This is a genomic window from Okeania sp. SIO2C9 (genome assembly GCF_010672455.1).
Classification (GTDB): Bacteria; Cyanobacteriota; Cyanobacteriia; order Cyanobacteriales; family Microcoleaceae; genus Okeania.
On the sequence record NZ_JAAHGO010000044.1, the window covers coordinates 5,376 to 63,046 of the forward strand.

The following is a 57,671-nucleotide window of genomic DNA, read 5'->3' on the forward strand; positions in this document are numbered from 1 at the left end:
ATAGCACAAAAGCCCATAAATAAAGATCACAACTCCTAACATTTCAAGAAACTCTTCAATGGTTACCAATATTTCATAAAAAAAGTTATTAGTATCATACAAATAAGCGTAATATCCACCAACCATTTCCATGCCAATTCCACCTCCAACATAAAATATTCCAGCGAGAAAAAATAGATATTTTATTTTTTTAGGCAGAGATTGAAGAAATTTTAGATAAATAAATAGAACAGTCATAACTAATATTAATCCTGGAATTACCCAAGTGTAATAAAATATTCCAGTTGCATTCAGCATATCTCGCAAAGGATGAATTAATTGTTCGTGCAAGCTAATTGTTTCATCAATTCCTAGATAGAAAAATATGACAGATAGACCTATCCACTTCCAAACATATTTATCCTTCTGTTGCCATTTTTTATGAGAAATTATTCCCAGAATGACACAGCAAAAAAATAAACTAAAAGATGAAAATAATGAAGGAATTGTATATTCTCCATCTACATTAAATTTTTCAATCAATTCGGCAGAATTAGAGAAAGCATAATATTGAAAAAACTGCCCAGTAATACTGGCAATTGTTAAGCCAATAACAATAAATATTAGAAATATAATGATTCTTTTTGGAGATAAATAAATCATATTACTGATCATGAAGCTTAGGCAGGGAAATGTTTTTTCTACTGTTGCCTGTTGCCCTTTGCCTGTTGCCTGTCATAGCACAAAAGCCCATAAATAAAGATCACAACTCCTAACATTTCAAGAAACTCTTCAATGGTTACCAATATTTCATAAAAAAAGTTATTAGTATCATACAAATAAGCGTAATATCCACCAACCATTTCCATGCCAATTCCACCTCCAACATAAAATATTCCAGCGAGAAAAAATAGATATTTTATTTTTTTAGGCAGAGATTGAAGAAATTTTAGATAAATAAATAGAACAGTCATAACTAATATTAATCCTGGAATTACCCAAGTGTAATAAAATATTCCAGTTGCATTCAGCATATCTCGCAAAGGATGAATTAATTGTTCGTGCAAGCTAATTGTTTCATCAATTCCTAGATAGAAAAATATGACAGATAGACCTATCCACTTCCAAACATATTTATCCTTCTGTTGCCATTTTTTATGAGAAATTATTCCCAGAATGACACAGCAAAAAAATAAACTAAAAGATGAAAATAATGAAGGAATTGTATATTCTCCATCTACATTAAATTTTTCAATCAATTCGGCAGAATTAGAGAAAGCATAATATTGAAAAAACTGCCCGGTAATACTGGCAATTGTTAAGCCAATAACAATAAACATTAGAAATATAATGGTTCTTTTTGGAGATAAATCAATCATGTTAAAGAAGAAGGTGGTAAGTGGTAGGTCTTAGGTGTTAAGTATGGATTTATATCATATCTGATTGAATACCGAACGATAATACAGTTTCATAAATATTGACTACAAATATATAGAGAATTTTGATGATAATTTCTCTGTTGTTGCCAAAAATTATTAATCTAATTGAGTGATCGAATATCTCATTTTATGCAAGCATTCAGCTATTAGCAGTCAGCTATTCCTACGGAATGCTACCCAAACAGCAATTAGTAATGAATAATTACTTCTCAGGTTTAGTCCGGGGACTTTGGCAGTAACTTTTTATTCAAACTCAATTTCAAAGGTTGCTTTTACCGAATAATTAATAATTGTTAATTAAATAATTCAGTTTTATTAGTCCCCCTTTTCAAGGGAAAAAAGCGGTCGATCTTCGCAGCTTCCCGAAGGGTGGGATGGCTAGGTCTCCTCGCCATATCCAATCGACCAAGAGAAAAGAAATAATATTTCCTTATATTCAATCAAGAACGGTTTTAAGCAGAGGTAATTATCCATTATTCATTAATAAACTTACACAAAATTAATGGCTGATAGCTAATAGCTGACAGCTGAATGCTTACCATTTTATGACTTTTTTAAAACTTATTCCAACTTCGGTAATGAAACTGACTGATATAGCAATTCCCATGCTGATGACGTACAAAATTCATTTGTTGCCCGGGAGTAGGGAATAGAATAGAATAGAAAAGAAGAAAAATAAATTTACCTCAGTAATTTGAGAAATGCTATATTAATAGTCATATAAATAGGAATTATCCAAAAACACTATATGTATAAATTCAAAACTATAGTGCTACACTATCCATAGCCTTAATAACTGAAATATAGTGATTTTTTTTGGAGATAAATAAAGCATCCTAAAGAAGAAAGTATTAGGTGTTATACCAATTTAAACAAGACTTACACAAATTGACTTTTAAAGCACAATTTGTAGGGGTAAATAGTATTCTTTATCGCCATAATTAGCTAGTTAGTATTGATTACTCTTATGTTTACTTCTCCCTCACTCCCCTACTCCCTACTCCCTACTCCCTAACCAAAATTAACGGCAATGATACAACTTATAACGATAACCATTAATTTTAGGTAGAGGACTAGAATATTTCCGACAATCGAAAGTTTCTAAATCCCTTCCCTCCACCTTCAAATTAACTGCCCATAAATCTAGAGGTCGTGGTGTTTGAGACAGGAATTTAGCTAAAGCTGAATCAGAAGTTAATCTTTGTTCTTGCTGTCTTTTCATTAATAAAAATTGAGGTTGAAAAAAACTAGAAATATTGATTTTCTCTTCTTGACGTTTAAATTCCAGACCCAGTGCAATTAAAGCCCGAATTTCAGCATGAGTTTGATAAGTTGTAGCAATTAAAGACGGGATTTTAGACTGTGTTTTAATTGCCTCAACTAGAAGGTCTGCACGCCGTGATTTTTGATAGCCATAATTACTGATCACCGTTAACCCACCGCATAAACCCATCAACAAAACAACCACTACAACTCTTTTATTAATCAGTTTTAAATTTGCCAAAATTAAATCTTTTTTTGTTGCCCCTTCCTCTTTGATTTTCCTACTTCCCAACTTCTGTAAAAAATCTCTTAATTGGAAAAATTGAAAACCTTTCTCCTTCTCAGAAAAAAAAATTTCCCTTCCGACCGATCTTCCAAATTATCCCAACACTTTCCCAATATTGCTGCCAATAAAATAATTACAATAGGAAAATAAACAAAATGGTAACGAGCAGCAAGAGATAAATCTTTACCCATACCGTAAATAATAAGTAAAAATAAAGCGATCGCTCCTACAAAAAAACCGACAAAAACCTGAAAATAAAAACGCTTATCAATATCATTCATCTGTGCTTTCCCACCTCGCCATAAACCAGGAGCAACCCAAACCAACACAACCAAAAGTGTCACTCCAGATAAAATAGTCACAAATAAACTTGTCCCTTCAATGGGTAAAAGCCATACCATTGTCAATACCCAACCCAACAAGCGAGGAATAGGATGCCAAATTTCATCAAGCTCAAAGCTAGTTGATATCCAGTCAGTAAGTTGACTGTTGCCAATACCACCTACAATAGGCCACCAAACCAAACCAGCAATAAACGTTCCCAGAGCAACCAAATAAATTCGCCACCAATAGCGTTGAAATAGGTTTTGAATATCTCTCAACCAAAACCAAGCAATAACTAATCCCTCTGCAGTCAACGCCAAGGCAAAAAAATAGTGAGTGGAAATTCCCAAACTATTAATTATAACCCAAAGAAAGCCTAGCCATATCGGAAATATCTTGCGTTTTTGAAGATAGGGCATTATTGCTGTCAAACAAGTTACAGAAGCAATAATCCATAAAATAGTTAAAGTGTAATGACGAGATTCTTGGGCGAGGTAAATGCCATAAGGAGAAATTGCCATTAATGCTGCTGCTATATGACCTATTAATGGAGAAAACGCCAAGCAACCCAAGCCAAAAATTGCCGGAATAGCAATTACACCAAAAATAGCACTGAGCGATCGCCCCACCCACAGAGAAACCAATTCTCCATCAGTGCTGAATAATTTAAACCACAGATGATTTAGTACAAAATAGAGTGGAGGATGATTATCTTCACCCAGTAGATGATGAATGACATCGGTAGGAGTAGAAGTTGACTCAAATTGTAAGGGTGACAGCAATTGGTCTAGACTAATAACTCGATCTAAAGGTAGGTCAAAAAAGCTATTGCCTAGACTATAACCCAATGTAGCAATTTCGATAGATGAGGCAGACTTGTCAGCTAAGTTTGTCCCACGCAGGGTAATACCTAGAAGTATCCAACTACATAGAAGTATTAGATGTAGCCATCTTTGATGATTTTGGTTAACTCGGTCATTTCTCATTCTTTTGAGTGACATCTCCCACACTAAGCTGACGCTATAGTATGGGCTTCTCGTTTCGTAGCCCCGGTATTCCGTCGGGCTCCACGAGCTTTAAGGACGGAATGCCCTACCGCCCTATTTTTGATATTTATCGCCGCATTTAAGTCGCGGTCTATTAATATGCCACAATGCGGACAAGAATGAGTTCGTATGTCTAATTCTTTAGGGACTTTTTCCCCACAATTTGAGCAATCTTGGCTAGTATTTTTGGGGTTCACTGCTATGGTTTTCTGTCCAGCATTTGCCTCCTCCGGAGGAGCTGCGCTAACGGCTTTGACAGCAAGAATAGACAGGAATTGATCCCATCCAGCATCATTAATTGATTTACTCAAACGGGTTTTTGCTAGCCCTTTAATGTTTAAGTTTTCGTGGGCAATAACTTCAGCTTTTGATAACAATTCATTGGCTGTTTTGAAATGAAAATCTTTACGTTTATCAGCTACCTTTTTATGTTGTTTAGCCACAGCTAGAAGAGCTTTTAAGCATCTTTTGCTACCTTTCTTTTTACGGGATAAGGGTTTTTGTAGAGTCTTTAATCGCTTCTGAGATGAGCGATAATATTGAGGAATGGGAACCGACTCTCCGTTACTTGTTACCAAAAAGTCTTTTAACCCCATGTCTATCCCCAAAGTATTTTCTGAAGTAGGTTTAACTTCAGTTGTGAACTGAGGAACCGACTTATCTTCTAGGGATAGCGTCACATAATAACCATCAGCTTTGCGACTAATAGTAACAGTTTGAATTTGAAATCCTTCTGGTATTGGTCGATGCTGAATCAACTTTACCTTACCAATTTTGGGCAAGTTTATCTTGTTTCCTTCAATACAGTCTTGCTTGATTTGAGGATAACAAAAGCTTCGATAACGTCCTTTTCTCTTAAACCTTGGTTTCCCTAATTTATCTCCATTTTTGTCTGCCTTAAACCATCTATCAAAGGCAAGTTTTACCCGTTTTGTGCAGTCTTGTAATACCTGAGAATGAATTAGCTTGTATTCAGGAAACTTATCTTTGGTATTGACTAAATCTCGTTTTTGAGAGTAATAATCTGGATTATCTCTTAGTTGAGGAATTGGCATCACCAAAGGGCAAGCGTTAACTGGACAACGATTTTCTTCCCACCACGAAAACCGCTCTCCTAACCTATAGTTGTACTGCCGACGCAACAATTCTAACCACATTTCTATTGTGGCTATTTGTTCTTTGTTGGGTAATAGCTTGTACTGGTAGGCGGTTCGCATATTTACTTTAATTTGGTGTATGCTTTTATTATATAGCAATGAGCGCTGGTATATTTACAAAATTATTAATTATTAATTGTCGAACATATTCATCAATTTTTTCCAGGTGCTAAACAAGTATACATATTATTCTTTGATCCAACTACTGGTTTAACTTGATAAATATATTTATTAATCACTTTTTCTACTTCAATTTTTACATAATCAGACATTGAAGATAACCATCCATCAATATCAATGTACATCCACTTTTTATTAGCCTTATTATTAACAGCAAAGTCAAGTAAACGACTCATATTTGCTGAACCTGCTGTTTCACTAACTTCTTTCATCATAGAGTAAGTCAAGCTGTAAAAAGGTTCGGAACCTTTTTGAAAATATGTTTCCCACCCACTCCAATCTAAGTTATTACGAGTTAATATTTTCTCGGCAAAAACAGTAGCCATACCCTCTACATAACAATCAAGTAATTGCGCATTTAATAAGTGAAAAATTTCATGACTTAACTGTCCGTGAAAAGCATATTCAGAGGGTTTACGACTTAAATAGATAGTAAACTCACCTTGATTTGCATTATCAAGTGAAGCTAAAGGACTTGTATGTAAGCGTAAATTTACTTTTTTTACTGCTATTCTTGGCTCGCCGTAGAGTTGTTGACTATAATTAAATCCTGATTTAATAAAAGAAGAAACACTAGGCTTATTTAAACTATCATCTAAGGCGTTAACTTCGGGTGATGAAATAAATTGAGCAGAAACTTTCTGTAGTTTTACATTAGAAATGTATAGAAAAATAAGTAATGAAATAAATATAGTGAATAATAGCTTAGGTCTGATAAACTTTAGCATAATTTGTATCACAATCAACACGGATTAAATTTTTTATTTCACTAATTAATATTGATATTGATAAAATCAAAAAAATCTATAACTATTTCCCAAAAACAAGAGTTAATTAGAGAAATAGCCCATAAAAAAACTCAACTTGATATCGCTTATTCTATATCTCAGAAGTACCGGGTTTAAGTAAGAAAATATCTACTGGAGCAATTTTCTGACGTTGTTCAACCTTAAATTGTTTTTCAATAGCTGATACTAAAGTAGGTGATGGATAAGTATATACTAGCCAGATGCGCGATTTAGTTTTTGGTAAACTTTGAAGCCAACGTTCTACATCTTGAGGATCATCTTCAGGTCCAACATTTCTCACCTCAATAGTTGCAGAACCACCATAGTAATGATTCAGTGCTCTGGGAATTGTCTGATGACCAACTTTCCAAACAATTATGTCCCCAGACTGCTCGTTGCTTTGAATAGATTGGACAATACCCCGCCAATCTTCTCGATCTAACACTGTATAGTAGCGCTTCAACCCTCCACCAATAGCAACAAAATATATGAGAGCGATCGCCACTGCCGGCATTCGCCACCGACGCCAACCCCCCATAATCCCCGCTGCCAAAAGGATAAAAATATAAGGGGCAGTAAACAGAAGATAACGATTTACCCACAAAGAACGAGAAATTTGAGAAACCAAGAATATTGGAATTAACGGTAAAAATCCCCAGGCAGCTGCCCAACCAAGCTTATATAAATTTAGTTTTTCAAAAAATGCTAAACCTATTAAGCTAGCTACCATGATCGAGTAGAGATTATAAATCTGATTTAGCTTTATTTTTTGTAAGATTCCAGATCTTTTCTTTCATAATATTTTTTTCGAGGTACAACTAAAAGGACATCTGCTTGATCGCTTGTTTCATGTTGTTGTTGCTTAATTTGAATCTCAAATTGTTTTTCAATTGCAGACAATACACTGGGTGAAAGGTCTAACAATAACCAGATCCGAGATGGGGTTTGTGGTAAGCTTTGAATCCAGCTTTCTAAAGCTTGAGGATCTTCTAGATCGCTTAGGTTTTTGTGAACAATATTGGCAGAACCCCGATAATAATGCTCTATTGCTATATCAATTCTCCAACCACCAACCCAAACAAATAGATCTCCAGGCTGTTCATTAGTTTGAATTAGTTGGAAAACATCCCGCCAATTTCCTCGACTTTGTGTTGTGTAATAGCGCTTTAATACCCCCCCTACAGCAACAAAATATATGAGAGCGATCGCCACTGCTCCTATTTTCCAGCGACGCCAAACTGCCAGAAAACCTACTGCCAAGATAATAAAAATATAGGGAGCAGTAAACATTAGATAACGATTTACCCAAAGGGAGCGGGAAATATGGGAAAATAAGAAGATTGGAATTAAAGGTAAAAATCCCCAGGCAGCAGCCCAACCAACTTTCTGTACATTTCGTTTTTCAAAAATTGCTAAACCTATCAGAGAGACGGTTATCACTGAGTAAAAAATATAAAAACCGTAAATTAAGTTTGAAGCTGGTCGTCTGGCGTGATACCAAGTAGTAAATTTAGTAACTTGGAATAGCACTTTAAATATATCTGGGCCTGGGTGTTTAAACTTCCTGGCTAAATTTGGGTCTACGGTCTCAACTTGTCTAATTCCCCCTACAAAAACCGATGAATCTCGAGCTACATTTATTAACCAAGGAGACCACAAGAGAAAAATTACTATCAACCCTATACCAAAACTTAATAATAACCGTTTTTGTTTACGAAATTTCCAAGCAAATAAAACTGTATCTGGTAGTAATAAGAGTAAATTTAGTGGGGTAGAGATAATAGCTAACCATCGAGCGATCACCCAACCACCAATAGAAAATTTATTTGGAGATTCTAAAGCAGAAGCTAAAGCTAAAGTACCAAGTAATCCAAAAAAAGTGCTAGGTCCATACATTCGGACTTCTTGAGCATGATTGATAAATAGAGGCGACAAGGTTAGGATCAGGGCTGAGATTAAACCAACAGGTTTACTTACCAGACGACACCCAAGTTGATAAATTAAAAAGACACTACCCAGAGTAAAAATAACACATAAGCCCCGTAACCAAATATCGCTGTCACCAAACATCATCCAGCCATTTAGGAGAGTAGGGTAGAGAGGACGTGGAACTAGGAAAAAAAAATATTTGAGATTTTTAGCGCGATGTATACTAATCAGTTCATCTCGCCAAAGGCTTTCTTCACCAAGATCGTAGAGATATAATCCAGTAGCCAATAATAGAATTAAAGCAATTGGCACCCATTGTTTCCAGTAAAATTTTTCTTTGTGAGTAGTTGTATTCATATATGTTTATAACAATTAAGTAACTTATGGACTATAGTAATTCCAAGTCATTTTACTACGAAGGTAATGATTTTGAGACCATAATCTAGGGCGATTCGGATTTTGATTCGGTTCGGGGTTACTGTAAATATGCAGCTTATTCCCATTAACAACAATCAACTCCTCTCGCCAGTCTCCAGATACATCCGCTACATAGAGGCGATCGGCTTTTTCTTTGAACCTGTAGAGAAATTCTCCACTCAAAGGATCGAAAATTCCTACGTCTCCTGATTCATGGCGTTCTTTAGCAGCAGCTAACTGTTTTTCTCTTCCTGTCCAATCAATAGTAAAGATAACTTCTAGACCTCTGACTGTCCAACCTCTAGGCGCAACATCGTCCATTTTATAGTTGGCGATTAGCTGACCTTGGGCATCAAATATGAAAGGTTTCTGATGTTCATTGTAACGACTGCGACACCATATTTCCAATCCTGGACGATTGTCAAAATTCCCAATAGCAGCATTTTGAGGTTCTTGATTTTTGTAGTGAGTCTCCCAAATTAAGCGATCGCGATTATATAGAAAAACTCGATTATCACCACGCTCTTCCAAAGCTAGTACCTCTAATCCAGGAATATCTGGACGCACATCAGCAACAAAAATGGAATCAACATGACTTTTGCCTTTGAGAGGAATTTGAACAAGTATTTCTCCATCTGGTGAAATCAGGGTACCACCCAAAACTTCATCTTTGCCATCTCCGTTCAAGTCTGCTACTCGTGCCCCATTATGAGCATTAGCTACAAAGTCATCTCTCGTCCATAGAGGTTGGGGGTCTTCTTTTTTCAGCAAGTCATCTATTGCATAGGCGGCTAAAAAGCGTCCCATGCGATATCTTTCTGAGTTGGTGGTTTGCAGCAATAAATCCCTATCGCCTTGCCCACGAAAATTAGTAATTACTAAGTGCTCCCACCTTTCTGTTCCTGGTGGTGATTTCAGCGTAATAGTTTTCTTGGTTTTTCCTCTTTCACCCTCAACAATGTGAAGAGTATTATCTTTAGTTAAAAATAATACTTCTGTTTTACTATCTCCATCTACATCACCTGCTTGTACTCCTGGTCCGTGCCATCCAGGTAATCCATTCCTCTCAGATTGTTTGCTCACTTGAATATCGATCTGTTTTGCCCAGAGTTTTTGCCCATTTCCCTGATAAACTACGATATGGCCTGGTTTGGTAATAATAAAATCCTTCTGACCATCATCATTGATATCTGCTGTAATTATTCCTCCTACTCTTTCATCTTCAGCAGGTAAATCTAATTCTATGATCTGAGGTTTAATAGAAGAATAGGGTAAACTTGATACTTGAGTGCATCCACTACTCAGAAACAATAGAAAAAATAAGAATATATCAACTCTAATTTTGAATAAATTTCCTTTTATAAAGTAAGTCTTCATAATTTATTTTTTAGTATCTATGCTATCTATATTTGAGTAATTGCTTGGGAACCATCAAAAAAACAATAGCTACTATACTTGTAGTCATTATTCCTAAGCTATACCAGGGTTTACAGCGCTTTTCATATTGATGAACCACATCGTCATAATCACGCGTCCTAAAGTAGCTATTGCTGCACCCACTACTTGTAGATAAAGAACTTAGTAGAAAGCTATTCAACTATTTTCCTCAAAACCTAGTAATTGTGCAATAGGCACTAGAACTAAGAGAATGGGTAAAGAAAGAAATTCTTCGAGAAAAAGGAACCTAATAGTGGATTTAGTAGCTAGCTTCTAATGGATTTGCAGCTACTTCACAAGTCATCAGAATAGGAAATCCAAATTTAATCAACAGAGTAAAGAATAGTTGCTTGAGCAACTGCACTCGCAAATACCTCTGCTAGAACTATATAAAAAAATGAAGGAGAGAGCTAGGGTTGCTTCTGTTATCATAGCATAGATACTAGGAGAATGTCGATAGGAGAGCTTTCATAGTTCATAAAAATTAAAATATGACACATCCTTCGGATCGCAGGTGTTACCCTGACGCTCGTGTTAGCGTAGTGCCTCCTTCGGAGGAGCTACAACACCATGGCAGTTGCGTGACTGTCGGGAGACCCGCAAGGGCCTACTGGCTTCTCTATCCCATGGTCAAAGACATTTAGGACTACTTTTCTCATTATGTTTAGAAAACCATTAACATCAGCATTGATGGATCCAATGCTTACGGTACGATTGCATTCCTCTTTGTCTTGATGCAGTCGCTCATGGGGGAAACCCCCTTTGGCGGCGCTGCATCGCTTTACTCTTTTTTCAGAAAAGGTGACATAATTTTTCTCACCTTCAGTGTACACTGGAATCAAATCATTATCTATAAAATTTGCTTTTGAGGACTAAATTTAATGGGATACCCAAAATAAGAGTTGGAATAAGACAAGAAAACTTTTTGAGAGTAACATCAGTTTAAATTCTTCATTTTATTCCTTATTAACATAGAGATTTTTCTAATTTTTAACTGAGCTTGATACTTAATCTGTTTCCTTAAAATCGGTATAAAAAGTTTACGCACATAGCGAAATACATTGTCTTCTATGAAGAAAATAGTTTTTTCATGTATTCCAATTTCAGTCTTTCCAGATGTTTCTAATTGATACCCATAAATCTTTAAACCATCCCCTGCAATAGACTCAAGAATTTCAATTTCTCGCTTTGTAAGTTTTTTTCTAAAAATACCTACTTTTTGGTTAGAGATAGGTTTATTGAGGGAATCAACAAAGAGGATCTGATTGACAATAGAACATTCTCCTTTCTGTTTCTGGCAGATTTAGGTTTACAGTTTCATAGTCTTCTTCAAGAAAATATTTAATTTTCTTTAACTGATTTTCTAAATCTAGAACTAAATCTTCGTAATGAATTTCTAGGAATTGATCGGAATTTATAGTTTTCTTGAATTCGTCAAAAGTAATAACGTATTCTCTCCATCTATGTGCTATGCCATAGATACTTTTTGGACCAAGAAAAACTCTTTTCAACGATTCGGCTACGTCCCTGCCATCTCGTATTATATGGATAAATTTTGCCTCTGGAAATAATTTATGAATTTCTTTTAAATATCGTATGTGCTGTGGAGTCTGATCTCCCCAAAGTTCATACCTGCTTTTTGAGCATAAAGTTCAAAAAGCAAGGAAATGACACCCTTTACTCAGGTAATTTTAAGTTGCTTGCAAAAATCGATTACTGATATTCCTAAACCCCACTCTTTTATACATAGATCCTGTAGAATATGCTTGACAAAAAGGTAAAGATTAGAGTCTTTTTGTAGAACTCCATAATAGTCGAATATATCGGAAAAACGTTCAAAAATATGACTTTCTGAAGGAATAATAATATTCGGGTGGGCATCTATAAGAATTTGAAGCAAAGTTGTGCCTGAACGTGGACAAACTACCATAAAAAATGGTATTTTTAGAATTTGCGAAATATCCTTTTCTGTAACCATCTTAAAATTATTAAAATTATTAAAATTATTTGTATCAGCAGCCCAATAGTTGTTAAGTAAACTATCATTTACAATTTTGAAAAATTAAATACTATTGAATATGAAAAAATTACTAAGTCGTCTGGATTGGTCTTATTTTTATTCTCTTTTGGGAGAGGGAACTCTAGCTCTAACATTTGTCTTTTATATTATTCTTGCTCGTTTACTTGGTCCAGAACGATATGAAATATTTACATCAGCAGCAGCTTTAGGGGCTATTTTATCCTTATTCATACAGTGTGGATTACCGATTCTGATTCAGCGTGAAGTGGCAGCTAATCCAGAAGAAGGGTCAAAATATACAATCCAATTTCTATTATTAGAAGTTTTGAATGTTTTACCAGTTCTCATCTTATTATTTCCAATTAGCCAATTGCTAAATTACCAAGGAGAAGGACTGATAGTATGTTATCTCGTGGTGTTTGCTGAACTGTGCCGTCAGATTAAATTAACTTTGCGGGGGGTTGCTAAAGGGATGGGTTGGTTTAGAACCGAAACTATTTCTGTGGCAATTGAGCGTTTGTCAGTAGTATTGATTGCTTGTGCGGTCTTGTTCTGGACGAATAATTTGGTATTGGTAGTTGCGAGTTTAGTACTAGTTCGATTGTTGGAAAACTTGGGTTTTATTTACTATTTGAGCCGAAAACTCACAGTATGGCGTGCTTTCAATGTCAATAGTTTAATGGGAATTTATCAAATGGCCTTCCCTTTTGCTTTGTCTGGGGTATTCTGGATGCTTTACTACAAAATTGATTTGGTCATGCTCAAAGGGATGGCTGAGACTGGAGAGACTGCATTCTATAGTGCATCTTACCAAATTATGGAGATTTTTTCTGCTCTGCCTAGAGTAGTTTTCTATGTAATTTTTAGTAGATTAGCTCGCTACCACGCTAACGAACCTGAGAAAATTCCAGAGCAAATCTATAAAGCAACTCGCGTACTTCTGCTATTGGTTTTGCCTTCGATAGTAATTGCTGGATTCTTTCAAAGTTATTTAGTTGAGCTTCTTTACGGTAACGAATATTCCTATTCAGCTCAATCTCTAGGTATTTTGATTCCCAATATCAGTATTGATATGTTCGGTATGTTGGTGCTGCAGCTTTTTCTAGCAACTAAACGAGAAAAATATTTACCACCTTTGTTGATACTCAGCACCATTATCAATATTGTCTCTAACGCTATACTTATCCCATTGTTAGGATCTGTCGGTGCTGCTTTATGTACTTTATTCAGTTCTGGAGTTTTATGCGTAATTGGTCTGGGAATTATGAGCCGTCTAGGGTACAAAAAAGTTGGACATAAATTACAGTTAATTGCTACAATGAGCTTACTTTTAACGACAGTCCCTTCTCTAATAATGAATGGATTACAACCCCAGATCGGCATTGCCTTAATGATTGGAAGTATAACAGTTTTAGTAATGCTGATGCGCCCTCGCAAATTTTTAGCTTAGTGATTCAAAATCTTAAGCTATTTTGTCTTTCTTACGCCAAAGTTTCAATTAGAGGTTTCTCATCAATGAGCTTTTATAAAGTGAAGTAGGGCTATTTAAACCTAATCTGAGATTCAAGTAAATTTTCAACTCTTGTAATGCTTCAATTTGACCTTTGCGGTTTTTCATCATCGCCAAAAATTTCCGAAGAGGATGCTCGATATATTGAAATTGTAGTCTTTCTAAGTTGGAAATCTGTGGTTTTGCCAGCTCTCTCTGGTAGCTGTAGCGTTCTAAAGTAGGGCCTGCTACTGCTTCAAAAATACGCAGTTGGCGTTCTGTCATCTGTGTACGCCACTTTTCGGTATTACTGCTGATAATAGGACGAGAAAGATTCTGGAGATTTTGCTTGTCGGTTCTATATGGTGCATTATCTTTGTAGAAATTTAGCATTTCTGGAGTATATTCCTCTACTAGAAACGCACACATCTGTTTTAAGACTTGCTGAGGGTTTAGTAAAAGTTTTTCATATCGGACTTCAAAAAATGAATTTTGAGCTAGGAGAATTTTCAGCTCCTCAATCACTTCCAGATGCTTTACCCAGCCCCAAGCTGCGAGATAAATATGTTTAGGCCCCATACGGGATTTTAGCCAAGACAATGCACAATCACGTCCATCACGAACAATATGAATAACTTGTAAATTGGGAAATCCATTCAGAATTTCACGCCAGTAAAAAAGATGAGCAGGGGTTTTCTCTCCCCAACGCTGTTTTCCCCGATCCTTAGCCCAAGTAAACATAATTGCCTCAAAAATGCCATGAAAATCATATCTCTGAATAGCTTTGATGGTATTTTCTCTATTTGGATAAGGAGACCAATCAGCAAGTGGGCCTGTACTGAAAATGTCATCTAATAGACGTTCTCGATTTTTAGGAAGGTTTAAATCTCCGTAATACTTTAACCAGTGATAAAATGTCTTATATACATGAGACTCAAAGGGTACAGCAATTCTTGGATGACTATTGAGTAGTTTACTCAGCAAGGATGTTCCTGATCGCGGACAACCAAAAATAAATATTGGCCGTTCATAATTTTTTGTATCCATAGCTAGCTGAAAGTGATGATTTTGTGAAAAATGATATAATTCCTACTATCAATAATCAATTAAAAATCACAAAAATTTACTCAAATTAATTTGAATATTTAATTGAAAAATCAGGTATTATTCCAACAGTTAAGAAAATAAATTCATCAATTTTCTGCCTATTCTTGATTTATGATAAAAGTTTGACCATACACGCCATAGGATATAAATTCTTTTGCTGATAAGTGTGTATTGTTTTCTATAAATTCTCTAAAAGCTTTACGTTGTCCTCTATTATCATCTTTATCAAAACAGTTCCAATCATCAAAAATCAGAATAGTCTTATCCATAATCATATCTTGGATATAATCTAAGACTTCGACTGTGGATGAGTAAAGATCGCAATCTATCAGCGCGATTGCAATCTTATCAAGATTATATTTTTGCTTAGTGTCTTCATTAAGAGATTCTTCAAAAAAACCTTCTATCAAAAATGTTTTTTTCCAATCAACTCCTTTTGAGTTCAAGTTATTGGTTACATTTTCTTTAGAACAACTATATTGACCTTGATAAAAAACTTCTTCTTTTGTTAGGTCTTCTTCCTGAATTTCAGGCAATCCTTTAAAAGAATCGAAACCAAAGAATCTCATGTTATTTAGCTCATATTTTTTGGCTATTTTTTGAGCATTCCAGAAAGCATATCCTTTAAATATGCCAAACTCACAGTAATCTCCTTTGTTCGCTATTCCCATTTCTATAGCTGTATTAAAAATTAACTCCTGGGCAGCTACGAGACCACTGCTAGCTGTATTAAAGCCATGTATATATCTATAATATATTTTGTGAGCAAACTTGTTGAGCTTTGTTGCTTGTAGAATTTTTACAATTAGTAACCTTATAGATTTCATAAATTGAATACTCTACTATAAATTTATTTTGATATTGTGTTTAGATTACTTGTATCATTTCAAATATCAAGCTTTTCCTCTTTAATTATTGTCAGGAAAATGATTAAACTTGTTGAACAAAATTTCCTTTGTCTATCAACTTATCTATAAATAAGATAAGTATTATTTTTACTAAAATATTTGAGCTACTCTTTCCGGAAAACTAATACTGCATAAAGAAAATTAAAATTGCCGATCGCTAAAGTCAGGAATCCATAGTTATCATGGTTATAGTTACTCTATGAATTCCCAATCCAGATTAGCTTAACTTATCCAAAATGTGCATTGCTGAAATAGATTGATAACTTTTCAAGCAACTTTCCATGATTTTACATCTTGGTATTTTTTATAATCATTTTTATTAAATTTTAATTCCTAAATAATAGATTTTTTCTCAAAAGTTTCTATTACTTATTAGCCTTGAACTTAATTATCTTCTCTTAAAAATTACTTTTGCTGGATTTCCCATCACAATACTATTTTCAGGGATTTTAGAAGACACAACTGAGTTCGGTGTGATGATCGTCCCACTACCAATATCCGCCCCATCTAATATACAACAGTTAGCCCCAATCCAAACATTTTCGCCAATTTTAACCCCTTGCTTAGAAATAGAACCCTGTTTTTGTATAGGTACATCAAGCTTATCATATCTATAATTACCACCAATAACTGATGTATTAGGACCGAGCATTGAGTAATTGTCAATTTCTATTCCTATGTTGCCAGAAGCAATAGAGCACCCGACTGCAATCAATACATTTTCACCAATATTTACAAAACCATCAGAGGCTTTTATTTTTACGAAAGAAGCAATTTCGGTATTTTTTCCAATTGTCAAAAGGTTATTCAATTCAACTTCTGCTTTGGGACTAATTATAGCTCTATATTTCAACCAATAATAGACAGATACTATTGGAGCAGGAATGAAAAAGCGACGAATTATTTTCGTTATTGTCATTTTCATATTAACTTAATCCATTTATTAATAAAATAATTACATTAGGGATGTGCGTAAAAATAACATCCAAATTAAACAATCTATAGAAAGAAAACTTCAAAAAATTATTGGTAGATTATTAAACCGCAACTTCCTTACCCGAAAGGTAAATCGCCTAAGTTTAAAACTACTTTCTGTCCGGTTATAGAATTTGCCCAGCTAGAAGCTAAAAACAAAATACTTTGAGCAACTTCAATAGGCTCTAAATTTCTGCCAAAATCTCTGGAAGCTGCTATTCTTTTTGTAAAATCTGAAGGAATACATGATACAAGGTCTGTCTCTGTCATGTTGGGTACAACAAAGTTTACTTGTATATTTAATTTAGCTAGTTCTTTTGCTAAACTTTTTGTGTAACCTACTACAGCACTTTTTGCCGTTATATATTGACTTTGCCCAGTGACTGGATTTTCAACAAATATTGTTGATAGATTAATTATTTTACCGGACTTTTGTTGTTTTAACACCGGAAGAACCGCTTGACAGCAATTGTGCATTCCTTTTAAGGATACTTCTAATTCACTTAAATAATCTTGCCACTCCAGCTTGACAACATTTTTGGGAATAGCTTCTTTTACTGCATTATTAACTAAGACATTAACTGTGCCAAATTTTTCTACTACCTGATCTATGAATTTTTCAACTTCCAATTTTTCTCTAATATCACATTGCAATGGGATAGCAATTCCACCATTTTTTTCAATATCCTCAACAATTAATTCTGCATCTTTTTTCCCTTTATAATAATTTACAACAACTTTCGCACCCTGCATTGCAAATAATTTGGCAGTTGCTGCCCCTATTCCACGACTAGCACCAGTAATAACTACCACTTTATCTTTTAAGCCCATATCTATATAATTAGATTTTATTTCTGGGCAACTAATAATTTTTTGTGGTGGAGAATTTACTACTACATTTAATTTACCTGTGGCTAAAACAGTATTTTCTTTTAAAAGTGTAGTAGCTACTTCCATAGATTCACTTGCTACAGAAACTTTGCCAACTTCTCCTACAAGTTTTATTGATTCTGATAAAGGAACTTGGTCTAGAAATGAAAATTGAAATTTAGCAAATGTGGCATATTTTCCTGGCAATTTCATTCCCACTAATGTAGATAACAATAGGGTTGAAATTAAGTTATGGCTAATTGCTATATTGATTGAATCAGTATTACTTAAAAAACCTTCATTAATAATGGAATCTAAATATTTTTTAAGCAGGATAGAATTAAGTGATATATTTAACTCTCCTTTTTTATTGGCTATTTCATTAATACTCCAGTTATTTTCTGAGATTTCATCTAATAAGTAACAAGTTTGATTCCGGTCTATATCTCTGATTTCTTCACTAAAAGGGTATAAAGTAAAATTACCCTTAGACTTTATTACTATCTCTTCAGTAAGATGATTATACCAGGTAGCATTATAGGAAAATTTTCCACTTTCTGTTTCTGAATATTTGTAGTCTAGTCTAATTTCATCACCAATTAATATTGGTTTACGAAAGCTAGTATCTAATTCTAAAAATTCTACTTGTTGGTCGGGAAAATTTTGTTGAATTAGAGAAATAAAACTAAAGGGTAACATTCCGTGAACAAGTCGTTGCCGATATTTAGTTTTTCTGGCAAACTCCTCATCCATATGCAAAGAGTTACGATCGCCACTAATGGAGGCGAAATTTGCAACCATTTTTTCAGAGATTTTGAATACCTTTTCCATAGGTTTTTCTTTCCCGATCAAAAATATTTCTAATTAATTAGGTAGTATGGTTACTAATAACTTTTTTAATTTCGGAGAAATTCACCATAGATTCAATTTGATCCATCGTTAGGGTAATCTTAAATTCTTCTTCTAAAGCAGTGATCATTTTGAGATTATTTAAGGAATCCCAAGTCTCAGCATTTTCTGGTCCAAATTCATCGGTAATTTCTTCATCATCAATTTCCAAAATATCTGTCATAATTTCTTTGATTTTATCTTCTAGACTTTCCATTAATTTCTCCTTTTTTTTATTAATATATGGAACTTAAGGACGGGGTTTAAATTAAATAATAATTTTAATCCACGAACTATCAATCAATTTAGCAGATTCTGACTTGAGAATATATTTGTTTGTACCTGTTTGCTGTTTTTCTACTACCTCAAATCCCTGTTGTTCAAAAAAATCTACAACTGGTTTATTTTTTTTGGTGGGAATGTAGGTGGCGCTAAGTTGCATTTCAGGATGGTTGCTGAGATATTTAGTTTTCAGATGGTTAACGATCGCCGTTTCTATTCCTCTACCCATTGCTCTACAACTCATTATCAAACTATCAATGAGCAAATCAGGTTTTTCTCGGAGGTCAACCAGATATAGAGCGATTATACCAATTTCTCCAAAGTTATCATGGGCGGATATTACAGTCAAGTCATAATTACTATCTTGAAAAAACTGCTCTACTTCTGCCATTGAATAACGAATGGTTGTCAGATTAAATTGATTGGTTTTGCTAAATAACTGATGCACGCGAGGTAAATCTTCTTCAGTTGCTTCCCAAATCTTAATTTCTGTTCCTAAACTTTCCAAATAGCTTGCCAGATCTCCAATTTGCTGCTTATGCTCTTCCCGTTGTTTATTTTGGATATACTGAGTAGCTTTGCCTAAATCATCTTGCAAAATTTGGACTTTTTCAAACTCATTTAGTTGGTCTAGCAATTCTGAATAAGTAGCAGGATCGGATGGCAATAATATAGTTTTAACTTCTGGCATCATTTGAGTGACTAAACTGCACTCTGCGGGATTATCGTCTATAAAAACTAGACTATCTGTGCCAATATTTAAGGTAGAGGCAATCTTTTGCAAATTTTCATGCTTACGTTCCCAGTTAATTTCCATTGCTGAAAAGTCAGATTTTTTCAGTGGCATTTCTGGTCTTTTTTCAAAAGCTTCTAAAGCATCATTGAGATTATTCTTGCTACAAATTGCCAGTAATATTCCTCGGTCTTTAATTGTTTTAATTTTGCGTTGAAATTCTAAAAATGCTTCTGAAACTGGGTCGCCTTGACCGATTTTAATACCCATTACTCCTTCTTCTCCAACGACTCCTCCCCACAGAGTATTATCTAAGTCGAGTACAAGACATTTTTTGGTATAACCTTTAATTGCTTTTATATATCTAATTAATTCCCTGGCAATAGTTGGGAGAAAATTTTCTCGCCATTCCATTTTGGCGATATAATACATTTTTGCATTCTGGACTTGCTCTTTACCAAACCTTGAAGCTAATCGTTCAAGATCAAAAAGATGTACCCTTGACTCTTTTTTTAGTAAACGCAGGAGTGCCAGATTTAATTCCAAATAAAATTCTGATTCTCCATATTCCTGATTCAGGTCAGCAATACCAGTTTTATAAAAACTTGGTTGTAGAAAGTTACTGATCAGAATATTTGCACTGGTTTGATTAAGTGCCACTTTTAGCCAATCTGATATATGTGAAATAATAAAATTTAAACTATTTTTTCTTTCATCTACAGATAAGCTTGAATACTCATAATATATTTTTGGCTGTAACTCTCTGAGAGATATATCTAAATAAATTAAATCAGGATTATAGTTAATTAGGGGAGAATTAGGATTGAGTAATTCCTGAAAATATTGCTGATAGCTACCAATATATTCTCCAGCAATTATTCCTTCATAAGCAGAGAAAACATTAACATAAGAAGGCAAAGGTTCAATTGTGTAGTTTCCTAGATAGGCAATTTTAAATTCTGGTTTCTCAGATAGTTTTTTGATACTTTTATCAATTAAGCTAATTTCTGTACTTTTAATGTCTGAAAAATCTACTTGCTTAATTAGATCGACTAATTCCTCAAGAGAATTTGCTTGTTTCAAAAGTTGCTTAAGATTTTTATCCATGTTTCTTATATCTCTAAATAAAATACTGAATATTTAACCTAATTCTGAAAATTTTTAATAGCCTTTTTTCATACGGGCTATATATTCCCGATCTATATATGGTCTCTGCCTAAGTCCTAATTTTATTCCTTATCAGCATAGAGATTTTTCTGATTTTTAACTGAACTTCATAGTTAATCTGTTTCCTTAAAAGCGGTACAAAAAGCTTACGCAAATAGCGAAAAATATTGTCTTCATAGAAGAAAATAATTTTTTCATGTATTCCAATTTCAGTTTTTCCAGATGTTTCTAATTGATACCCATAAATCTTTAAACCATCCCCTGCAATAGACTCAAAAATTTCAATTTCTCGCTTTGTAAGTTTTTTTCTAAAAATACCTATTTTTTGGTTGGAGATAGGTTTATTAAGGGAATCAAAAAGAGGATCTGATTTATAATAGAACATTCTCCTTTCTGTTTCTGGTATATTCGAGGAGTTTACAGTTTCAGCGTCCTCTTCAAGAAAATCAAATATTTTCTTTACCTGATTTTCTAAATCTAGAACTAAATCTTCGTAATGAATTTCTAGGAATTGATCGGAATTTATAGTTTTCTTGAATTCGTCAAAAGTAAGAATGTATTTTCTCCATCTATGTGCTATTCCATAAATACTCTTTGGACCAATAAAAACTCTTTTCAAGGATTCAGTTACGTCCCTGCCATCTCTTATTAGGTGGATAAATTTTGCCTCTGGAAATAATTTATGAATTTCTTTTAAATAGAATGTATTCTGCGGAGTCTTATCTCCCCATCGATTCTTACCTACTTTTTTAGCAGAAAGTTCAAAAAGCAAGGAAATCACACCCTTCACTGAGGTGATTTTAAGTTGACTACAAAAATCGATTACTGATATTTCTAAACCCCACTCTTTAATAGATAGATCCTGTAGAATATCCTTGACAAAAAGGTAAAGATTAGAGTCTTTTTTCAGGTCTCCATAATAATCAAATATATCCGAAAAACGTCCAAAGATATGACTTTCTGGAGGAATAATAATATTAGGGTGGGCATCTATAAGAATTTGAAGCAAAGTTGTACCTGAACGTGGAGAACCTACAATAAAGAATGGTGTTTCTAGATTTTGCGAAATTGTCTTTTGTGTCATAATCTTAGAATTGTTTTTGTAAGTAACTCCCAAATAGTTGTTAAGTCAACTATCCTATGCAATTTTTAAATATAATAATAATGAGTTATTAACTATATCTTCATACACCAACTTGAAATCATGATTGCTTGCTAAAGTTTTCAGGAGGATTACGCAGGATGGCACACCTACAACACTAGCATATTCTGGAATATCCTTCGTTCCTATAATAGATCCTTTACCAAAGGAATTTTGTCAATTTTTTGCACTTCTTGAGGAACTGTCATTGTTAATCCTATAGTTAAATCAGTTATCAGTTATCAGCAGTAAATATTGAGAAGGGGATTTAAAACCCAAGCTCAAAAAGATGATAGAAGACTAGAAAATATTATTCCCTCTGTTACTTTTTGCCTGATTTAGAAAGTAAAATCCAACCATTATCTAAATACGATTGAGCTTCTTCTTTTAATCCTTCTTCATTTGAATAAGCAGTCACAAACCCTAATAACTTGCTCATTTTTGTTGTATTAAATGAGCGGTCTTTCGTATAAAATGCTAACCTCCTTCTGTATATAGGTGGTTCAATTCCTAAAGGGCGACAAATAAATTCTAAAATGTCTCCAAGTGCAAATACAGGAGCTGTAGGGAACTGCAAAAATTTTGCCGAAACTCCATAATATTCACTGATAATTTTTACCATATTTTTAAATGTCATAGCTTCAGAACTACTACCACAGATAAAAACATCTCCTACTGCTTGGGGATGAGTTGCAGTTAATATAAAAAAGTTAGTTAAATCATCAACATGAATAAAATGTACTAAATTATTACCATTTCCAATGACTGGTACTCTGCCTTTAGCTACCCATTTGAAAATTTTTAACAGTCTTTTGTCTCCTGGACCGTATATCATAGCTGGTCTGACTATGGTAACTGGTAATCCTTCTTCTTCCCCAAATTTTTTAATCCAAATTTCTCCCTCTAATTTAGTTTCTTGATAAATATCTCCTGGCTTCATGGGAGAGTTTTCATCACCAGGCGGATTTTCTATATGACCATGAATTCCTATAGTAGAAACGTGAATAAAACGTTGAAAATTTGGTTGTTTTAACGCTGCTTTTGCTAATAGTTGGGTGCTTAAAACATGAACATTGTGATAAACATTATCGGCAGATTTTGCTTCCCGAAATGGAGTCGCCATGTGAAATATATAGTTAACTCCTTTCACCGCTTCATCTATTAAATTTTGGTCAAAAACATCTCCTTGAAGCCATTTTATTGGCATTCCTGTAAAGGGTTTTAAGTTTGAAGTTGGACGAGCGATCGCTACTACTTCTATCCCTTGTTTAACTAATTTATTTACTAGCACTGAACCTGTAAATCCTGTTGCACCAGTTATTAAAATGCGGGAGTTTGGTGGGAGTTTATATTTAAAGTCTTTCTCCATATTTTTTATTTATATAATCACCTAAAGTTTAATTTTTAGAGAATTTGGCAATCACAGGATAACCAAATAAACTGGTTAATCCTATTTAATTATAACAGCCACAGTAAAGCTATATTCACAATACCCTAAATACTCATAGTTCAATCCTCTATCAACTATAAATTCCTGAAAAGCTTTATATTCGTGATTTTTCCAACCAGGATAATTAAAATATTCATCGAACTGAATAACTGTTCCTTGAACAATTCGATCGCCTAAAATATCGAATATAGTTTTGGTTGAAGAATAAATATCGCAGTCTATATGTAAAAATGCTACTACATCCGTATAAGTTGCCAGAAATTCTGGTAAGGTTTGATCAAACCAACCTGCATGAAGCTGAACATTCTTCCTGACGTTAGGAAGTTTACCACCTGCTGAAAAACTGTGCTTACCGAAATTGCCAAACCAAGGATCTGGCAATCCCTCAAACGAATCAAATCCATGTATAGTTTCGTCAATATGATTGGCAATAAAATTGATTGATTTAGCTTGCCAACCACAGCCAAATTCTAAAAACAAACCATTTACGTTTACTTTTGACAAACTCAGTTTTAACAATTGATTGCGAGTTTGAAAGTAAGGTATGGTCAGCATATTTTTTTCAACATAATCAGCAGTTTCTAATGCTGCCTTTCGATACAAATAAGCCCAGATATTTTGAGAATCCTTGCCTGTTATTTTAGCAATTAGTAAACTCTTGATTTTTGATAATAAATTCTGAATACCTCTTAAATTAATTTTGAGATTGTTTAGTATTTCCATATTTATCTCCTCTTCTAAATATATCTATTATGTAGATTCAATATCTTTATGAATCCAGAGATTTTTCTGGGTAAATTTTGCAATCACAGGAGAACCAAATAAACTGGTTAATCAGATTAACAGGATTAACTTTTCTAATCCTGAAGAAATGTCGGGAAATTTTAAAGTCCGATGAACTACCATTGGCATAAAAAATTGCGGATAGCGCTCTGTTTGTTTGAAATCCCTAGATTTCAAATAATCTATAATTTCCGATTCTTGATAACAAGTAAATGGTCTAGTATTACCTTCCAAACCTTTCTTCAATTTAAACAACTAGGGAGTAAGATAATTTACACTTCTTACTATCGGGTAATCAATAATTAGTGATTTTTTTGCCACCCTAGCTAATTCAGTTAAAAATTTATGCCATTGAGTTACATGAGCCAGAAATCTATAACTAATTACTACATCAAAAGCATCATTTGGATAAGGCAAGTCTAAAACATTCCCTACTTGAAATGAGCAAAGATTAGCATCTACAAATTTTTTAATTCTTGCCTGACAAATCTACGTCAAGTATTTTCCCATTGGGATAGGGAGCTAACATTGTTAAGGTTGCTTCCTCTTGTACTTTCAATAACCAAGCACCAATATCTCCTGCAAAACGGGAAGCATAATCATCGGAAGATGTTTCTACATCTGCTGTTTCTGGAAAATTAGTAGTAACCATATTTTATATTTCATTCTATCTATGATTTAGCAGCTTTAATTTATTGCCTTAGTAGTAATAAAAACTTCTATGATAAGTCTAATTTTTTTTATTTCTAGCTTTGAGGTAGAAGTTTGTTCTCAAGAATTGAGGTAACTTATCTGGGTTTACTAATCCTAACATTAAAACTCCTAAGTCTCCCATATACCTTTTTACTTTCATTTTAAAAAAATCCGTAACAACTGGAATGTCGTAAAATTTTATTTCCTCAAAATTGTTATTGTTAAATCTTCTGATGATTGACCAATAGCTATGTAATGAACAATGATCGGATTGCCACTTTGTAAAGCTTCTCCGTCTAATTGTTTCAAAAATAACATTTGTCAATTTATTTGGTGTCTGTATTAAATAAAAACCTTGATTTTTCAAAACTCTACTTACTTCTTGCAAGTGTTTGTCAGAATCTGGAATATGCTCAAAGACATCAAAGCTTATTACTACATCAAATAAATTATCAGCAAATGGTAAAACTTCATTATCAACTTTCTCTAAGGGTAATTTTCCATATTGTTTTTTGCTCTCTTCTATTCTAGAATTATTTACTTCCAAACCTCTTATATCATAATCTCTTTTATAAAAATAGTTCAGCAAGCTGCCATTACCACTACCTATTTCTAGAATTTTTGTCTTTTTTTCTATCAAACCTGTTTCATTTAAGAAGCGAATATTTGCTTCAAGATTGCCAAATTCTTTTCTGTTATCAAAATTCTCCATAACATTGTTCATCGTTCCATTTTTATCCCTAATTAACAACTTTTTATTCTGCTAATTTTTGTTGCCATCTCTAATCGCTAACTGGTTACGAATAAACCTAAATGGTGTTTCTAGGACACCGTAAGGTTGAACTAAAGTAGTAGGGTTTAATAAAATTTGTTTCATACTTTTTCCTGGTTCTGCCAAATTTAATTCACTCTCAACCATAAACCCAAAACTTCCTGGTCGTGAATATTCAGATTTTAGAGGTAGAGGGTCTGTTCCTGGCAACACTTTCCATCCCTTCTGTTCAGCTAGTTGAAAATAAGATGGTCTAGACCAAAAATTAGGACGACCGCTATTATCACCAAAATATACCATGGGAATGCTGTCTGAATTTAATAATTTTTGTAAAATTTTGCCTCTTTTCCCTAACCATTTTCCTACTCCCCAAGGCAATACGGGTATGCCTCCTTTTGATACTATATTTTCGATAGTAGTTTCTATAGTTAAACCATCTGCAAATTCACTATCTGAAATTAAGGCTAAAACTTCTAATTTTTCTGCTGTTACAATTTGGCGACCAGCAATTATAAATATTTTTTGATTATTGTTATTAACGGCATAAATTGATAGTGATTCTTGAGTAATAGCAAATTTCCAGTTATTAATTTGTTGAGATTTTTTTGCATACTCTAATAATTTGCTAAATTCAAAATCACCAGGCATTTCTGTCAAAAATATCAAAAAAATTGAATTATCAATATCGGTTTGTGTTTGAGATACTTTCTGAAAGTTTGCTAGGGAGGCGTTCAAGAGTTGGTCAATTTCAAAACATCTATGAATATGCACATGAGCATCTGCAATAATTTTTTGACTTATTTTTACTGGACTATTCATTGATTTATTCAGAAAATTTGCTAGAACGACAATTCTTCCATAGCCATAATATACTGACAATTAATACTGAGTAAGATAATTCCCAAGCAATAAATATAAAATGACTAAGATCAAATACTCCTCTGGAATGATGAACTTGTGGAAACACAGATATTGTTGATTTAAAAAATGTATCTGTTAAAGGCCACAACAATTGTAAACCTGAACCACCAGCCGTCAATAAATCTAATAGTAAATGAGAACTATAGAGAATAAAAGTAAATAAGAATATTTTTTTAAATGAAGATTTGCGGAAATAACTAATTAGCCAACCAACTATCAAACTAAAACAAATGGCAAAAATTAAAGTATGGGTAATACCTCGATGAAATCTTTCTCCTGTAATTAATTGGGGAAGAAAATCAAAGTCAGCAAAAATGGCAACAAAAACAGGATAAAAATTACCCAAGCTCCACCAATTATATTCATAATCTTTTGATAGTTGTTTGGGTAGAAACTTAGCTACTACATATCCAGAAACTGAGTGAGCAATAGGAGATGGCATAATTCAAATTAAATTGCATTTTAGTCTTGAAAATTTGATGGAATATTTGATGCTACTATAGCCGAAGTAATTCCAAACTTATTCCTAATTTGCTGTACTTCTTCCTCTAATTTAGTCGAACTCCAGCTTAATTCTTTACTCATTACTTCAGCACAGAATTTAATAGTTTCATCCCCTGGATATCCAGCACTACCTAATTCTGTACGTCGAAATATTACATCACTTAATTTATAAGCCATTTCTTGATGAATAGCGTGGAGAATTTCGGCTTTAACAATTGCCCATTCGCTCTCAGGATTTTCTAAATAATTAAGCACTTTTGGATAAGCAGAGCCGTAGTTATAAACTAGGCGACGAATGCTTAATTCTGTTAAACCTTTCGACCGCTTTTCAACAATGGCATTCTGTAAAAAATCAGTAAAATTTTCTATTTCTCCACCATATATAGATTTAACTGATGAAACTGACTTGGGAGATTTTTTTCCTAATAATTTGAACAAATAATTAACTACTTTTTCAGCTACATCTCTGGCAGTGGTATATTTCACTCCAACTACTGAAATTAAACCTAATAATCCAGTTTGGGAATGGTCAAAAATTTGATAATGTTTTGCTAAGATGGGTTCGCCTGTTTTGGAGTTAATATTAGTTGTTGGTAACATTCCCCCATGTACAAATGAAATCTCTTCCCGCTTTAATTTTGCTGGTGGGTATGCTTGGTTGATGGCAGCCATAAATTGACTGATATCTGCTTCTGTTATTTGGAAATCATCTGGGTCTTGACTATAAACTGCATATTCTGTACCAATCATAGACCGCCCACGCCAAGGAGAAATAAATAGAAAGCGACTACCTTTGTTAACTATTGCATCTGAGTCAGCAGAACTATTTTTACTGGTAATACCTACTGCATATTTTTCAAATAGAGGGCGAGTGGTAACTAAATTCATTGCTTTCGCCACACCAAAAGGCCATCGCTTTTGTTGGTTGACCATACCTAGAATTTTATTTCCCCATGCTCCACAGGTATTGATAACTGTTTTGGCACGAATGTCAAACTGATTTTCAGTGAGTTTGTCTGTTACTGTTACTCCATTGATACGATTATCATTTTGGACTAACCCAGTGACTTCGACATAATTTGCTAAACTTGCCCCTGCTTGATGAGCAGAATGTAGAAATGAAATAGTTAATCTTTCTGAGTTGTAGACTTGAGCATCGTGGAATATTGCCCCACCAGTTAAACCTTGAGTTGAAATACCAGGAAGTAACTCCAAACATTTCTTTTGAGAAATGACACGACCGTTAGGAATATGTTTTTGTTGGTCTAGGAGTCTATTGCGATCGCAACTTACCAAGTCATTGACTGCTAATGCTACAGACAAAGCTTCTTTTCCCTTCAACCCATGTCCATAAGTAGGGATCAAAACTGGCAGTGGATGAATCAGATGGGGTGCGATTCTCATTAAAGTGGTGCGTTCGTGAATTGACTCCCGCATCCGCTTAAAATCGGCATTTTGTAGATATCGCAGTCCTCCGTGAATAGTTTTTAAGCTATTAGCAGAAGTCGCCGCACCAAAATCATTTTTTTCTACAAGGGCTACAGAGAGGCCACACAGACTTGCTTCCCTGGCCAGAGTAGCTCCGTATATTCCTCCACCTATTACCAGTACATCGTAAACTTGATTAGTTAGTTCCGTTAAATTTCTTTCCATAACATCTGAAATCTAAGGATGTAGATGAAGATAACTTTACTAACTTTAAGATACTTTATAATCTCCTGATTGCACAAGCATTGTTTCAGAATCTCCATTCTGATTTTTGTCAGAGTTAATTGTTTCTTTCACTTGATTGTAGAGACTACCTAACTTTTCACAAAAAGCAGCATAACTATGTTTTTTCTGAACCATGATTTTACCTGCTTCCCCTAATTTCAATCTTAATTCAGGGTTTTTAATTAGAGAAATTATTCCTTTGGAAAAAGCTTGAGGATTAGGGTGAGATAACATTGCTGTTTTGATATCTAATACCTGAGTATGAGTTGGTAAATTAGTTGCTAATACAGCTTTGCCACTATCAAGATAAGAATATATTTTCATTGGTGTATTCTTACCTTTTATTCTAGGAGATACTAAAACGTCAGCTTGAGCGAGATAATTTCCTAGTTCGCTAGCAGGTTTTTGTCCTAAAAAATGCACTTTTTCTTGAATTCCTAACTTTTTGGCTTTATTTTGATATTTTTTAATATCTTCTTGCTCTCCTCCTACTATCACTAAATCAACTTTTTTTGTTTGTTTTAGTGCTAAAGCAAAACTATCTAGCAGTAAGTCCATACCTTGGTATTGTTCCAAATTCCCCACATACATTAGCATTGTATTGCTAATTTTTAGCTCTTTTTTGAGATTATGCTTAGTTGCAACTTGTTTTTCATTTAACAAAGAAATATCTGGTAATAGCACAACCTTTTTTGGTTGATATTGATCGATACTATTAGCCAAAGCTTGACATACTGGAACTACAACTTCTGCATTTTTTACTGCGTGTTTCTCAAACCACTTTAAAACAGAAATGAGGGGTGAAAGAAACGGATATTTTTCGATCATTTGCTGAGATAAAGAAGAATCCATATCATAGATGTAGGGAATCTTAAACAAAAATTTTAGTAGTAGTGCAATAAATACTGATTCTTCTACAGCATGAATTAAACTATAACGTTTCTGGGAAAGTAGTCTAGCTACTTCTAGGAACATTAATAGGTCAAAAATAATTTTCTTCCAAGAAAATCCAGGACGTACATTTTTGACAAATGGGATGTTGATTGTACGGTATATATTAGTATTTTGATAATCAACATCTTTCCCTTCTGGATAGGTTACCACATCAATCTTATCGTTTTGTTGTGATAAAAATTTTAAAACCAAATTATCAGCAATAGGTGAACCTCTGTCTTGATAAAAAGGATGAGGAATTAAAAATAAAATATTTAAAGGATAATTAGCGTTTTTGGCTCCATAATTGATTATTTCCTGTTTCTCATTACTTTTTATGCCAAGTAATTTTCTTTCGTAACCTTGAATTAAAGTAAATGATTCAACCATAACTAAAACCTCTTTCAAATCTCATTAATTTTGGCAATTACATTTGATTAAGCAATTTTATTTGCAGACAAATGAAACAGCGAATTATACTTGTAATTCACAAAAGTATAGACTGTGAATCCAACAGTTAATTGCTTGTAGTAAATGTGAATTTCAACGTTTTTTTTCTTACTTGGCATAGTAACAATCTGCATCAGCAATTTCAAGTAATTTCGAGAAACTTTACCAAAACTTTAAAAATTTTTGCCTAAAAGCCAGATTATCTTCATCGGAACTTCATAATTCTCTTGTAAACTCAAGGTTACATAATTAAATTCACTACTTATATCAAATATTGATATTGAAAACTTATTGATACAGAACATTACGTTCCTCTCTAGGAGGTTTCGGAGTTCTATCCGTATTGGTACAACCATCTACTATTTCTGTTACTTTCTCCAAACCGTAGTCTAATTTCTGTCCTAATAGGTGGCCCGCCTCGATCTTCTATTACATCGTGAAGTAGTGCTACTATGGCCTCATCCTCATTCCATATTCAAGGGCAATAATAACTACCCCTAAGAGCTGATTTATTAACTGAGCTGAAACTCTTATACCAATTTTATGTGAGGCTGCATAGAATTATTTGTTAGGTGGTAGGTGGGGCGGTGGCACTTAACGAAGTCAGAAGTCAGAAGTTAACCCACCCCTCCTGGGAGGGGATTTGAGCTTCGCTCCAAAAATATTTCGCCATTTCCCGGCGGGGTTGCGCGACCCATATTATTTTCAGGACTTACGCAAATACACCATATATAGTGCATAGTAAATATAGCGATTGCTGACGCAAAGCTCCGCTAACGCTATAATTTTTGGTAGTGGTGCATTGTAATTTTTTCGGTAACGGTATAGCAAGCATTTCAGCCACTATTCACCATTACTATACAGGACTACCTTGTGTCCCAACTACAATTACAGTTAAACTCGACCCCAGTAAAAGATGGTCAGTGTCCCTTAGAGTCAATGACCCTAGAAACTTGAAGCTTAAACCAGTAACCAAACAAGTAGGTATTGACGCGCGGAATTACCAGTTTAGTGACTACCAGTGATGGAGAAAAATTCGCCTACCCTAAGAATCTAAATAAATTACACAAGAAACTTAGGTTAGCAGGGAAGTCTTTATCTAGAAAAACTAAAGGATCTAATAACTACCAAAAGGCTAGACTAAAAGTAGCCAGGATACACGCAAAAATTAAAGATTCAAGGCTTGATTACACCCATAAGCGCGCCTACTCAATTAATCGCCCGAAAATCAAACTGTTGTGGTTGAGGAAATAGCCGTAAAGAATATGGTCAAAAAGCGGTGCGACCCCGCGACGACGCCAGCTCGCTTGCGGAACGCGCACCAACAGACCATAAGTTAGCCAAAGCAATAAGTGATGCCAACTGGGCAGAGTTAGTCAGACAGTTAGAATACAAGGCTCAATGGTATGGACGGGAATTAGTCAAGATTGACAGGTATTTTCCCAGTTCTAAGCGTTGTTCTAATTGTGGTCATGTAGTAGGAAAATTACCTCTAAGCGTGAGAGAGTGGAATTGTCCTGAATGTGCAACTCACCATGATCGAGACATAAATGCAAGTATAAATATTTTGCGGATGGGAACCCGCGGGGTGCGTAAGACGCAAGCGGTCAGACCCCGCGCCGCCGACAGGCGCAAGCGGTCGGAACCCGCGACGACGCCAGCTCGCTTGCGGAACGCCGACCAAGAGAGGGAACGCTGACCAAGAGAGGGAACGCCCACCCTCGAAGGCTGCGGGAGGAGCAGTGTCAGCGCCAGTCGCTCATGGGGGAGACCCCCTTTTGCGGCGCTGACTTGTCTGTGGAGCGCGCCTTTAGACCATCTGAGAGTAAATCTCGTTTATGCGGGTGCGGCAGAAACAGAAAGTCCCTAACAGTGATGTTAAGGAATCCCGCGCTGTCTCGTGAGAGCAGCGTCGGGAGGATGTCAATCTTGTATAGATAAAAAAGCGAGGATTAAAGTATTGTTCCTGAAGAATAAGTTGCTATAATCACCAGAAAACAGAGGAGCAATAATACTCCCGTAGATCGCGTCAATCAATTTTGAGTATTAGGTAGTGCGATCACACACCACTCAAATCAGTCATAATATTTTTGACAAGTAGAGGGTCATTTCAGTTATCAGTTATCAGTTATCAGTGAACCTCCGACTGAAGTCGGAGGCTTGAAATACTGAACTAAATATTTTTTTCATCCCCTTAAAAGGGGAGGCACATACCCTCATTTTTTGGTAAAATTTCTCAAATAAAGCTTCGTTCTGATGTAAGATTTATTACTTGTTTCCGGCCATTTATTGTCAATAAGTGAATTCCTTGCAAATATTGAAATATCTATCTTAATGTTGGATGTTCTTTCAACAATGAATAATAATGAATAATGAATAATTACCTCTCCATGAATTGAAGAGGATTGACAAATTCATGAAAATTTTTCTTCACAGGAGTCGATGGTCGGACAGCTCCGAGACCTCGCCATCCCATCCTAACGGACTGCTGCGCAAACGACCGCTTATTATCCCCTATCCAAGGGGAGGCGCATACCCACAATTTTTCGGTAAGTTTCCCTATTTGGGTAGCGTGTAACTCAGTGGCGTAGACTAAAGCTTCTGTAAAACGGTGGGAAAGTATTATTTGTTTAAGTTAAAAGTCAAAAATAAGAAAAATCTATCACTTTTTAGATAGTCAATCTTAGGATGCTTTAATAAATAATTGTTCTTGGATATCAATCAACTATAAGACTATAAGATTGATTGAATATAGAAAAATGTCATGGATAAATTTCGAGTAGAAGTGATTGCTAAAACTTTAAATCCTCAGCAGGTAATTTATGCAGCTCTGCATCAAGATGTGCGGTTCGTTTGAGGTGTAATGACCTCAGCACCTTCTTTTCAACAGAAAGGCGGGTCAATAGGGAAGGGATAAAACCCGATACCGAGACAACTCATTTCCCGTAAGGGTGAGTCAAATCACGACCAGAGTCACATGGTCAATAAACATCAGGTCATGGCAAGATTTAACAAAAAGTTAATATAACTACGTTAAATAGGTATAAAGATTTGACAAGTCCCTTCTCGAAAGTACCTCGATGACAGCATATACCCCAATGTTAAGCAGGTAGCGACTACTGACATTGAAGCGGGTATAAAAGCGAACAAATACCGTAACCTAAATGGAAATTTTTCGCAAGCACTCAGTCATGGGTAACGAAAGTGAACTTCTATATTTGTCGTGAGCAGCAAAGTTACGAAATTAGGTTGACACGCAGCGGTCAAAATGACCAAAGGTTAAGGGATAAATACGAGTCTTGGTATTTATCGGTACTCCAAAATAACCTCGGCAAAAAGGAAGACCCTAAAACTGATACCAACGGGAAATGGGAACGAATTAAATCTAAGGATGGCTCTTAAAGTGGTCGAATCTTTGAGTAGTAGCTAGCGTAAGCCACCTTAGATGGGATTGAATCCGAAGCTAATGCCAATTTGTAATGAATTGGATATGCCTACAGATTCACAATTTAGGAATTATACGTTCTTAAGTAGGAGTAAAATATGTCCAGAACAGAGATAAAATCAATGTTGGAATGGAAAGACATTGACTGGAAAACAGCCGAAAAAAACGTCTTCAAGCTCCAAAAACGAATCTATAATGCTTCTAAAAGTGGAAATGTGAGGTTAGCCCGCAAACTACAAAAGTTGCTTGTCAAATCCTGGTCAGCAAGACTCATCGCAGTAAGAAGAGTCACACAGGATAATAAAGGGAAAAACACGACAGGGGTAGATGGGAAGAAATCCCTTCATCCCTCAGAAAGACTAAAGTTAGCCCAAAAGCTAAAGTTAAGTCATAAAAGCACGCCAACCAAAAGAGTTTGGATACCCAAACCTGGAAGGAAGGAACAAAGACCTTTAGGAATCCCAACCATAGAGGAACGAGCCAAACAAGCCTTGCTAAAACAGGCTTTAGAACCTGAATGGGAAGCAAAGTTTGAACCAAACTCTTATGGATTTAGGCCAGGAAGAAGCACACATGATGCGATATCAGCAATCAGAAAATGTATACAGTTCAAACCAAAATTTGTATTGGACGCTGATATATCTCAATGTTTTGACAAGATAGACCACAATAAATTATTAGAGAAAATCGACACATTCCCCAACTTTAGGAGACAGATAAAAGCTTGGTTAAAATCCGGGGTCATTAACGATGACTTCCTGGAAAACACCGAAGCTGGAACTCCTCAAGGGGGTGTAATATCACCACTATTGGCTAATATTGCACTACATGGAATGGAAAAAATACTAGAGGAACATTTCCCTGGGAGAAAAGACGGTAGTATCCGTAATTGCGAAAGAATTTACGGAGAAAGAGTATCAGTACCTAGACTAATTAGGTATGCAGATGATTTCGTAGTCATTAATGAGAAATTAGCCGTAGTCGAAGAATGTACCGAAATAATCAAAACGTGGTTAGGAGATTTGGGATTAGAACTCAAACCCAGCAAAACCAGGATAGTTCACACACTGGAACGACATCAGGGTCAAGAACCAGGATTTAACTTTTTAGGGTGTAATATCCGACAATATAAAGAAGGAAAACACACATCCAAGAAGATTAAATCAAGGTTCGGAGAAAAACTAAAACCATACTCCATAATAGTCAAACCCTCTAAAGAGAGCATCAAGAATCACTACGACAAAATCGCTGCTGTAGTTCATAAACATCGAGCAAATTCTCAGGAAGTGTTAATCAAAGAATTAACACCAATTATCAGAGGATGGTGTAACTACTATGCATACCACAATTCAAAAGAAGCCTTCAATGAATTAGATTATTTAATCTATAAAAGGTTATGGAGATGGGCGTGTAGAAGAAGCAGAATGAAGAAAACAGCGGGATGGATAGCGCAGAGATATTGGCTGACTATAGGTAATACCAAATGGAATTTCGCCTATAAGTCAAAAGAGGGAATAATCAAGCTTCCTCATTACCGCGAAACACAAGCGAGTAAAACGTATGTGAAAGTCAAGGGAGATGCTTCCCCTTACAACGGAGATGATAATTATTGGTCAAAGAGATTAGGGGATAAATATAAAACCTCAGACTCTCAAAAAGCCAGAATTATCAAAAGACAAGCAGGAAAATGTACTGAATGCGGACTAACTTTCAAAACTGGAGATATAGCGCTACGCGCAAGTCAGATAGGGGAGCCGTCGGATTGGCGACGTACATAAGTTAGAAGTCAGAAGTAATTCCTGACTAACTTTGAGGATTTATAGATGTCCTAACCTATTTGCGTAGTGCTATATATCGGAAAAACACCACATTGAGCACAAAGCTGAAGGTGGAGACAATACCGATAAAAATCTAGAAGTATTACATTTACACTGTCATGACAAAAGACATGACCCTCGGAAGTCGCTGCAAGCAAAGGCAGCAGTCCTAAATTGAGGAGCCGAATGAGGTGAAAGTCTCACGTTCGGTTCTGAAGCCGAGTATATAAGGTAATTTATATGCTTAGGGTAACTACAGTGAAGGATTTGTATTTTACGAACAAGATAATTGGCCTTCGGAAGCAAAATGTGGGGAAATTATTGTCAAGCGACTTTTGGCAGGAGACCGTGGTCATTATGGGTGTATTGAGCATCCTCAAATTACTTTTAATTGTGGTTTTTTTCCCCATAGTGTTATGCAGCAAGCAAGAACTCATAGAATAGGTTGTTGTTTGTCGGGTAACACAAAGGTTAGATTTGGGCATTCGTCTTTATCTAAAGGAGAGAAATATTATGAAGAAACAATTGAAAAATTAGCTAATTTATGGCATTACGGGAGAAAACATCAACAAACTTCTAATGATGCAAAATATATGCAAGAAAGTATATCTAGGCGTACTATTTTGACTTTAGATACTAAAACTAACCAACTTGTTTCCAGTAAAATAACCAATATATATATTAATGGCGAACAAGAAACCTACACAATAAAAACTGTTTCTGGTAAAGAAATAAGAGCTACACTAGAACACCAGTTTTGGACTAATCAAGGGTGGAAAAGGTTAAAAGAATTTAACAGTAGCACTCAATTATGTGAAGTGCAATTAACTGGTATTGAAGAAGGAGTCAGGAGTCAGGTAGGGGAGCTGTCGGATTGGCGACGTACAGGAGTCAGGAGGGAAAATTGCATGGAAATTCTAACCCTGAACAATTTTGAGCACCGTGTAGACGGTGGGGTATTAAACCCGCAAAAAAAAGATAAAGTTGCTCCACAAGAAATTAATTTTATGGAACAAGAAATATTAGATGAAAAGTGGATACCTGTAAGAAATTATGAAGGATATGAAATTTCTAGTTTGGGTCGTTTGCGTTCTTATCTTCCTAGAGGAGGAAGGGGAGATCGTTCTCAGTTATTGTCAAATTCTAAGATTAAAAAACTGAGCAAATCTAAAGATTATTTATTTGCTAGTTTAGGTCATGGAATAGGGTCTGGTAAAGTATCACGAGTAAATATACATAGGTTAGTCATAGAAAACTTTGAACCATTGGGAGAAAATGAGCAACTTGAAGTCAGACATTTAAACGGAAATAGTTTTGATAATAGGTTAGAAAATCTTGCCTGGGGTTCTAGTAAAGATAACAAAATTGACAATATAAGAAACAATAGTTTGTCTTGTAATCGTGGTGTTTTTGTGGGAATAGAATCTATTGAAAAGTTTGGCAAAGAAATTACTTATGATATTGAAGTAGAACATCCAGAGCATAATTTTATAGCTAATGGTTTAGTTGTTCATAATTCTTTCGATGTACAAAGTTATCGATTTTGTTCGGGAAAAGTTATTGCAGTGGCAGAGGGAAAAACGGATATAGAGACTGCTTTTTACTTACGTCCGGTGGGAGAATATTCTGATCGTCAGGGGAAGAAATATTATTATTCTGCTGAACAACGAGAACAAGATTTACAGTGGTGTTTGGAGGCAGCGAAAAAATACAAACTTGATCTGGAATTAGGAATGTCTGAAGAACACGCTAGAGGAAAAATTCCTTTTGATTATCGTCAGCATTTTGTTGTTAGTTTTAATTGTCGTAGTTTGCTACATTTTTTGGATTTACGTTTCAAAAAGAATGCTCAATTGGAAATTCAAAAACTTTGTGAGTTAATGTGGCCTCATGTTCAAGATTGGGTGCCGAATATAGCAGAATGGTATGAACAAAATAGGCTAGGAAAAGGTAAATTATCTCCTTAGTCTAGTGGTGGGGAGTAGGGCAGTGAGGGAGTAGGGGAGTGAGGGAGTGGGGGAGTGGGGGAGTAGGGGAGACCTGGAGTTGAAAAAACTGTTTCGTATTCTTTGTAATTGGAGCTGAGGTAATTTGTCTCAAGTTCAATCAATACCATTACGGTTGCAGGAGTGCTAAAATTGGGAAGTTCCTATCAACCTAATTCTTTCGGAAAATGGAATTATTAGATGATAAATGACCTCAATATTCTGCTCTCATTTGTGTTTTTGCTCCCTAAATCTCATCTGCCTTACTAGCAAAAGATGTATTACACTTTTTAGGATGGTGAGATAGATTGATTAATTTATTTTCCCTTTTCCCTGTTCCCTATAACAATAAAAATTTGTATCTAATTAACTCGATAACTGCTGTAATTGAAAATAATGAAACTTAAAGTTAAAAAGTTAGATGAATCGGCAATTGTTCCTTATTATGCACATCCAGAAGATGCCGGATTAGATTTATTTTCTATTGATGAATTAACTATTAATCCTGGAGAAAGCCAATTAATTCACACAGGTATTTCTATTGAATTACCATCAGGAACAGAAGCACAAATTCGTCCTAGAAGTGGGTTGGCTTTAAAACATCAAATTACAGTTTTGAACAGTCCTGGAACTATAGATGAAACTTATCGGGGAGAAATTGGAATAATTTTAATTAATCATGGGAAAAATTCTTTTCAAGTCACGCGAGGAATGAAAATAGCTCAAATGGTTATAGCATCAGTATTATCTGTTAATGTAGAAGAAGTTGATGAATTAAGTACAACAGAAAGAGATATTAAAGGATTTGGTTCTACAGGAATATGACAGAAAAATTATATCAAAGACCAACCTGGGATGAATACTTTTTAATGATAGCTAAACTAGCTGCTACTCGTTCAACTTGTCTTGCTTTTCCTGTGGGTGCAGTAATAGTTAAAGATAAACAAGTTTTAGCAACTGGTTATAATGGTTCTCCTTCAGGTTCTGCACATTGTACAAGTCAGGGTTTTTGTTATCCTGAATTAAGTAGTTGTGATGCTAGTAAAGTTTTACCATCTCGTTCTGTTCATGCAGAAGCTAATGCTATTGCTCAAGCTGCAAAACATGGAATATCTACGAATGGAGCTGTTATTTATGTCACCTTAGAACCTTGTCTTTATTGTTTGAAATTAATTATTTCTGCTGGTATTAAAGAGGTTTTTTATGAAACTTCTTTTAATAGTGGGGAAAAGGCAGCTTTAAGAGATATGTTTATCAAAGAGGGTTTAGTTACTATTCAGCAAATTCAAGTCTCAGAAACAATTGCTCAAAAAGCAGCTACATCTCTACTTCATCCCACCTCAATAAAAGCAGAAAATAGAAAAATGTAAAAATTAAGTTTAAAAATAAAATCAGGTTAATTATTGGTACTTAACAGGAAAATATAAAGAGGAAAAAATGTTCCAAATTATTGGGAAAAATCAAATTGTTAATCTCACAAGTTCTATGGACTATAATAGAGTTTTTCATAATAGAAAATCAGACAAAATATATTTTACTAACCACTGACTACTAACTATCTACTATTTACTACTAAAAATTACCATTATATTTGTAGCAAATATTTCTTGATTGAGTATAACTCTGTAGTGATGTCCCATGGAATGTCACTACATTATTATATGGTGATTAATTAATGTTACTTGATATGAGAATCTTTGTTGAATAATCAAGCGATCGCCACTATGGATAGATTGAACTTGTTAATACTTAGTTTCTCTCAATAGTACTGTCCTTAAAAGTTGCGATAATTATGAAGATTTCATCTTTAAATCTAGTGATGGTCTAACACTATACTTTACTCCCGTTCAAAAAGTACTAAAAGTACTAATTAAATCTTATTACTAGAGTAATAACTATGGCTACTATAGCTAAAGCAAATAAAATAATCAAAGTTATTTTCAAGATACTGTAAGGGCGATCCCCTTGAACTTCTCCAGTACAAGCATTAACCATAACTTGATAAGTTTTATTTTGATATCTATATGCTGTTAAATAAACAGGAAGCAATATATGTTTAAAAGTAATAGCACTATAAGAGGTAGATGAATGATTAATCTTTTGTTCATCTCCTCCAATATCCCGGCGAATATCAGATCTAATTTTTACATCCATAACTCTTTTAGCTTCTTCAAAACCATCTTGAAGAGAAATTTGAGGTTTTTGAGCTTCAAAACCTGCCAAAAATGATGATTCGTAGGGGCGAAGAGATTTGTTTAAATGCCAAGGTTCAAGGGCATCCAAACGTTTTTTATCGACTGAGAAAGTAGCACTAATTAAAATATCATCAAAAAAACGACTTACTTGTCCTGATGCACTATACCACATTGTATGACGAACTGTACGAGTTTTTGTTTCTTGATTTTCTGTATAGGTTTCAGTAGTGTAATAATAAACCCCTCTTTGCCCACGATAATTAGTAGTAGTATAAGCATCATAAGTCCAAAAAGGCAGATAAATTCCTTTTATTTTCTCCATTTGAGCTAATTTTTTTAAAGCATTAGGAGCAAACCATAGTTTATTAATCCATGATTGCACTTCTTCTCTAGCTTTTTTACGTCCAATGGTAAAAGGAATTAATCCTTCTGGTAAAATAGTGGGGTCTGAACTGGTAGGAGATGCAACTATATTTGAGCCACAAAAAGCACATTCTCCAGCTATTTGTGGTGGTTCAAATTCAATAGTTGCACCACAATTATTACAGCTAACTTCTAAGGCTATTTCTGATAGAGTAGCTAATTTAATATTACTTTGATTAAGATATTGTTCATAAGACTGCTCTTGAATTTTTTCGTCACTATCAGGGATAACATCTTCCCAGCCACAATATTCACATTTTAATTGAGCAACTTCGGGATTAAAACTAACTTTTGCTCCACAACTAGGACAAGGAAAGCGTTTAATTGATGAGGAATTATTACTTTGATTCATCTGTAATTTTTTTAGTTAGTATTTAGTTCTTGATTAATTTGTTATGGAAGATTTATTAGTAAAAACTTTGTTCTTCCGGAATCATAAACTTTAACAAACACGTAAGCATTCAGCGGTCAGCTATCAGCTATCAGCTTTATTATCTCTAGTGGACAATTTAAGCTCTTTATTCTTGTGCTTCAATTCTTTGTTTAAAAATGTAGTAGAAGTTAAGCAAGTCCTTGCTTCATTCATTTTTATTGCTGTTTGCGCAGCATGACCTAGGAATAGCTGACCGCTAATAGCTGAATGCTTACACAAACACAAAGTTTGATGTATTGAAATGAACAGATTTTTAGGCGTTGCTGAATGGAGGTATGAAACTTTTGAAAATGAAGATTTAAGGTTGATAATCCTAAGGTCTAAATAGGGCTTGATGATTAAAGATCAAAGCATTTATATATAAAGGTTTTAGCCTTTTTTACTCTGGAAAAAGTACCTAGTTTTGAGCTGCTTTATGCTCAAAAAGTCAGCATTTTGGGCAGGAGAGTAGCCCAAAAATTACTCTCCTACTCCCCTACTCCCCTACTCCCCCTACTCTTTTACTCTTCTACTCTTTTACTCTCCTACTTTTTCACTTTTTTACTTTTTTACTTTTTTACCGAATAATTATTAATTATTAATTAAATAATTCTGGTTAAAAGCCTCCCCTTTCAAGGGGAAAAAAGCGGTCGAGGGATGGCGAGGTCTCCTCGCCATATCCAATCGACTCCTGTGAAGAAATAATATTTCCTCATATTCAATCCTCTCGATTTTAACCAGAGGTAATTATCCATTATCCATTATCCATTATCCATTAATGAATCTCCTACTCCCCTACTCCCCTACTCCCCTACTCCCCTACTCCCCTACTCCCCTGCTGCTTAAAAAAGACTTTTTCAGCAAACCCTAAATATTGTCACTATTGGGAAATAAAAAAACTCTTTTAACTACTAGCTACTGACTACTAAAAAATTATAAAATCATTGAGCAACGCCAATTTTTAAGTGTTTTTTTGCTTTTCTACCGAATAAATAATTAATATCATGTTCGGATGATTAGTTATAAAAACTTCTTCACTTTAAACTTTCCTCTCTTCCTTCTGCCTTCAGCATAGCTGCTTTCTGCCTTCCCTCTGCCAAAGTATAAGTATTTAACCGAACATGATATAAGGTTTAAAGCCTCTCCTTTAAAGGAAAAACAAGAAAAAATTTTCCTTAAGTGTGAATCCTCTTCTTTTCAAGGAGAGGTAATTATTAATTATTAATTATTAATTATTAATTGTTTAACCTACTTTTTCTATGTCAACAGATAATTAAAAAAACTTACACTAATTGAGGAGGAGGTGGTGGTGTAGAATTTAGTAAGGAAGCTAATTCTGTCACTTCTGAAGCTTTTTTCCAACCTTCCATACCATTAGTCCAAACATGGGTATCTCTTGTTAAACCCTGTTGTGATAACTGCTCTTGATTCAAAGGACCAATTCTCTCTCCATTAAGATACATATACCATTGTTTTTCCATACTAGGCGGTGGTGGTGGTGCAACAGGAAATAGAAAAGTTAATTCAGGAATCTCTGAAGCAGCTTTCCAAGTATTCATTCCTGCTTTCCAAACTTGAGTTTGAGGGGTTAAACCTTGCTGTGATAATTGATTAATAGAAAAAGGACCTAATTGTTGATTATTCTGATAAATATACCATTTACCTTGAGATGGTGGTGGTGGTGTCACAGGTAACTGTTGTTGAGGTGATGATTGATATTGCATTCCATTCATCATTTGATTAGCTATCGCCATACCCATACCTAATTCCATTCCAGCATTACTAGTACCTGGTTTTTGGGCAGATTTTTCAATTGCTTGAGCAGTTTGATATTGAGTATATTCTTGCATATTTCCTAGTAAACCTATAGAAGTTCTCTTATCAAGAGCTTTTTCAACTTCAGGAGGTAAAGAAATATTTTCAATCAGAAGTTGAGTTAACTCAATTCCCACTTGAGCAAAATCTCTTTGAATAGCTTGACGTACTTGCTCTCCTAAAGAACGATAATGAGAAGCTAAGTCAAACAAAGGAGTTTGATCTTCTCCTACCCAACTTGCAAAGGAAGTCATAATCATATTACGAAGATGATCGCTAATTTCATCAGTTTGAAATAGTCCGTCGGTACTTACTAATTCTTGTAGTAATTTGGAAGGATTGTTTACCCTAAAACTATAATTTCCAAAAGCTCTAAGACGGACTGGTCCTAATTCAGAATCTCTAATTGTAATGGGATTAGCTGTTCCCCATTTAAAATTAGTAAAAACTTTAGTATTAAAAAAATATACTTCTGCTTTAAAAGGAGAGTTAAAACCATATTTCCACCCTTTTAATGTACTAATAATCGGTAAGTTTTGAGTAGAGAGTTCATACATTCCTGGCGAAAAAACATCAGCTATTTTACCTTCATTAACAAATACTGCTACTTGTCCCGGACGCACTGTTAATTTGGCACCCATTTTTATTTCATTTTTATGTCTTTCAAAACGATAAGAAATTGTATTATCGCTGGAATCAAGCCATTCTATAATATCAATAAATTGACTACTAAATTTATCAAAAAATCCCATTTTTTAACTCCTATATAGTAATTTTTTCAATCTATCTATATTTGATTTTACCTTGGAAATATTTGATTTTTAAGATTTAATAAAAATTAATATTTATTTGAATCTAAAATAGCCCATTTTTACCCAATCTAGATAACTTGTGGTACATAAACAGCTATTCCATCTACTATAGTAAGAAATTTTTCTCAAGTTTCAGGAAAGCGATCGCTCTTTTTTGTAGTTCAGACTAATTTGCTGAAATTACAGCAGTTTTGGAGTTGATGATGTACAAAGTTTTACGAGTTTAATAAATAGGGAATAGAGATTAGTATTAAACTGTACCTCACGCTTCCTCAAAAGTGCTGTAAGTAAAAATTTTTAGTCAAATTATTTCAATACTCAATCAATATTAGAGCCAAGAATATGAAGATAAAAAATGTCAAGTTCGACCAATTTAGCCTAATAAAATTATTATTAGGCTTGTTTCCTTTATTAATGTTAATAGCCTGTGGCAGTCAATCAGAAAGAACAGAAGAAGCAGTAATTTCATCAGCGCCACCTGCACCTCCACCACCACCTTCAGCAACTCTAAATACAACTCCTCAAAGCTCAATACCTTCTCAATTCAGGGAAGGTGCTACTAGAGGAGGAGGTACTAGAGGGCGTCAAAAATCAGCAGATATGGCTTTAACACAAACTGCTCCTAGTTTTTCACAGTTTGAAATAGATTCAACTGTAGAATCACAATCTTCAAACACGGAAGAATATGACCTGATTAATGACAACCCTTTTAAAATAGTAAAAAATAATCCCCTCTCAACATTTTCCATTGATGTAGATACGGCATCTTATAGTAATTTACGTCGCTTTATTACTGAAGGTAGACTACCACCAAAAGATGCTGTGAGAATTGAGGAATTAATAAATTATTTTACTTACGACTATCCCCAACCAGAAGCAAATAATCCCTTTTCTATTACTACAGAAATTTCTGATTCTCCTTGGAATTCTCAACATCAATTAGTTCATATTGGCATTCAAGGCAAAGATATAGTTACAGAAAATTTACCTTCTAGTAACTTGGTATTTTTGTTAGATGTTTCTGGTTCGATGAATACTCCTAATAAACTACCCTTAATCAAATCAGCTTTTCAATTATTGGTTGATGAACTAACAGAAAAGGATACTGTATCAATAGTTGTTTATGCTGGAGCGGCAGGAGTAGTTTTACCTCCCACAAAAGGCAGCGAAAAAGATAAAATTATCGCAGCAATTAATAATCTAGAAGCTGGAGGTTCCACTGCTGGAGGTGAAGGAATTAAACTTGCTTACGATTTAGCTAAAAGGTTTTATCAATCTTCAGGAAATAATCGAGTTATTCTGGCGACTGATGGAGATTTTAATGTGGGAGTTTCTAGCGATGCTGAATTGGTAAGAATGATCGAAAATTATCGAGATGAAGGAATTTTTCTAACGGTACTTGGTTTTGGTACGGGTAATTTTAAGGATGCCAAAATGGAACAGTTGGCTAATAAAGGAAATGGGAATTATGCTTATATTGATAATTTGTTGGAAGCTAAAAAAGTGTTAGTGACAGAGATGGGAGGAACTCTATTAACTATTGCCAAGGATGTAAAAATTCAAGTGGAATTTAATCCGGCAAAAGTACAAGCTTATCGTTTAATTGGTTATGAAAATCGACTGTTACGTTCTCAAGATTTTAATGATGATACAAAGGATGCGGGAGAGTTAGGTGCAGGACATTCGGTTACAGCACTTTATGAAGTTATTCCTGTGGGAGTAGAGAGTAATGTGAATTTGCCAGAAGTTGATGAGTTGAGATATCAAGATAATCAAGTTGACGAGGCAGCTTATAATAGTGATGAATTAATGTTGGTTAAGTTGCGTTATAAGGAGCCAAAGGGTACAACTTCTGAGTTGATAAAACAGCCAGTTGTTGATAAGGGAGTGAGTTTAGATGATGCTTCAAATGATTTTAAGTTTGCGGCAGCTGTGGCTGAGTATGGAATGATTTTGCGAGATTCTGAATATAAAGGTGATGCTAGTTTTAATGAAGTGTTGAAGTTGGCAAATGAATCGAAAGGTTTGGATTTAGAAGGTTATCGGAGTGAGTTTATTAATATGCTTGAAAGTAGTCAGAAATTGATGGAGAAAAAGTAGATGAGGAATTGTAGGTAAAACTTTCCCAATTTTAGATTAGTATACACCAAAATTTGCGACTTTTATCCCGCTACTCCCTCAAAAAGAGAGTGCGGGATTTTTGATTAGGCTGTTAATTCAAGAACTTACTTATTGTTCTTTTTCATTACTGGAAGAGATACCTCAACTAATTTGGCGATCGCTGTAATTAGAACAGCTGTTGCCAAGATAATATCCCCTAGACTATCACCATTAGGCAAATCAGATTTGACCTGAATTTTTTCTGTTGGATTAGAGGGTTGTGTATGTGTAATTACCACTTTTTTGTTGTTCATAATTTCATTTATTTCACTAATATTTGTACTTATTAGTATGGCTTAAAGACAACACAAATCGTGACTTTTTAAAGGTTGTTACGTGAGCTTTTTATGTTTGACTTATGAATGTTTTAGTGATTAATTTCTGCTTTTTTAGAAGGTATAAAAATAACTGAAAAACCGATGCCGAGACTAGAAACATATTCAAAAGTAAAACTTGCAGAAATAATTCAAATGTCTCACAGTGCAATAAATAAATTTTTTACTCAAAATCCTGTAATCTTGACTGTGTAAAGGTTTTGTCCTGATGGTTTTGTGATGGTCTTGTGATTGTTTTATGATCAACTTATGGTTGTCTAAGTAATTAATCCTAGCTTTCCTACAGTAATGGCCATAAAATAAGAACAAAATAATCCTAAAAAACTTTGCTTTATCAAGTCTTGAAGATGAAAAAAGTGTAATGGTAATAAAAATCAAGTTTTTTTTGGGTTATACACTCTGCTTGATCCAAGCTTAAGAAATTATTAGTTATATAGAAAACTTTAGTTATTCTAGAATACCCCTAGTCCCACAACCTTATTATGAGCAGCACAGACCAAGGTCAAAGTCCTAACAAACAGACTATTAAAGCAGATGATGACTTGATAGAAAGGGCTAAAGAAGCTATGCAAGAACTAGAAATTTATACAAAAATTGAACTTGCAGAAATAGCGAAGTTATCTCGGAGTACGATAAATAAATTTTTTCAAAAACAGGAAATTCGACGTTATAGTTATGATCAAATATGTGAAACACTTTTATTAAATGAAAAAATAGTAAAAAGAGAAGAAATAGCTACATTTACAATTACTGGTAGTATTGATAAAAAACGGATAGAAGACTTAGAAGTAATTATCAAACTTTTAGAACAATTAAGTAGTAGCGACCTTAAGATTGCAATAAGAGAAAAGGAAGATGATGATGTGAAATAATACAGTCTAATTAATTTAGATTAAGGTTATTCTCAACATATAATTAATCTAGCTATGAGCAATACAAGCCCAGCTAAAAGAACCCCTATTAAAGAACGAACCTATATTAAAGCAGATGATAATTTGATAGAAAGAGCTGAAGAAGCTATGCGAGAACTAAAAATTTATACAAAAACTAAACTTGCGAAAACAACCAAATTATCTCGCGATGTGATCAATAGATTTTTTCAAAAACAGACAATTCTGCCTGATAATTATAATAAAATATGTGAAACACTTTCCTTAAAAGAAAAAATAGTAATAGAAGAGCAAACTACTGCATTTGCAATTGCTGGTAGGATTAGGAATAATGAAAAATTGATAGAAGAGTTAAAAACTATTCTTGAAGTTTTGCAAGCATTGACTGATGGCAATATTTATTTTGCTGGAATTGAACTAGGTAGTCTTAAATTAATTTTTGAAGGTTCTCAATCAGAACTAGAAAAACTAGAACAACTTTTTCAATCAGGGGAACTAAACAATAAAATTGCTGAACAAAATCTGGGTATAACAGTTGAAAATGTCAGTTTTAGGGGTACTAAATTTTTGGGGAAGCCACGAATAGCTGTTATCATTTCTGGGGATTATAGTCAAGCTGATATAAATACTTTAAAATCCGAACTTATAGACACTTCAGCCAACAATATAATTAAGAAAATACCACCAGGACAAATGCTTTTATTATTATTATTATTTTTCTTTTTACAAATTCCTCTTATTTTAGAAGGAATTTTTCCAATAATCTTTAACGATCCACCTAAAATAGAAAATCAAAAATGAATATGATTCATGTATCAATTGCCTTTTGAATGAATCAGACGATCGCTAGTTTTAGCATCAAATTTTTGCTAAGACCAATTCGACTTAAACCGTTCTTTTTTAATTAAGTCAAACTTTACCGAATCACAATTTATAGACAGCTAAAAAAATTCAAAAGTTACGACAATTTTTACTTTATCCTAACCAACTTCCATACAACCTCACTCCTCCGGATCGATACCCATTGCTCTTAACTTTTCAGCCAACTTTTCAGCCCTTTGACGTTCCTGTTCAGCTTTTTGACTTTCTTGTGCCAACAATAATTCTGTCGTTTCCAACCTTTCTTCACTTGTTGTTAACAAATTACCTTCACTATCCCAGCAACGTAACCAAGGTAGTTCAAGATTTTGATACCTACCAGACCAAATACCTAACTCTACTCCTAATGCTGGAATTGGATAATGACCCCGCTCATTTGCCTCTACTAATTCATATTTAGTTCCTGCCAATTTATATACTTCTACTCCTGGTTTTTTAACTTCGTAAATAGCATAAAAAGGTGGTCGAATTATCTGTTCATAAACCCAGAATTTACCAGGTCTTTGTGTAGATTCATTTTCCCCTCGAATTAGAGGTGTTTTATCTCTTTCTTCCGAACCATCTCCCGACACAAACTCTATAGCAATTAATGGTGGAATAAGTTCTTGCCACAACACATAGGAACGACGAACTTCACCATTTAATTTAGGTGGAACATTAGGAATATAATACCAATCTGGAGAAACAGCACCTCGGTCTAAAGGTTCCGCAATTCGCCAATAAATTCCTGAATCTTGACCGATACAATATTGTTGGTCTGGATGAATTTTTTCTAGTATAGGTCGAATAGAATCTGTTAATAAAATGCTTTGGGGATGCTCCTGAAAATTCTTCACAAAAGTGCCGTCTGATTCTGGTAAATGGGTATGGTCTGGTACAAATATTTTGGTGTTAGGTTGATTGTTACTGAAAATGTTGTCTGATTCTGGTAATTGAGTATGGTCTGGTAGAGATATTTTGATATTCGGTGGATTGTTACTGGTAGTCATTTTATTAGTTAATAATTAACTTGAATTTCACAAATAAAAATATCATATGGATAGAGTGGTTTTATATGATTAATAATTCGACTAATGCTGGGATTTAAGTATTTAATACAAGCATTTGTATCTAATAAATAACTTCATAAAAAAGACTCTCTTTCCTGATATTCTGGTTGAGGTTCTCGCACTAAATCACCTTCCCAAATACCACAAGTTTTTTCAAAAAAATCAGGATACCATTGTCATTTTTCTTTCACAAAAGCTTCTCGTTCCTGATATTCTGGTTGAGGTTCTCGCACTAAAGGTTCACCAACCCAACCTCCTATAACCTCTTCAAAAAACCCCGGTTGCCATCCTTCGTATTTCGGCTTAATTTCTACTTTAGTTTCTAAAGCTTGCTCCAAAATTTCTGTGATTTCTTCTTCCAAAGTACGATTATTTTTTGCAGCTAAATCTTTTAATCGATCTATTAAATAAGGCTTGAGTTTTTCTAAAATAATCTGAGTCATTTTTCTTGAAATCTACATTAATAATCAACTTACCTTAAGAGTTTTATTATTTACAAAAAAATTGTGCTTGAAAGCCTCATATTTTAAGGGAATAAAAAGATTTTTTTTCCTTTGAGTCAATCCTATCCGTTTTAAAGGAGAAGTAATTATTAATTATTCATTATTAATTATTCATTATTAATTATTAAAACCTACCTTCAGGTTGCTTAACTGACTCGCTAGTACGTTCTCTAAAATGTTGTTTTGAAATTACAGATTGATGAGATGATGAATTTGAATAACTTGTATGTTGTAATTGCCTCACAAGTGTAATCAAACGCTTCAAATGAGGTTTGACAACTTCCGTATTTTGTATTTCCAAATCTTCAATTTTGGCCTGAAGTTGAGATATTTGTGATTGAGGTTGTTTGGCCAATATTTCCATATCTCTTTGCAAATTGGCGATCGCTTCCTCAATTACCAAAAGACGGCCATTCACTGTTTGCCAATCATTTGTACTTAAAGATTTTGTATCGACAGATGCTAAACTTTCTTGTACAGAAGAAACTGAAGATTCTAGTGCAGTTAGTTGCTGTTGTATTTCTGAATTTACAGTTTGTGTTGATTGAGTAGAGAGTGTTTCACGAACTGATTCAATATCTGTAGAAAGCTGTTGACGAAGCTTTACTATTACCTTGACAGCATTTTTTTCTAGCTTTTCTACTGATTTTTGAACTTCTACCATCTCAGACTGCTGAGATAATTGCATCTGTTTTTCAAATCTATATCTATTAGCCACATTTAGAGATAAGGCCAATGTTAGAGGAGCTACTGCGTAAAAAGTATGACTTCCAACTGCTACTGCAAAAGCACCTACTGCCGAACCCACTATTGAAGCATACTCTACCAAATTTATCCAATGCTTTTTATACAATGTTGGTTTCAGAGCTTTCCGGAGTAATGAATCTTGATTCCCCATAACTATATATTCCTTAAGCTAAATGTAAGGCAGTAGCAGAAAAAGTTTTCTATTCTTAGTCTTTAGTGCATTCGATGCCAATTTTTTTGACAGTAATCAACTTACCCTATCTGTATTTATAACAGGATTTTCCTACCATACCTAATTCCATTTCATAACGGAAATATTCTAAATTATAAGTCTTGGTGATGTTTCTTAACTAATCAAGAGCATCAACTTTAATTATGAAAGGAGGTTACAAATCTAAATGCAATCCGACTTGCTTCCATACTATACTTACTATAGATAAATACTATACATAATCCAAGAAATATTCTGTTCTGATTTTACGATTTTTAGCAGCTTATAGAATTAGAATAGAATTTTATAATTTTCACTTCCCCATCTAAATTTCGTATCAAAAATGTACTATGAAAAAAATTCAGTCTATTTTTAGTGTCACTTTGTTTTTTATCCTTCTTTTCGGAGTTGGATTTTTAACTGTAAATTTTTTATTAGCTCTGGTGGAAAAATTTTCTTGATATCGTAATTATAGATGATTTTTTAACAATTAATAATTAACAATTACCTCTCCTTAAAAACTATGTCTTACCCATAAGTCTTAGAAGCATTCCAGGGTAGGGATGTGGGGAGTAAGAATCTTGTCTACAGTTCTGAAAAAATGTACTTTTAAATACACTTTTCTCCGGAAAAAGCCTCTCAAAGACTTATATAGTACTTCAACTTAAAAATGAGACGTTTTTTCGTCTGAAACTTCCTAATAGCAAGAAAGCTTTGTCTCAATCTAAAGTTAAATAACTATAAATAACTCGTCTATATTTATCAAGTTTTTCGTTAAGAAAGATGTGGGTCATTTTAGTTATCAGTTATCAGTATCTCTGCAATAATAAGGCTTGAAATACGGAATTATCTTTTTTTTATACCCTTAAAAAGGGAGGCTTTAGACTAGGATTTTTCGGTAATGGATAGCCTTAAAACGGATAGGATTGTTCATTAATTGATAATGGATAATGGATAATTGATAATTACCTCTGGTTAAAACCGTTACGGAATTGAATATCAGGAGATATTATTTCTTTTCTTGGTCGATTGGATATGGCGAGGAGACTAGCTCTTGACAGAGCCGCTCCGAAGATCGCCATCCCACCCAACGGGGAAGCTGCTGGATATGGCGAGGGGACCTCGCCATCCCATCCTAACGGACTGCTCCGCAAACGACCGCTGTCTTGGTCGATTGGATATGGCGAGGGGACCTCGCCATCCCATCCTAACGGACTGCTCCGCAAACGACCGCTGTCTTGGTCGATTGGATATGGCGAGGGGACCTCGCCATCCCTCGACCGCTTTTTTCCCCTATCCAAGGGGAGGCTTCAAGGCGCGAATTATTTAATTATTAATTATTAATTATTAATTATTCGGTAAAAAGTCTTTTTTTCTCTTTATCAAAATAATTGGGCCGCGCAACCCCGCCGGGAAATGGCGAAATATTTTTAGAGCGGAGCTCAAATCCCCTACTTCCCCTCCACGGTCGGGGGAGGGGCTAGGGGTGGGTTAACTTCTGTACGTCGCCAATCCGACGGCTCCCCTATCTGACTTCTGAATTATGACTTCTGACTTCATTAACTGTGGCGGGTTTAATACCCCACCTTACCGGAAAATTGGGTTGAAAGCCTCCCCCTTCCAGGGGGACTTTGTGTTATAGTGGAAACAGCGGAAAGGTATTCAACCGCTCTAAAAACCTATAGCTGCTTAACTGTAGCGTTTGCACCTTGAAAAGTAGAGTTATGGAGTTTTGTACAGTAATGCTTGTACATAGAAAAACTCTAAGCAACAAGTATCAGAGAACCAAAGTTTTTTTTAAGGTTTGAACTGTACCGTAGGGCATACGGGAACGGGCTCTTGAAATAGAGCAAACGCTTGGGGAGAGAACCATCTCTGGACTAGATGCCGCAAGGTGTTTAGTTTAAGTGGACTCATTGAACCAAGAATCCTGGTTTCAGGAGAATCTCCGCGCCTTTAGGCCGGAGAGTATGTCAAAGAGAGTCCTTAAAATTGTTTGGAGCGATCAAACACGAGCGTGGCCAGTAGTTGACAATTCATAAGCAATTTTCCCTTCTTCCTTCTTCCTTCTTCAATTGTTTTCCTTTCTAACTTGAATGACCGAACTTAATAGGAATCTCAATTATAAATTCCGAACCTTCTCTAGCTTGAGAATTACAGTACAATTTTCCATGATGTTTTTCAACAATTAATTCCTGAGAAATTGACAAACCTAAACCTATATTTTTTTCTGTATGTTTAGTAGTAAATAGAGGTTCAAATATACGGCTAGATATTTCTTCAGTCATGCCAGAGCCATTATCATAAATAGCAATCTCTACATAATAATCTTTTACTTTTGTACTAATTATAATTTTTGGTTCAAATGGTTGATTACTGATATTTTTTGTTACTAAATCTTCGTATTTATCCTCCAGTGAATCAATAGCATTAGTTAAAATGTGCATAAAAACTTGATTCAATTGTCCAGGATAACATTCGACTTTTGGTAAGCTCCCATACTTTTTAATCAAATTAATATCAGGACAACCTCCTTTGCCTTGAAACTGATGCTGTAAAATTAAAAGTGTACTGTCTAAACCTTTGTGAATATCTACTGCTTTTATAGATTCTTCTTCTGCTGTAGAAAACTGTTTGAGCGAACTTACTACATCTTGAATTCTTTTTGCTCCTGCCATGATTGACTCTAATAATTTTGGCAAATCTTCCTGAATAAAATCTAGTTCTATATCTTCAATTTCTGACTCAATTTCTGGCAAAAGGCGAGGAAGATTTTGTTGGTAGATATTGACTAAATACAACAAATCTTTAACATCATTTATCGCATGAGCAATATTGCCAGAAATAAAATTAACAGGATTATTCACTTCATGGACAATACCTGTAACAAGCTGTCCTAAGAAAGACATTTTTTGCTTTTGAATTAACTGAGTAGTTGTCGAGTTTAGTTTCTGCAAAGTTTGCTCTAATTGATAAGCTTGTTGCCGGAATTTTTGCTGACTATTACGTAGTGAAGCCTCCATTTCCAAACGTTCTGTAATATCTAAACCGACAAAAACTGCAGATGGTAACGATACTTCATCACGATAATATTTTTGAGCAACTATTAGATAAATTCTACTATTTCCTCTAACATTTGTTGTTACTTCTTTGGCATAACTCCAATCTGGTTTAGCAAAAAATTCATAAACAAAATCATTAAATTCTGGACTTGTTTGCAAAAATCCTACTTCTTGATTAATAAAAGTTTCTATGGGTAAATTATAAGCATTAGCTAGATGTTGATTAACTCCTATATATCGTAAATCTGCATCTACCCATGACACTAATCCTGGAACAGCATTTAAAACAGCTTGCAATTGTTCTTTAGCTTCTCGTAAATGTAGATTAATATTATTTTGCTGCGAAATGTTACGCACAAAAGCACATTGATATTCATTACCCTGAAATTCTAAATAATTAACATTAACTTCTACAGGTAAAATATTGCCTTTTTTTGTTAGAAAATTAGACTCAAATCTCAAATGATTTTGATTTTTAACTTTTTGCCAATGAGTTTGCCAAACTTCTACTGATAATTTTAGGTCTATATCGTGAATTGTTAGTTCAAGTAGTTCAGATTCGGAGTAGCCAAGAAAATTACAGCCTTGTTTATTTGTATAACATATTTTTCCACCAATTGTTATCCAGAAAATAGCATCACCAGCATTATCTGTTGCTAACTGAGTTAATTCTAGTTGTTGTTGAAGTTGTTTGTCTGGTGTTATTTCCTCTGTAGATATAATCAGACCACCAATAATACCTTCTTCTGTATGCCAAGATTTGACATTCCATTTTACCCATTGCATCAATCTATTAGAAGCAGGAACGGTAATTAGATGTTCTAAATCAAATTGGTCAATGATACCCAGTAGACATTTTTTAGCTTGTTGATGCCAAGAATCTGGGAGATTAGGGAATAACTGAGAATGTTGATTACCAATAATTTTATCAGCTTCAAGTTGCCAATATTGTAACCACATCCCAGAAGTTGCCAGGTAGCACATTTCTTTGTCTAGCATTGCTATAGCAACAGGTATGTGTTTGATGAATTGGTATAATTGATGGTGACTTCCATGTATCTCTGGATATTGATGACTCTGGGGAAGGGTTGAATGACCATCATTATTCGCTTTTGTTGGCCTTTGTTTCATTTTTGAAGTTTCTTCCCTAGTCTGATTTGGTGTTTGTACTGTCAGATTATACATAATCTCTGTTTGATAAATTAGCGGGTGTTGAATATGATTGGTTTCACCACCTCGACTATCATATTTTCAAAACTAACTTGTCTATAAATGCAAGTTGTCAAATATTAATTAACAGTTAATTTTTGTCTTAAGAATATCTCGGTTCGAGAAGTTAATTATTATTTGAAAAAAAAGAAGAACCAATAAAAAAATTATCAAGCTTTTTCAGAAATTCAAAAGTTATGAATATGAAATAGGTAAATAAAAAACATAATAAAAACAAAAATTACTTTGAAAATAGATTTACTACAATAAATATCTTCTGTTTTCTGTATATTTTTGTGACTTCAGGAAATTTTAAAAAAATATTTTATTCAATCTAAAATTTACAAATAGGCAACATCAATTACCTGAAGATTAAGTATTTTTAGAGGTAATTATAATTCAACCTACATTTATTGTTTTTAGTAATTTTCTACTAATACATAGTTATTTGTGACTTAATCAAATACAGATTTTAAATTTTTATACTGAACAAGAAATATTGAAATGGACATTCTAATCTATGATTAATTCTTGCCAATTACAAAAAATCCTATATTTTTTATTATCCAATTTTTATGATTAGTTTACCTATAAATAGCTATAAACTCAATTCTAAGTGTCTTCCTCCACTTTAGAATTATAATTGTAATCTTCAATATATTTTAACAAGCTTTTGTGTATAAACTAAAATCTACATCAAAACTTCATAAATCATACATACTATCTAATCATACATACTATCTTTTGCTTTTTGCGCAAATTTACACAAAGCAGCAAGTAAATTCATACATTAAATCTACTCTACCTTTCCGTAAGATAGCTGGGTCTAGCCTTTCTTTAGTATTACAGGTCATTAAAACAACTAATTTCTGTTTTAGATGAATTCCTGATTCATCTACGACACTTTGATATAAAGTACCATCTAGCAAACTGAGAATATGTTCTGTTTTACTATTAGTTTGTGCAGCTTGAAGCGAGCGGTCTTGAGCTAAATTATCTGCCTCATTAATAATAATGCAAATTTGTTCTAGATATGTTGGTGGTACAAAATTTTCTACTGCATCATGATCTAATATAAAAATTACATAACCTAAAGGAACTAAAACTTCTTTTGCTACTGCTTGAGTCCAAGCTGTTTTACCTGTTCCTGGTTTTCCACTTACTAATACAGCTAATTGATTTTGTTCCAGAATTGCTTGTTGTACTGTGTCAGTAAAATTTTGAATATCTTGAGGAAATGTATCGATCGGAAATTGACTTTGAACTTGTCCTATACGACATTGATAACCACTTACCATCACTGCCATATTATAGGTTGATTTTCTCACAAGTGGAGCTATATCTTTAGCAATTAAACTGTAGTAACGTCTACCTTTATCATAACTTTCTATTTGTAACCAACAAGAATATTTTGACCAGTAACCATATACTGTTCCTAAAGTTTCTAGACTTTGCCAACTGATAAATCTTTCTATCGGATAGTAAAAATTTCTTTCCATGAATGACTGGGTAATTATGTCAGGTTTACCCAATAAATCAAGTATTTTAAAAATAGTAATTTCCTGTAATCTATTGAGAACATATTCAATAGCAATAGTATCTCTAGTAATAGTACGTGTCACAGGTGTTTCTACACTCAATACATCTTGATAACGATAATCTGGAGCTGGAGGTTGAGGAGTTATATAGTCCCAAAATTCATCAAATTCATATCGTGTATTTTCCGAAAAAACATTTAATATATTCGCCCACCAAGCAAATTGATGACGACCCAAAGCATCAGCAAGGTCACTCGCTATATCAAGAGTTTTTTGACTTAGTTCCCAAAGATCGTTAGATAATAAATACCATAGATATTCCAAATCAAAGTCTCGGTGAAGTGGTCGCCAACCAGCTCCTAATAAACCTTTATTTTGAGGATTATTTTGTTGATAATTTTCTTTGCTGTCGAAATATTCTTTTCCCATATTTTGTCAAAAATCTACTTGAAGAAGGAGTCAGGAGTCAGGAGTCAGGAGTCAGGAGGGAAAATTGCTTATTGATTCTAACCCCAAATAATTTTGAACACCGCAGGTGAGATGTGGGGGTATTAAACCTGTGAAAGAAAAGATAAATAAATTCCTTTTGGAAATAGTCTTTATATAATTCAGTATTCAACTTTCATAATTAATTTGATACTTGATTAATTAGAGTTTGTTGATTAAATCTAAAAGTATTTACAGATAAAGGTAAGTGCCTTTTTGGGGTCTTTAAAAAGTGCCTGGTTTTCAGCCTAAAACCCTCAAAAAGTTAGTATTTTAGGCGCATAGTTGGGCAGAAAAATTATTCTTGCAATTCTTACTCCTACCTCCTCTAAGTACCCCTAACTCCTGTCTCCTGTCTCCTGTATCTTGTCTCCTACCCTCACCCATAAGACTTTTTCAGCAAACCCTAATTACTTTGATTATTTTCTCATTATTTGTAAATACTGTGAGGGAACTTCATCAACTAACCAGACATGATTTGCAGAAAAGTAAAATCTATAATCATCTTTGTACATAGCACTCGCATCTACAGTAAATACTGCTGGTTTTCCTTTTCTTTTCCCGACATTTATAGCAGTATTAATATCTTTTGATAAATGAACATGATGTCTCGACATTTTTTGCAGACCAGTCTGTTTAATCAAGTCAACTAAATGATTTCCTGTGCCATGATAAAGTATATTTGGAGGTTTTCTTGCTTCTAGTTGCAAATCAACTGTTAAACTGTGTCCTTGATTAGCACGAATTAAAGTCTTAGTAGAGTCTAAAGAAAAGCGTTTTTTATCATTTTTTTCTACAACCTCATTTAATTCTATCTGAGTTATAGGAAAGTTATGATTCTGAGATGCTTTCAACAGTTCTTCAATGGCAACCCAACCATTGGCATCAAGTTTTATACCTATTTTATCCGGGCGATGTCTCAAAACCCAACTTAGATATTTGCTGATTTTTTCTATACGATAATCATTCATATTATTATGCTTATAATTCGTTATTTTTTCAAAATTAATGTATTTATTTTTACTTGTTCAACTGAGCAAATTAAGATAGTTTATATTGTCTAGCAAATCAAATACAAAAGTAAAATTCAGATTTTATACTACTTTTATATTACATTGCACATACAAAAAGTGTCAAGGATAGGTGAAAATGATATAATCTTTTTGATTCGATGGGGTAAAGTAGTTAGACTTGAAAGCAAGGCAAAATCAATAAAAATTCAAAAGCAGACAGCTAATAGCTGAATACTAATATGATGTCCGTTTAATTAGTAATAAAAAACTTTCTTCTCCTCTAATATCAAATCCGTTTAATTCGGTATAAAAAAATATTCCATCTTCAACCATTACCAAATATTTCTCTCACTCCCCACCTCCCATACTCCCCATCTCCCCATCTCCCCATCTCCCCATCTCCCCATCTCACCATCTCCCCATCTCCCCATCTCCCCATCTCACCATCTAATTACACCGATGCTACCGGATTTGATATAACCTCCTCTGGCCTTCTCTTCCCTGCTAAATCCTAACCCCTAACTCCTGACTCTTGAATTATGACTACTGACTTATAAGGACTCCGTCGTTACTTATACAGTGCTTTTCAAATTGATGAACCACATCTTCACAAGCAAAACTTTGTAGGGACGTTCCATGGA

Annotated in this window: 47 protein-coding genes and 1 pseudogene; 12 read left to right on the forward strand and 36 right to left on the reverse strand. The window is 34.3% G+C overall.

The window, feature by feature from the left end; genetic code table 11:
* The 11 genes and pseudogenes from F6K23_RS26490 to F6K23_RS42180 all read right to left on the reverse strand — a co-directional run.
* A partial coding sequence (locus F6K23_RS26490; RefSeq protein WP_293161339.1) for a hypothetical protein occupies positions 1–642 on the reverse strand: 642 nt, incomplete at its 3' end.
* A gap of 38 nt (positions 643–680) precedes the next feature.
* Positions 681–1,319, reverse strand: a complete 639-nt coding sequence (locus F6K23_RS26495) for a hypothetical protein (protein WP_293161341.1) — start codon at positions 1,317–1,319, stop codon at positions 681–683.
* Between the two features lie 1,120 nt (positions 1,320–2,439).
* Complete coding sequence (locus F6K23_RS26500) at positions 2,440–2,922, reverse strand: hypothetical protein (protein WP_293161343.1); 483 nt, start codon at positions 2,920–2,922, stop codon at positions 2,440–2,442.
* Between the two features lie 68 nt (positions 2,923–2,990).
* Complete coding sequence (locus tag F6K23_RS26505; RefSeq protein ID WP_293161345.1) at positions 2,991–4,292, reverse strand: glycosyltransferase family 39 protein; 1,302 nt, start codon at positions 4,290–4,292, stop codon at positions 2,991–2,993.
* Between the two features lie 8 nt (positions 4,293–4,300).
* A complete protein-coding gene (locus F6K23_RS26510) occupies positions 4,301–5,554 on the reverse strand; it encodes a transposase (RefSeq protein WP_293161347.1) in 1,254 nt (417 codons plus the stop codon).
* A gap of 92 nt (positions 5,555–5,646) precedes the next feature.
* Complete coding sequence (locus tag F6K23_RS26515) at positions 5,647–6,402, reverse strand: hypothetical protein (protein WP_293161348.1); 756 nt, start codon at positions 6,400–6,402, stop codon at positions 5,647–5,649.
* A gap of 151 nt (positions 6,403–6,553) precedes the next feature.
* Positions 6,554–7,192 carry a hypothetical protein gene (locus F6K23_RS26520; RefSeq protein ID WP_293161350.1) on the reverse strand — a complete coding sequence of 213 codons (639 nt, stop codon included), beginning with the start codon at positions 7,190–7,192 and terminating at the stop codon, positions 6,554–6,556.
* 32 nt (positions 7,193–7,224) lie between these two features.
* A complete protein-coding gene (locus F6K23_RS26525) occupies positions 7,225–8,748 on the reverse strand; it encodes a glycosyltransferase family 39 protein (protein WP_293161351.1) in 1,524 nt (507 codons plus the stop codon).
* Between the two features lie 24 nt (positions 8,749–8,772).
* Positions 8,773–10,185 (reverse strand): FG-GAP-like repeat-containing protein, encoded by a 1,413-nt coding sequence (locus tag F6K23_RS26530; RefSeq protein ID WP_293161352.1) that lies wholly within the window; start codon positions 10,183–10,185, stop codon positions 8,773–8,775.
* 1,307 nt (positions 10,186–11,492) lie between these two features.
* Positions 11,493–11,867 (reverse strand): annotated as a pseudogene (locus F6K23_RS26535) (sulfotransferase); the annotation flags it as partial.
* Positions 11,868–11,926: 59 nt separating this feature from the next.
* The gene (locus F6K23_RS42180; RefSeq protein ID WP_367267828.1) at positions 11,927–12,223 is read right to left on the reverse strand and encodes a sulfotransferase; all 297 of its coding nucleotides are present in this window, start codon (positions 12,221–12,223) and stop codon (positions 11,927–11,929) included.
* 100 nt (positions 12,224–12,323) lie between these two features.
* Between F6K23_RS42180 and F6K23_RS26540 the strand changes: the two genes are divergently transcribed.
* Positions 12,324–13,715: a flippase gene (locus F6K23_RS26540; RefSeq protein WP_293161354.1), complete on the forward strand. Its 1,392-nt coding sequence runs from the start codon at positions 12,324–12,326 to the stop codon at positions 13,713–13,715.
* 48 nt (positions 13,716–13,763) lie between these two features.
* Here the strand turns inward: F6K23_RS26540 and F6K23_RS26545 are convergent, their stop codons facing one another.
* From F6K23_RS26545 to F6K23_RS26620, 16 genes are all read right to left on the reverse strand, one after another.
* Positions 13,764–14,801 carry a sulfotransferase gene (locus tag F6K23_RS26545; protein WP_293161356.1) on the reverse strand — a complete coding sequence of 346 codons (1,038 nt, stop codon included), beginning with the start codon at positions 14,799–14,801 and terminating at the stop codon, positions 13,764–13,766.
* 158 nt (positions 14,802–14,959) lie between these two features.
* Positions 14,960–15,688 carry a TylF/MycF/NovP-related O-methyltransferase gene (locus F6K23_RS26550; protein WP_293161358.1) on the reverse strand — a complete coding sequence of 243 codons (729 nt, stop codon included), beginning with the start codon at positions 15,686–15,688 and terminating at the stop codon, positions 14,960–14,962.
* A 469-nt stretch (positions 15,689–16,157) separates the two neighbouring features.
* Positions 16,158–16,688 (reverse strand): acyltransferase, encoded by a 531-nt coding sequence (locus tag F6K23_RS26555; RefSeq protein WP_293161360.1) that lies wholly within the window; start codon positions 16,686–16,688, stop codon positions 16,158–16,160.
* Positions 16,689–16,822: 134 nt separating this feature from the next.
* Positions 16,823–18,445: an SDR family oxidoreductase gene (locus F6K23_RS26560; protein ID WP_293161362.1), complete on the reverse strand. Its 1,623-nt coding sequence runs from the start codon at positions 18,443–18,445 to the stop codon at positions 16,823–16,825.
* 37 nt (positions 18,446–18,482) lie between these two features.
* Complete coding sequence (locus F6K23_RS26565; RefSeq protein ID WP_293161364.1) at positions 18,483–18,719, reverse strand: acyl carrier protein; 237 nt, start codon at positions 18,717–18,719, stop codon at positions 18,483–18,485.
* Positions 18,720–18,770: 51 nt separating this feature from the next.
* Positions 18,771–20,624, reverse strand: a complete 1,854-nt coding sequence (locus F6K23_RS26570) for an HAD family hydrolase (RefSeq protein ID WP_293161366.1) — start codon at positions 20,622–20,624, stop codon at positions 18,771–18,773.
* 109 nt (positions 20,625–20,733) lie between these two features.
* Positions 20,734–21,768 carry a sulfotransferase gene (locus tag F6K23_RS26575; RefSeq protein WP_293161368.1) on the reverse strand — a complete coding sequence of 345 codons (1,035 nt, stop codon included), beginning with the start codon at positions 21,766–21,768 and terminating at the stop codon, positions 20,734–20,736.
* 379 nt (positions 21,769–22,147) lie between these two features.
* Complete coding sequence (locus tag F6K23_RS26580; RefSeq protein WP_293161370.1) at positions 22,148–23,194, reverse strand: NAD(P)-dependent oxidoreductase; 1,047 nt, start codon at positions 23,192–23,194, stop codon at positions 22,148–22,150.
* Between the two features lie 81 nt (positions 23,195–23,275).
* Positions 23,276–23,998 (reverse strand): class I SAM-dependent methyltransferase, encoded by a 723-nt coding sequence (locus F6K23_RS26585; RefSeq protein WP_293161372.1) that lies wholly within the window; start codon positions 23,996–23,998, stop codon positions 23,276–23,278.
* Between the two features lie 315 nt (positions 23,999–24,313).
* Positions 24,314–24,475 (reverse strand): methyltransferase domain-containing protein, encoded by a 162-nt coding sequence (locus F6K23_RS26590; protein WP_293161374.1) that lies wholly within the window; start codon positions 24,473–24,475, stop codon positions 24,314–24,316.
* 52 nt (positions 24,476–24,527) lie between these two features.
* Positions 24,528–24,710 carry a hypothetical protein gene (locus F6K23_RS26595; protein ID WP_293161376.1) on the reverse strand — a complete coding sequence of 61 codons (183 nt, stop codon included), beginning with the start codon at positions 24,708–24,710 and terminating at the stop codon, positions 24,528–24,530.
* A 78-nt stretch (positions 24,711–24,788) separates the two neighbouring features.
* Positions 24,789–25,502 carry a bifunctional 2-polyprenyl-6-hydroxyphenol methylase/3-demethylubiquinol 3-O-methyltransferase UbiG gene (locus F6K23_RS26600; RefSeq protein WP_293161378.1) on the reverse strand — a complete coding sequence of 238 codons (714 nt, stop codon included), beginning with the start codon at positions 25,500–25,502 and terminating at the stop codon, positions 24,789–24,791.
* 12 nt (positions 25,503–25,514) lie between these two features.
* Positions 25,515–26,342, reverse strand: coding sequence for a hypothetical protein (locus F6K23_RS26605; RefSeq protein WP_293161380.1), 828 nt, complete (start codon positions 26,340–26,342; stop codon positions 25,515–25,517).
* A gap of 4 nt (positions 26,343–26,346) precedes the next feature.
* Positions 26,347–26,886, reverse strand: a complete 540-nt coding sequence (locus F6K23_RS26610) for a metal-dependent hydrolase (RefSeq protein ID WP_293161382.1) — start codon at positions 26,884–26,886, stop codon at positions 26,347–26,349.
* Positions 26,887–26,906: 20 nt separating this feature from the next.
* On the reverse strand, positions 26,907–28,601 hold the full coding sequence (locus F6K23_RS26615) for a glycerol-3-phosphate dehydrogenase/oxidase (protein ID WP_293161384.1): 1,695 nt from the start codon (positions 28,599–28,601) through the stop codon (positions 26,907–26,909).
* Positions 28,602–28,646: 45 nt separating this feature from the next.
* Positions 28,647–29,984, reverse strand: a complete 1,338-nt coding sequence (locus F6K23_RS26620) for a glycosyltransferase (RefSeq protein ID WP_293161386.1) — start codon at positions 29,982–29,984, stop codon at positions 28,647–28,649.
* A 1,071-nt stretch (positions 29,985–31,055) separates the two neighbouring features.
* Here F6K23_RS26620 and F6K23_RS42185 point away from each other — a divergent pair.
* The 8 genes from F6K23_RS42185 (at position 31,056) to F6K23_RS26660 (ending at position 38,661) form a co-directional block, all read left to right on the forward strand.
* Positions 31,056–31,298, forward strand: coding sequence for a transposase (locus F6K23_RS42185; protein ID WP_367267829.1), 243 nt, complete (start codon positions 31,056–31,058; stop codon positions 31,296–31,298).
* Between the two features lie 25 nt (positions 31,299–31,323).
* Positions 31,324–31,743 (forward strand): RNA-guided endonuclease TnpB family protein, encoded by a 420-nt coding sequence (locus F6K23_RS42190; RefSeq protein WP_367267830.1) that lies wholly within the window; start codon positions 31,324–31,326, stop codon positions 31,741–31,743.
* 1,505 nt (positions 31,744–33,248) lie between these two features.
* Entirely contained in the window at positions 33,249–33,446 is a 198-nt protein-coding gene (locus tag F6K23_RS26635) for a hypothetical protein (protein ID WP_293161388.1), read from the forward strand.
* A 141-nt stretch (positions 33,447–33,587) separates the two neighbouring features.
* Entirely contained in the window at positions 33,588–35,267 is a 1,680-nt protein-coding gene (gene ltrA, locus F6K23_RS26640) for a group II intron reverse transcriptase/maturase (RefSeq protein ID WP_293161390.1), read from the forward strand.
* Between the two features lie 91 nt (positions 35,268–35,358).
* Positions 35,359–35,484, forward strand: a complete 126-nt coding sequence (locus F6K23_RS26645; RefSeq protein ID WP_367267831.1) for an HNH endonuclease — start codon at positions 35,359–35,361, stop codon at positions 35,482–35,484.
* 157 nt (positions 35,485–35,641) lie between these two features.
* Positions 35,642–37,273 carry an FAD-dependent thymidylate synthase gene (gene thyX / locus F6K23_RS26650; protein ID WP_293161392.1) on the forward strand — a complete coding sequence of 544 codons (1,632 nt, stop codon included), beginning with the start codon at positions 35,642–35,644 and terminating at the stop codon, positions 37,271–37,273.
* Positions 37,274–37,687: 414 nt separating this feature from the next.
* Positions 37,688–38,116 (forward strand): dUTP diphosphatase, encoded by a 429-nt coding sequence (gene dut, locus F6K23_RS26655; protein WP_293161394.1) that lies wholly within the window; start codon positions 37,688–37,690, stop codon positions 38,114–38,116.
* A complete protein-coding gene (locus F6K23_RS26660) occupies positions 38,113–38,661 on the forward strand; it encodes a dCMP deaminase family protein (protein ID WP_293161396.1) in 549 nt (182 codons plus the stop codon). The genes dut and F6K23_RS26660 overlap by 4 nt, the downstream gene beginning before the upstream one ends.
* 496 nt (positions 38,662–39,157) lie before the next feature.
* Here the strand turns inward: F6K23_RS26660 and F6K23_RS26665 are convergent, their stop codons facing one another.
* A complete protein-coding gene (locus F6K23_RS26665) occupies positions 39,158–40,261 on the reverse strand; it encodes a hypothetical protein (RefSeq protein WP_293161398.1) in 1,104 nt (367 codons plus the stop codon).
* A gap of 1,343 nt (positions 40,262–41,604) precedes the next feature.
* On the reverse strand, positions 41,605–42,888 hold the full coding sequence (locus F6K23_RS26670) for an SPFH domain-containing protein (protein WP_293161400.1): 1,284 nt from the start codon (positions 42,886–42,888) through the stop codon (positions 41,605–41,607).
* A gap of 402 nt (positions 42,889–43,290) precedes the next feature.
* On the opposite strand from F6K23_RS26670, the gene F6K23_RS26675 reads away from it, so the two are divergent.
* Positions 43,291–45,048 (forward strand): VWA domain-containing protein, encoded by a 1,758-nt coding sequence (locus tag F6K23_RS26675; RefSeq protein ID WP_293161402.1) that lies wholly within the window; start codon positions 43,291–43,293, stop codon positions 45,046–45,048.
* A 125-nt stretch (positions 45,049–45,173) separates the two neighbouring features.
* Here the strand turns inward: F6K23_RS26675 and F6K23_RS26680 are convergent, their stop codons facing one another.
* Positions 45,174–45,362 (reverse strand): hypothetical protein, encoded by a 189-nt coding sequence (locus tag F6K23_RS26680; RefSeq protein ID WP_293161404.1) that lies wholly within the window; start codon positions 45,360–45,362, stop codon positions 45,174–45,176.
* Positions 45,363–45,925: 563 nt separating this feature from the next.
* On the opposite strand from F6K23_RS26680, the gene F6K23_RS26685 reads away from it, so the two are divergent.
* Positions 45,926–46,315, forward strand: coding sequence for a hypothetical protein (locus tag F6K23_RS26685; protein WP_293161406.1), 390 nt, complete (start codon positions 45,926–45,928; stop codon positions 46,313–46,315).
* Positions 46,316–46,438: 123 nt separating this feature from the next.
* Positions 46,439–47,134: a hypothetical protein gene (locus tag F6K23_RS26690; protein WP_293161408.1), complete on the forward strand. Its 696-nt coding sequence runs from the start codon at positions 46,439–46,441 to the stop codon at positions 47,132–47,134.
* 200 nt (positions 47,135–47,334) lie between these two features.
* Here F6K23_RS26690 and F6K23_RS26695 read toward each other — a convergent pair whose 3' ends face one another.
* From F6K23_RS26695 to F6K23_RS26720, 6 genes are all read right to left on the reverse strand, one after another.
* Entirely contained in the window at positions 47,335–48,201 is an 867-nt protein-coding gene (locus F6K23_RS26695) for a Uma2 family endonuclease (RefSeq protein ID WP_293161410.1), read from the reverse strand.
* A 236-nt stretch (positions 48,202–48,437) separates the two neighbouring features.
* Entirely contained in the window at positions 48,438–48,704 is a 267-nt protein-coding gene (locus tag F6K23_RS26700; protein WP_293161412.1) for a hypothetical protein, read from the reverse strand.
* Between the two features lie 184 nt (positions 48,705–48,888).
* A complete protein-coding gene (locus F6K23_RS26705) occupies positions 48,889–49,662 on the reverse strand; it encodes a hypothetical protein (protein ID WP_293161414.1) in 774 nt (257 codons plus the stop codon).
* Between the two features lie 2,147 nt (positions 49,663–51,809).
* Positions 51,810–53,969 carry a PAS domain S-box protein gene (locus F6K23_RS26710; protein ID WP_293161416.1) on the reverse strand — a complete coding sequence of 720 codons (2,160 nt, stop codon included), beginning with the start codon at positions 53,967–53,969 and terminating at the stop codon, positions 51,810–51,812.
* A 785-nt stretch (positions 53,970–54,754) separates the two neighbouring features.
* Positions 54,755–55,960 carry an AAA family ATPase gene (locus tag F6K23_RS26715; RefSeq protein ID WP_293161418.1) on the reverse strand — a complete coding sequence of 402 codons (1,206 nt, stop codon included), beginning with the start codon at positions 55,958–55,960 and terminating at the stop codon, positions 54,755–54,757.
* A gap of 476 nt (positions 55,961–56,436) precedes the next feature.
* The gene (locus tag F6K23_RS26720; protein WP_293161420.1) at positions 56,437–56,988 is read right to left on the reverse strand and encodes an RNA 2'-phosphotransferase; all 552 of its coding nucleotides are present in this window, start codon (positions 56,986–56,988) and stop codon (positions 56,437–56,439) included.
* Positions 56,989–57,671: the final 683 nt, after the last annotated feature.

What these genes read in the sequence shown, in the direction of transcription:
- F6K23_RS26495 (WP_293161341.1), bottom strand. Translation starts at nt 1,319, where the DNA reads ATGTTTATTGTTATTGGCTTAACAATTGCCAGTATTACCGGGCAGTTT.
- F6K23_RS26505 (WP_293161345.1), bottom strand. Translation starts at nt 4,292, where the DNA reads ATGTCACTCAAAAGAATGAGAAATGACCGAGTTAACCAAAATCATCAA.
- F6K23_RS26510 (WP_293161347.1), bottom strand. Translation starts at nt 5,554, where the DNA reads ATGCGAACCGCCTACCAGTACAAGCTATTACCCAACAAAGAACAAATA.
- F6K23_RS26515 (WP_293161348.1), bottom strand. Translation starts at nt 6,402, where the DNA reads ATGCTAAAGTTTATCAGACCTAAGCTATTATTCACTATATTTATTTCA.
- F6K23_RS26520 (WP_293161350.1), bottom strand. Translation starts at nt 7,192, where the DNA reads ATGGTAGCTAGCTTAATAGGTTTAGCATTTTTTGAAAAACTAAATTTA.
- F6K23_RS26525 (WP_293161351.1), bottom strand. Translation starts at nt 8,748, where the DNA reads ATGAATACAACTACTCACAAAGAAAAATTTTACTGGAAACAATGGGTG.
- F6K23_RS26530 (WP_293161352.1), bottom strand. Translation starts at nt 10,185, where the DNA reads ATGAAGACTTACTTTATAAAAGGAAATTTATTCAAAATTAGAGTTGAT.
- F6K23_RS42180 (WP_367267828.1), bottom strand. Translation starts at nt 12,223, where the DNA reads ATGGTTACAGAAAAGGATATTTCGCAAATTCTAAAAATACCATTTTTT.
- F6K23_RS26540 (WP_293161354.1), top strand. Translation starts at nt 12,324, where the DNA reads ATGAAAAAATTACTAAGTCGTCTGGATTGGTCTTATTTTTATTCTCTT.
- F6K23_RS26545 (WP_293161356.1), bottom strand. Translation starts at nt 14,801, where the DNA reads ATGGATACAAAAAATTATGAACGGCCAATATTTATTTTTGGTTGTCCG.
- F6K23_RS26550 (WP_293161358.1), bottom strand. Translation starts at nt 15,688, where the DNA reads ATGAAATCTATAAGGTTACTAATTGTAAAAATTCTACAAGCAACAAAG.
- F6K23_RS26555 (WP_293161360.1), bottom strand. Translation starts at nt 16,688, where the DNA reads ATGACAATAACGAAAATAATTCGTCGCTTTTTCATTCCTGCTCCAATA.
- F6K23_RS26560 (WP_293161362.1), bottom strand. Translation starts at nt 18,445, where the DNA reads ATGGAAAAGGTATTCAAAATCTCTGAAAAAATGGTTGCAAATTTCGCC.
- F6K23_RS26565 (WP_293161364.1), bottom strand. Translation starts at nt 18,719, where the DNA reads ATGGAAAGTCTAGAAGATAAAATCAAAGAAATTATGACAGATATTTTG.
- F6K23_RS26570 (WP_293161366.1), bottom strand. Translation starts at nt 20,624, where the DNA reads ATGGATAAAAATCTTAAGCAACTTTTGAAACAAGCAAATTCTCTTGAG.
- F6K23_RS26575 (WP_293161368.1), bottom strand. Translation starts at nt 21,768, where the DNA reads ATGACACAAAAGACAATTTCGCAAAATCTAGAAACACCATTCTTTATT.
- F6K23_RS26580 (WP_293161370.1), bottom strand. Translation starts at nt 23,194, where the DNA reads ATGGAGAAAGACTTTAAATATAAACTCCCACCAAACTCCCGCATTTTA.
- F6K23_RS26585 (WP_293161372.1), bottom strand. Translation starts at nt 23,998, where the DNA reads ATGGAAATACTAAACAATCTCAAAATTAATTTAAGAGGTATTCAGAAT.
- F6K23_RS26595 (WP_293161376.1), bottom strand. Translation starts at nt 24,710, where the DNA reads ATGGTTACTACTAATTTTCCAGAAACAGCAGATGTAGAAACATCTTCC.
- F6K23_RS26605 (WP_293161380.1), bottom strand. Translation starts at nt 26,342, where the DNA reads ATGAATAGTCCAGTAAAAATAAGTCAAAAAATTATTGCAGATGCTCAT.
- F6K23_RS26610 (WP_293161382.1), bottom strand. Translation starts at nt 26,886, where the DNA reads ATGCCATCTCCTATTGCTCACTCAGTTTCTGGATATGTAGTAGCTAAG.
- F6K23_RS26615 (WP_293161384.1), bottom strand. Translation starts at nt 28,601, where the DNA reads ATGGAAAGAAATTTAACGGAACTAACTAATCAAGTTTACGATGTACTG.
- F6K23_RS26620 (WP_293161386.1), bottom strand. Translation starts at nt 29,984, where the DNA reads ATGGTTGAATCATTTACTTTAATTCAAGGTTACGAAAGAAAATTACTT.
- ltrA (WP_293161390.1), top strand. Translation starts at nt 33,588, where the DNA reads ATGTCCAGAACAGAGATAAAATCAATGTTGGAATGGAAAGACATTGAC.
- dut (WP_293161394.1), top strand. Translation starts at nt 37,688, where the DNA reads ATGAAACTTAAAGTTAAAAAGTTAGATGAATCGGCAATTGTTCCTTAT.
- F6K23_RS26660 (WP_293161396.1), top strand. Translation starts at nt 38,113, where the DNA reads ATGACAGAAAAATTATATCAAAGACCAACCTGGGATGAATACTTTTTA.
- F6K23_RS26665 (WP_293161398.1), bottom strand. Translation starts at nt 40,261, where the DNA reads ATGAATCAAAGTAATAATTCCTCATCAATTAAACGCTTTCCTTGTCCT.
- F6K23_RS26670 (WP_293161400.1), bottom strand. Translation starts at nt 42,888, where the DNA reads ATGGGATTTTTTGATAAATTTAGTAGTCAATTTATTGATATTATAGAA.
- F6K23_RS26675 (WP_293161402.1), top strand. Translation starts at nt 43,291, where the DNA reads ATGAAGATAAAAAATGTCAAGTTCGACCAATTTAGCCTAATAAAATTA.
- F6K23_RS26680 (WP_293161404.1), bottom strand. Translation starts at nt 45,362, where the DNA reads ATGAACAACAAAAAAGTGGTAATTACACATACACAACCCTCTAATCCA.
- F6K23_RS26685 (WP_293161406.1), top strand. Translation starts at nt 45,926, where the DNA reads ATGAGCAGCACAGACCAAGGTCAAAGTCCTAACAAACAGACTATTAAA.
- F6K23_RS26695 (WP_293161410.1), bottom strand. Translation starts at nt 48,201, where the DNA reads ATGACTACCAGTAACAATCCACCGAATATCAAAATATCTCTACCAGAC.
- F6K23_RS26700 (WP_293161412.1), bottom strand. Translation starts at nt 48,704, where the DNA reads ATGACTCAGATTATTTTAGAAAAACTCAAGCCTTATTTAATAGATCGA.
- F6K23_RS26705 (WP_293161414.1), bottom strand. Translation starts at nt 49,662, where the DNA reads ATGGGGAATCAAGATTCATTACTCCGGAAAGCTCTGAAACCAACATTG.
- F6K23_RS26710 (WP_293161416.1), bottom strand. Translation starts at nt 53,969, where the DNA reads ATGTATAATCTGACAGTACAAACACCAAATCAGACTAGGGAAGAAACT.
- F6K23_RS26715 (WP_293161418.1), bottom strand. Translation starts at nt 55,960, where the DNA reads ATGGGAAAAGAATATTTCGACAGCAAAGAAAATTATCAACAAAATAAT.
- F6K23_RS26720 (WP_293161420.1), bottom strand. Translation starts at nt 56,988, where the DNA reads ATGAATGATTATCGTATAGAAAAAATCAGCAAATATCTAAGTTGGGTT.